Source organism: Streptomyces rhizosphaerihabitans (assembly GCF_025399795.1).
GTDB lineage: Bacteria > Actinomycetota > Actinomycetes > Streptomycetales > Streptomycetaceae > Streptomyces > Streptomyces rhizosphaerihabitans.
Map to the genome: position 1 here is coordinate 1 of NZ_JAODTZ010000060.1, position 50,884 is coordinate 50,884.

Annotated in this window: 44 protein-coding genes and 1 tRNA gene; 31 read left to right on the forward strand and 14 right to left on the reverse strand. The window is 70.0% G+C overall.

Going from position 1 to position 50,884, the window contains the following annotated elements; genetic code table 11:
• The first annotated feature begins 291 nt into the window (after window positions 1-291).
• The 5 genes from N4G66_RS38430 to N4G66_RS38450 all read left to right on the forward strand — a co-directional run bounded on the left by N4G66_RS38430 (window position 292) and on the right by N4G66_RS38450 (window position 4,526).
• Complete coding sequence (locus tag N4G66_RS38430; protein ID WP_261708935.1) at window positions 292-609, forward strand: type VII secretion target; 318 nt, start codon at window positions 292-294, stop codon at window positions 607-609.
• 74 nt (window positions 610-683) lie between these two features.
• A complete protein-coding gene (locus N4G66_RS38435; RefSeq protein ID WP_261708936.1) occupies window positions 684-1,964 on the forward strand; it encodes a protein bicaudal D homolog in 1,281 nt (426 codons plus the stop codon).
• Between the two features lie 122 nt (window positions 1,965-2,086).
• On the forward strand, window positions 2,087-2,701 hold the full coding sequence (locus N4G66_RS38440; protein ID WP_261708937.1) for a hypothetical protein: 615 nt from the start codon (window positions 2,087-2,089) through the stop codon (window positions 2,699-2,701).
• A gap of 15 nt (window positions 2,702-2,716) precedes the next feature.
• Window positions 2,717-3,412, forward strand: coding sequence for a hypothetical protein (locus tag N4G66_RS38445; protein WP_261708938.1), 696 nt, complete (start codon window positions 2,717-2,719; stop codon window positions 3,410-3,412).
• Window positions 3,413-3,419: 7 nt separating this feature from the next.
• Window positions 3,420-4,526 carry a hypothetical protein gene (locus tag N4G66_RS38450; RefSeq protein ID WP_261708939.1) on the forward strand — a complete coding sequence of 369 codons (1,107 nt, stop codon included), beginning with the start codon at window positions 3,420-3,422 and terminating at the stop codon, window positions 4,524-4,526.
• 7 nt (window positions 4,527-4,533) lie between these two features.
• Here the strand turns inward: N4G66_RS38450 and N4G66_RS38455 are convergent, their stop codons facing one another.
• Window positions 4,534-5,625, reverse strand: a complete 1,092-nt coding sequence (locus tag N4G66_RS38455; RefSeq protein ID WP_261708940.1) for a sigma-70 family RNA polymerase sigma factor — start codon at window positions 5,623-5,625, stop codon at window positions 4,534-4,536.
• Between the two features lie 201 nt (window positions 5,626-5,826).
• On the opposite strand from N4G66_RS38455, the gene N4G66_RS38460 reads away from it, so the two are divergent.
• The 9 genes from N4G66_RS38460 to N4G66_RS38500 all read left to right on the forward strand — a co-directional run bounded on the left by N4G66_RS38460 (window position 5,827) and on the right by N4G66_RS38500 (window position 16,768).
• Window positions 5,827-6,222: an SgcJ/EcaC family oxidoreductase gene (locus tag N4G66_RS38460; RefSeq protein WP_261708941.1), complete on the forward strand. Its 396-nt coding sequence runs from the start codon at window positions 5,827-5,829 to the stop codon at window positions 6,220-6,222.
• A gap of 293 nt (window positions 6,223-6,515) precedes the next feature.
• A complete protein-coding gene (locus tag N4G66_RS38465) occupies window positions 6,516-7,898 on the forward strand; it encodes a nitrate/nitrite transporter (protein ID WP_261708942.1) in 1,383 nt (460 codons plus the stop codon).
• A gap of 123 nt (window positions 7,899-8,021) precedes the next feature.
• Window positions 8,022-9,173 (forward strand): uroporphyrinogen-III synthase, encoded by a 1,152-nt coding sequence (locus N4G66_RS38470; RefSeq protein WP_261708972.1) that lies wholly within the window; start codon window positions 8,022-8,024, stop codon window positions 9,171-9,173.
• Between the two features lie 363 nt (window positions 9,174-9,536).
• Window positions 9,537-10,124: a CGNR zinc finger domain-containing protein gene (locus N4G66_RS38475; RefSeq protein ID WP_261708943.1), complete on the forward strand. Its 588-nt coding sequence runs from the start codon at window positions 9,537-9,539 to the stop codon at window positions 10,122-10,124.
• 225 nt (window positions 10,125-10,349) lie between these two features.
• Entirely contained in the window at window positions 10,350-10,880 is a 531-nt protein-coding gene (locus N4G66_RS38480) for a sigma-70 family RNA polymerase sigma factor (protein WP_037619265.1), read from the forward strand.
• A gap of 38 nt (window positions 10,881-10,918) precedes the next feature.
• On the forward strand, window positions 10,919-11,701 hold the full coding sequence (locus tag N4G66_RS38485) for an anti-sigma factor family protein (RefSeq protein WP_261708944.1): 783 nt from the start codon (window positions 10,919-10,921) through the stop codon (window positions 11,699-11,701).
• Window positions 11,702-11,784: 83 nt separating this feature from the next.
• Window positions 11,785-14,175, forward strand: a complete 2,391-nt coding sequence (locus tag N4G66_RS38490; protein ID WP_261708945.1) for a HelD family protein — start codon at window positions 11,785-11,787, stop codon at window positions 14,173-14,175.
• Between the two features lie 504 nt (window positions 14,176-14,679).
• Complete coding sequence (locus N4G66_RS38495; RefSeq protein WP_261708946.1) at window positions 14,680-16,113, forward strand: NAD-dependent malic enzyme; 1,434 nt, start codon at window positions 14,680-14,682, stop codon at window positions 16,111-16,113.
• Window positions 16,114-16,486: 373 nt separating this feature from the next.
• Window positions 16,487-16,768, forward strand: a complete 282-nt coding sequence (locus tag N4G66_RS38500) for an HU family DNA-binding protein (protein WP_007382399.1) — start codon at window positions 16,487-16,489, stop codon at window positions 16,766-16,768.
• A 307-nt stretch (window positions 16,769-17,075) separates the two neighbouring features.
• Here N4G66_RS38500 and murA read toward each other — a convergent pair whose 3' ends face one another.
• Window positions 17,076-18,416 (reverse strand): UDP-N-acetylglucosamine 1-carboxyvinyltransferase, encoded by a 1,341-nt coding sequence (gene murA, locus N4G66_RS38505; RefSeq protein ID WP_261708947.1) that lies wholly within the window; start codon window positions 18,414-18,416, stop codon window positions 17,076-17,078.
• A 281-nt stretch (window positions 18,417-18,697) separates the two neighbouring features.
• On the opposite strand from murA, the gene N4G66_RS38510 reads away from it, so the two are divergent.
• The 9 genes from N4G66_RS38510 (at window position 18,698) to N4G66_RS38550 (ending at window position 30,826) form a co-directional block, all read left to right on the forward strand.
• Window positions 18,698-19,270 carry a YqgE/AlgH family protein gene (locus tag N4G66_RS38510; protein WP_261708948.1) on the forward strand — a complete coding sequence of 191 codons (573 nt, stop codon included), beginning with the start codon at window positions 18,698-18,700 and terminating at the stop codon, window positions 19,268-19,270.
• 85 nt (window positions 19,271-19,355) lie between these two features.
• Complete coding sequence (locus N4G66_RS38515; protein WP_103554931.1) at window positions 19,356-19,652, forward strand: DUF3039 domain-containing protein; 297 nt, start codon at window positions 19,356-19,358, stop codon at window positions 19,650-19,652.
• A 1,277-nt stretch (window positions 19,653-20,929) separates the two neighbouring features.
• Entirely contained in the window at window positions 20,930-22,588 is a 1,659-nt protein-coding gene (locus N4G66_RS38520; RefSeq protein ID WP_261708949.1) for a beta-N-acetylhexosaminidase, read from the forward strand.
• Window positions 22,589-22,868: 280 nt separating this feature from the next.
• Window positions 22,869-23,762 (forward strand): FAD binding domain-containing protein, encoded by an 894-nt coding sequence (locus tag N4G66_RS38525; RefSeq protein WP_261708950.1) that lies wholly within the window; start codon window positions 22,869-22,871, stop codon window positions 23,760-23,762.
• The gene (locus N4G66_RS38530) at window positions 23,759-25,219 is read left to right on the forward strand and encodes a (2Fe-2S)-binding protein (protein ID WP_261708951.1); all 1,461 of its coding nucleotides are present in this window, start codon (window positions 23,759-23,761) and stop codon (window positions 25,217-25,219) included. The genes N4G66_RS38525 and N4G66_RS38530 overlap by 4 nt, the downstream gene beginning before the upstream one ends.
• The gene (locus N4G66_RS38535; protein WP_261708952.1) at window positions 25,216-27,522 is read left to right on the forward strand and encodes a xanthine dehydrogenase family protein molybdopterin-binding subunit; all 2,307 of its coding nucleotides are present in this window, start codon (window positions 25,216-25,218) and stop codon (window positions 27,520-27,522) included. The genes N4G66_RS38530 and N4G66_RS38535 overlap by 4 nt, the downstream gene beginning before the upstream one ends.
• Window positions 27,519-27,725: a hypothetical protein gene (locus tag N4G66_RS38540; protein ID WP_261708953.1), complete on the forward strand. Its 207-nt coding sequence runs from the start codon at window positions 27,519-27,521 to the stop codon at window positions 27,723-27,725. Before N4G66_RS38535 ends, N4G66_RS38540 begins: the two co-directional genes overlap by 4 nt.
• 331 nt (window positions 27,726-28,056) lie before the next feature.
• Complete coding sequence (locus N4G66_RS38545; protein ID WP_261708954.1) at window positions 28,057-29,220, forward strand: SUKH-4 family immunity protein; 1,164 nt, start codon at window positions 28,057-28,059, stop codon at window positions 29,218-29,220.
• A gap of 178 nt (window positions 29,221-29,398) precedes the next feature.
• Window positions 29,399-30,826: a PA14 domain-containing protein gene (locus N4G66_RS38550; RefSeq protein WP_261708955.1), complete on the forward strand. Its 1,428-nt coding sequence runs from the start codon at window positions 29,399-29,401 to the stop codon at window positions 30,824-30,826.
• A gap of 336 nt (window positions 30,827-31,162) precedes the next feature.
• Here N4G66_RS38550 and N4G66_RS45755 read toward each other — a convergent pair whose 3' ends face one another.
• Together N4G66_RS45755 and N4G66_RS38560 are read right to left on the reverse strand one after the other, a co-directional pair.
• The gene (locus N4G66_RS45755) at window positions 31,163-31,930 is read right to left on the reverse strand and encodes an endonuclease domain-containing protein (RefSeq protein WP_315903742.1); all 768 of its coding nucleotides are present in this window, start codon (window positions 31,928-31,930) and stop codon (window positions 31,163-31,165) included.
• 592 nt (window positions 31,931-32,522) lie between these two features.
• Entirely contained in the window at window positions 32,523-33,341 is an 819-nt protein-coding gene (locus N4G66_RS38560; protein WP_261708956.1) for a DUF6082 family protein, read from the reverse strand.
• A 597-nt stretch (window positions 33,342-33,938) separates the two neighbouring features.
• Here N4G66_RS38560 and N4G66_RS38565 point away from each other — a divergent pair.
• A complete protein-coding gene (locus tag N4G66_RS38565; protein WP_261708957.1) occupies window positions 33,939-34,706 on the forward strand; it encodes a transposase in 768 nt (255 codons plus the stop codon).
• Between the two features lie 52 nt (window positions 34,707-34,758).
• Here N4G66_RS38565 and N4G66_RS38570 read toward each other — a convergent pair whose 3' ends face one another.
• Entirely contained in the window at window positions 34,759-35,052 is a 294-nt protein-coding gene (locus tag N4G66_RS38570) for a hypothetical protein (protein WP_261708958.1), read from the reverse strand.
• A gap of 577 nt (window positions 35,053-35,629) precedes the next feature.
• Window positions 35,630-35,704: transfer RNA gene (locus N4G66_RS38575), tRNA-Cys, on the reverse strand.
• A 381-nt stretch (window positions 35,705-36,085) separates the two neighbouring features.
• On the opposite strand from N4G66_RS38575, the gene N4G66_RS38580 reads away from it, so the two are divergent.
• The 6 genes from N4G66_RS38580 (at window position 36,086) to N4G66_RS38605 (ending at window position 42,508) form a co-directional block, all read left to right on the forward strand.
• Window positions 36,086-37,525, forward strand: coding sequence for an MFS transporter (locus N4G66_RS38580; RefSeq protein WP_261708959.1), 1,440 nt, complete (start codon window positions 36,086-36,088; stop codon window positions 37,523-37,525).
• Window positions 37,526-37,570: 45 nt separating this feature from the next.
• Entirely contained in the window at window positions 37,571-37,768 is a 198-nt protein-coding gene (locus tag N4G66_RS38585) for an Arc family DNA-binding protein (protein ID WP_261708974.1), read from the forward strand.
• Window positions 37,769-38,155 (forward strand): type II toxin-antitoxin system death-on-curing family toxin, encoded by a 387-nt coding sequence (locus N4G66_RS38590; protein WP_261708960.1) that lies wholly within the window; start codon window positions 37,769-37,771, stop codon window positions 38,153-38,155.
• A 176-nt stretch (window positions 38,156-38,331) separates the two neighbouring features.
• Window positions 38,332-40,134: a DEAD/DEAH box helicase gene (locus tag N4G66_RS38595; protein WP_261708961.1), complete on the forward strand. Its 1,803-nt coding sequence runs from the start codon at window positions 38,332-38,334 to the stop codon at window positions 40,132-40,134.
• A gap of 615 nt (window positions 40,135-40,749) precedes the next feature.
• A complete protein-coding gene (locus N4G66_RS38600; protein WP_261708962.1) occupies window positions 40,750-41,391 on the forward strand; it encodes an IclR family transcriptional regulator in 642 nt (213 codons plus the stop codon).
• Window positions 41,392-41,719: 328 nt separating this feature from the next.
• Window positions 41,720-42,508: a YlbL family protein gene (locus N4G66_RS38605; protein WP_261708963.1), complete on the forward strand. Its 789-nt coding sequence runs from the start codon at window positions 41,720-41,722 to the stop codon at window positions 42,506-42,508.
• A 3-nt stretch (window positions 42,509-42,511) separates the two neighbouring features.
• Here N4G66_RS38605 and N4G66_RS38610 read toward each other — a convergent pair whose 3' ends face one another.
• The 7 genes from N4G66_RS38610 to N4G66_RS38640 form a co-directional block, all read right to left on the reverse strand.
• Window positions 42,512-42,697, reverse strand: coding sequence for a hypothetical protein (locus N4G66_RS38610; RefSeq protein WP_261708964.1), 186 nt, complete (start codon window positions 42,695-42,697; stop codon window positions 42,512-42,514).
• Between the two features lie 145 nt (window positions 42,698-42,842).
• A complete protein-coding gene (locus N4G66_RS38615; protein WP_261708965.1) occupies window positions 42,843-43,478 on the reverse strand; it encodes a winged helix-turn-helix domain-containing protein in 636 nt (211 codons plus the stop codon).
• A 202-nt stretch (window positions 43,479-43,680) separates the two neighbouring features.
• On the reverse strand, window positions 43,681-44,649 hold the full coding sequence (locus tag N4G66_RS38620) for a glycine betaine ABC transporter substrate-binding protein (protein WP_261708966.1): 969 nt from the start codon (window positions 44,647-44,649) through the stop codon (window positions 43,681-43,683).
• A complete protein-coding gene (locus tag N4G66_RS38625; protein WP_261708967.1) occupies window positions 44,646-45,506 on the reverse strand; it encodes an ABC transporter permease in 861 nt (286 codons plus the stop codon). The genes N4G66_RS38620 and N4G66_RS38625 overlap by 4 nt, the downstream gene beginning before the upstream one ends.
• The gene (locus N4G66_RS38630) at window positions 45,503-46,714 is read right to left on the reverse strand and encodes a betaine/proline/choline family ABC transporter ATP-binding protein (RefSeq protein ID WP_261708975.1); all 1,212 of its coding nucleotides are present in this window, start codon (window positions 46,712-46,714) and stop codon (window positions 45,503-45,505) included. Before N4G66_RS38630 ends, N4G66_RS38625 begins: the two co-directional genes overlap by 4 nt.
• Before the next feature lie 133 nt (window positions 46,715-46,847).
• The gene (locus tag N4G66_RS38635; RefSeq protein WP_261708968.1) at window positions 46,848-47,495 is read right to left on the reverse strand and encodes an ABC transporter permease; all 648 of its coding nucleotides are present in this window, start codon (window positions 47,493-47,495) and stop codon (window positions 46,848-46,850) included.
• 23 nt (window positions 47,496-47,518) lie between these two features.
• Window positions 47,519-47,989 (reverse strand): Lrp/AsnC family transcriptional regulator, encoded by a 471-nt coding sequence (locus N4G66_RS38640; RefSeq protein ID WP_261708969.1) that lies wholly within the window; start codon window positions 47,987-47,989, stop codon window positions 47,519-47,521.
• 122 nt (window positions 47,990-48,111) lie between these two features.
• Here N4G66_RS38640 and hppD point away from each other — a divergent pair, with 122 nt between their 5' ends.
• Complete coding sequence (hppD, locus tag N4G66_RS38645; protein WP_261708970.1) at window positions 48,112-49,257, forward strand: 4-hydroxyphenylpyruvate dioxygenase; 1,146 nt, start codon at window positions 48,112-48,114, stop codon at window positions 49,255-49,257.
• 234 nt (window positions 49,258-49,491) lie between these two features.
• On the opposite strand, the gene N4G66_RS38650 is transcribed toward hppD, so the two are convergent.
• Window positions 49,492-50,884: tetratricopeptide repeat protein (locus N4G66_RS38650; RefSeq protein WP_261708971.1), on the reverse strand; the 1,393-nt coding region annotated here is incomplete at its 5' end.

Here is a 50,884-nt window from a genome sequence, read left to right on the forward strand (position 1 = left end):
TGACGGTTCGTACAAGCTGCGGGCGACGATCACCTGGAAGATCCACTGGACGGGTACCGGCGTAACGGCCGCACAGAACCTGCCGGACGGCACCTTCGGGGCGGACCAGGACGTCGTCGTGCAAGAGATTCAATCGGTGAACCGGTAAGGCCAGTTGACTGCGGAGGTGAGGGCAGACCGGTGATGACGGGCCGCCCTTCCAGGCCGCCAATCCATGCACCCCGCTGATCGGTCCCACCGATCGGAAGATAATCTTCCGTCTCTGCGGGTGTGCGATCGAGGAGTGGGGACGTGGCAGAGCGCCTGGCCGTTGACGGCGATGAGCTCGAGCACTTCATGAAGATGCTCAACAAGTCGGCCGATTCCCTGAAGGGCCTACGCAAGGCATTGAGCGACGCGAACGTCACCGGCCTCGGTACTGATGACCTGGACTCCGCGTGCGAGTACTTCCAGGATGACTGGAAGTACGGGGCTGAGGAGATCGGTCAACAGACCGAGGACTTGGCCAAGATCGTGGGCCAGAGCAAGGACAGTTACCGGGAGGTGGACAAGGCGCTGGAGGAAGCGCTGAAGAAGTCCAGGAGTACGAGGGGAAAGAGTTCGAAGTGACATACGCCCCGGGGATCGAGGCCACACCGTCCTCCGACTCCGCCGCCCGGCGTAACGGCGACCTCCCCCAGGGTATGAAGTCCACGCCGTACGACCCCGCCATTCCTAACCCGGACTACCCCCATCTGGGATTCAATCCGGTGCCGGGCAGCACGGAGGTCGTACGGGCTCTGCACAAGAAACTTGCCACCTGCGCCAAGGTTCTCGAAGAGACTCATGGCCTCGTCACGAAGCTGATGGAGGGTAGCTACTGGAAGGGTGACGCGGCCGTCGCCTTCCGGGAACAACTTGACGGCGGTCCACTGCCGTTGAATTTGAAGAACGCGGCACACTCGGTCGGTAAGGCTGCCAGGCAGCTTGACCGCTGGGAAGGCGAGCTGAGTGAATTCCAGAGACGCGCCAAGCGTCTGGAGGAAGACGCCAAAGACGCACAGGCAGCGGTGGATTCGGCTCAAGGCCGCGCGAGCAAGGCGGGCGACGATCCCGACCTGGAGAAGACGGGCTCCCGACACGACTCCGCGCAGAAGGAACTGACCCATGCGAACAGTGCCATTGACGACGCCAAGGACGAACTGGAGAAGATCCGAGGCAAGGCGCGGAAGCTCGCGGAGGAGCACGAGCACAAGGCTCGCCTCCGGGCCGGCAAGATCCGCGACGCCACGAAGAAACTCGCGCCCCACGAGCCGGGATTCTTCGACGAGGCACTGGACTGGATCACAGACAACCTGCCGGACATCCTCAGCTGGACGGCAGCCGCGCTCGGGATCATCGCGCTGTTCGTGGTCACGGGTGGTACGGCAGCGGCGGTGCTGTTGATGGTCGCGGCCACGTTGAGTGCGGGAGCGGTTGCCACACGTTTGACGGATCCCGTGGTCTGGGAGTCCTTGAAAGACGGCTTCACCAAAGGCGAGCTCGACGCTGACTTCTGGAGCAACCTGATCGGTGTAACGGCTGATGGGCTCGGAGCTCTGCCGGGAATCGGGGCCGTTGGCAAAGGCGGCTTTGCGGCGTGGCACGCGGCCGGAGAAGCAGGTGAAGTCCTCACCCTCGGACAGAAACTGGCTACGTTCGGAGGCAAGACGATGGAGGCCGCTCGTGAACTCGCCGACCTGAAGAACCCGTTCACGGAATGGGCGGTCACCAAGGCTCCTCGCTTGACAAAGGCTGTAGAGGTAGCCGAGGAAGCGGCACCGTGGGCCGGCCTCGCAACCGCTAGTTACGGGCTTTCTGCGAGCTTGGCGGACTCTTTGGACAACGATACGGTGGCAAACGTCGGTACAGCGATTGACGGCACATTCCTGGGGCCGATTGATGGCGCTGAAACCGTGGATCTGATCCGGCGTTTCTTCCAGTGATGGCCGTAGCTGTAACCCCAGCTTGTTCTATTCGGATGAGGAAGCGCTCAGTGCACATGAAGCCTGTCGAGTACCCCACTGCTTGGGATCACCCGCCCACGCGGAAGGCATGGAAGAAGCACATGCTGATGAATTCGATCGGGCAGGCTGGCTGGGCGGCGGCATTTCCCGTATTCCTTTACGTGATGGTGGTGTTCACGTCTCAGGCATACGTACTCGTTCTCACACCCTTCCTTCTCTATTCGCTTTATCGGGCTGTCACTCAAGTCGGCTATTTTTCCTGGGCTGTGCGTATGCGCTGCATTTTGCAGCAATACCCCTGGCAGATCCTCAAAGGGGTTCCTCGCGGCCTCGCCAAGCATCCCGAGGCAACGGACGAGGCGGCATGGTTTGAATTCCGTGATCCCGATCATTTTGAGCGGAAGGTGCCGCTGGTTTTCATTCGGCATCAGCGTGCGCACTGGTGGCTGAAGCGCATAGGCAATGTCAAGACCAAGCCTGCGCTGAAGGCCGAGATCGAGCCCCTGTGGTTCGCGGGCGACCCCAGGTTCCTGGGGGTTGTCGCGGCGTCCAGCGCCAGAGCCGATGAACCGAAACGCCTCCACGTCCTCTATCAACGACCGGTGTTCGACAGCCGCCGCGTGCTTGATGTCTCGGGGGCTGAGAGTGCCGACGTAGATCGGGCACGCCGTGCTGGGGCCAGGTATCTGGACGGCACCCGCCAGTCTTCCGCGTAGAGGAGTGTGACCGTCATGGCCATTCCTGTACCGCGGTTCACGGTTCACTCCAGTGCCCGCGAGCCAGGCGACGGCGTCTGGTTTGCCACTCCGGCGGGTTTCCTGGACCTGCGTCTCGACGCGTTCGCCGCACCTCCGGATTCGCCCTTGGCGAGGAGTACCGCCGAGGCATTGGCATCTGTCCTCAGCACGACTCCCGACCCTGCTCTCCAAGAGGCATTCGTCGGCCAGTTGGCCACCGCCCAGCAGATGCTTCGAGCGCTCCGTTCGGAGGGCGCTTCCCACTGTTCACTGGGGCTGCACCGGGACGACACCGGCGGGCCAGGGAAGATGCCGCTCCTGTCGCTCCTCACCGTCACGTGGGTGGACACGGTGTGGGCCCCACGCGGGATCACCGTAGGCCGTGCCGTGGCTGCGGTCGATGGGCACATCAATATCGAGTACGCCGAACTTCCGTGTGGTCCGGCCACGTTCAGCGAGATGCTGCGCACCCCTGCCCAGGAATCGGGCCTACCGCGGAATCCTCTGCTTCAGGTCCATGCGCATCTTGCTCACCCGGACGGCAGGACCCTGGTGCTCCTCACGCTGAGTACGACGGCTGTGGCGCATCACGAGCACTATCGCGCGATTCTCCGCCAGATTGCGGAGATGGCCAGTTTCGACGACCCATTTGCGCCCGCTGTCCCTGAAGCGGCTGACAAGAGGAGTTGATGACAGCGTGAGTAAACGGCAGATCCGGCAGATGTTCCGGTTGATGGCCGGGGGGCAGGCGGTGCAGCTCACGAGCCCCATGGCCTCGGTGAAGAAGCTGGCCCGACTCGCCTTCATCGCCCAGCAGTTCGGCTACGAGTACGCGGACGTACGGCAGGGCAGCGGCCGCAACAACGCGCTCACGATGCTCATCGTGCCCGACCCCGGCCCGCAGGCTCAGGCGCGTGCCGCGCAGAACTGGGCGCAGTATCCGAAGGCCGGCGACGGGGTGTCGTTGCCGCCCGTCGTCCCTGACGCGCTGGAACTCCTCAAGGCCCGTATCAACTTCGACCTCACCGGCAAGAACGCCGAGAAGCGGATGGTGTACGCGGCTGTCGGTCTCACCGTCGGGTGCGCCGCCCTCGGGGTACGGGCGGGCGGGGGCTCCGGCGCCTTCACGGTGGCCGGAATCCTGTGGGCCGTCCTGATGGTCGTCCTCGGTATCGGACTCGTCGTCACACGCAAGCGGAACGCCAAGTTCGCGGCGTTGCTGCGGGCGGCGGGGTTCGCGCCTGTGACGGAGGAGGGCGGGCGGGTGCGGTATCTGCCGCCGACGGCAGGGTACGGCGGACAGTCGGCCGGTCCCTACGGCCCCTACGCCCCGTACGCCGGCCAGGCGGCTCCGTATGCCGCCCAGATGCCGGCCCCGTACTCCGGTCAGGTTCCCCAGGCCCAGGCCCAGCCCCCGTACGCCGTGCAGGCTCCGCAAGCCCCGTACGCCGGTCAGGTTCCCCAGGCCCAGGTCCCGTACTCCGGCCAGGCCCCAGCCCCGTACCCCGGTCAGGCGCCGCAAGCCCAGTACGCCGGGCAGCCCCCGTACGCCGGCCCGGTTCAAGCCCCGGCCCAGGGGCACGCCCAGCCCCGGCCCCACGCCTCGGGGCAGACTCCCGCCCAGCCCCAGCCCCAACCCCCGGGTCCCTACGGCTCCCCGGTGCCCGGTCCTTACAGCCAGTGGCCCCCTGCCACTGCCGACCCGGGCGGCCCCGGAAATCCGTACGCCGACCAGCCCGGTCCCGTGCCGCAACCCCCTTGTCCCGACCCGAACACGAGTGGCCCCCAGACTCCGCAGCAGTAAGGCGCGGCTACCTCTCCCAGACTTCCGGCAGCCCGAATGCCGCGAAAACCGTGGGGAGTTGGAAGACCACCGTGTGGCTCACCGCGCCGTGGTCCGCTGTGAAGACCTGCAGGGTGTGGAGGCGGTGCTTGTCGTCGCCCGGGGCGCGGACGTATGCCGCCAGTGCGGGCTGTCCGTTCGCCGAGGTGGACCGCAGGCGCCAGTCCGTGCCGCGCATCGCGAAGACGCGGGCGATGAAGGCGACGTAGGCGTCGGGGCCGACGTACCAGTTGAGGACCGGGGGCATCTCCAGGACGACGTCCTCGGTGAGCAGGATGCGCAGGGCGTCGAGGTCGGCGTCCTCGAAGGCGCGCAGATAGCGGTCGATCACCGCGCGCTGCTCATGGTCCGGCGGTTCCGTCACCTCGTCCTCCGTCAGGCTGGCCTCGCCGAGCCGTGCGCGGGCCCGTTGCAGCGCGCTGTTCACGGAGGCGGTCGACGTGCCGAGGGCTTCGGCCACCTCGGTCGCCGGCCAGGCCAGCACGTCGCGCAGGATGAGGACCGCCCGCTGGCGCGGGGGCAGCAGCTGCATCGCGGCGATCAGCGCGAGGCGCAGGCTGCCCCGGGCGACGACCACGCCCGCGGGATCTCCGGCCGTGGCCCCGGCACCGAGGGCGAGCCCGGCCGTGCCCCGGTCCGGGAACGGTTCCAGCCACGGCACCTCCGCCCCCAGTGTCATCGGCGCCCCCGGATCCTCCAGCGCGCCGACCAGGCCCGACGGCAGGGGTCTGCGGGCGCGGCCGCGCAGCGCGGTCAGACACGTGTTGGTGGCGATGCGGTACAGCCAGGTGCGCAGGGACGCGCGGGCGGCGTCGTAGCGGTCGTACGCGATCCAGGCCCGCAGCATCGTCTCCTGCACCAGGTCCTCGGCCTCGTGCACCGAACCGAGCATCCGGTAGCAGTGGGTCAGCAGTTCGCGACGGTAGGGGGCAGTCCGCTCCTCGAAACCGTCACGGCCGTCGTCATCACGGCCGTCCTCATCACGACTTTCGTCGTCACGGCCGTCGCCGTCGCCGTCACCGCCGTCGTCGTCTCGGTCGTCGCCGTCACGCGTCTCCATGGTCTGCTCCTCGGCTTCTCCGCGGCACGGGGCGCCGGCGGTTCGGTTCCTCGGGCCTCAGCCCTTCGAGTCCCGTCACTCACCGGTACCTACTTCCGGGCCCGTCCGAAATCATCGTCCCGGCACCGATGAGTTCCGGCGTCGGCGGAGGTACGTACAGACGCCGAACCGATCTGAACCAATCCGAGGAGAAGGATCACCATGAACTCCACCGACGCCGACCGGGACATCCGCACCGTCCTCGAACGTCTCTACTCCGCCTGGGCGGACTACGACGCCGACGCCTTCGCCGAGCTCTACACCGAGGACGCGACCGTCGTGATGCCGGGCGTCTTCAACGACGGGCGGGAGGAGATCCGTGCCTACATGGCGGCCGCGTTCGACGGACCGCTGAAGGGTTCCCGGCCGCTCGACGAGCCCCGGCGGATCCGCTTCCCGCTCCCCGGCACCGCCGTCGTCATCAGCGAGGCCGGGATTCTCCTGGCCGGTGAGGACGAGGTGCCCGCCGACCGGCTCCGCCGTGCGACCTGGGTGCTCGTCCGCGATCCCGCCGCCGGGACCTGGGCCATCACCTCGTACCACAACGCCGCCGTCTGACGGTCGCGCCGCCCGGTCCCGGCCCGGACGCCCCGGCCGTCTGACGGACGCGCTGTCCGGCGCCTTCCCGGACCCCCTCCTTGCCCGGTCCCTCCCGGTGCCGCCCGCCCCGCCCCGTCCCGCCCGGCGCCGCCCGTCGCTCCCGGTCCCGCCCCGTCCTCACCGCCGGGTCCGGGACCGGGTGAGAGCAACGTTCCCTTCCGGTCACTCATAGCCACAGGGCCGGAAACGCGTCCTTCCTACCTTCGGGAAACAGCAGCCCAGTAAGCCCGGAGAACCAACGGAGGCGCGAGATGACTGCCCCAGCCACGAGTACGGCCCCTGCGCGGGGCGGTCGCTGGATCGAGGAGTGGGATCCGGAGGACGAGGCCTTCTGGGCGGAGAAGGGGGAGAAGGTCGCCCGGCGGAACCTGCTCTTCTCCGTGCTGTCCGAGCACATCGGGTTCTCCGTCTGGACCCTGTGGTCCGTGATGGTCCTGTTCATGGGACCGGAGTACGGGCTCACCCCGGCCGACAAGTTCCTGCTCACCTCGATGGTGACGCTGGTCGGCGCGGTCGTGCGGGTGCCCTACACCTTCGCCGTCGCGCTCTTCGGCGGCCGGAACTGGACCATCGTGTCCGCGAGTCTGCTGCTCGTGCCGACCGTCGCCGCGTTCGTGGTGATGGAGCCGGGCACCTCGTTCGGCACGTTCCTCGTGGTGGGTCTGCTGGCCGGCATCGGCGGCGGCAACTTCGCCTCCAGCATGACCAACATCAACGCCTTCTTCCCGCTGCGGAAGAAGGGCTGGGCGCTCGGCCTCAACGCGGGCGGCGGCAACATCGGTGTCCCCGTCATCCAGCTGGTCGCGCTCGCCATCATCGGGGCGAGCGGCGGACCGCGGGTGCTCCTCGGGATCTACATCCCGCTCGTCGTGGTGGCCGCCGTCCTCTCCGCGCTCTTCATGGACAACATCGCCTCCGTGAAGAACGACACCGGGGCCGCCCTGGACGCCGCGAAGGACGCGCACACCTGGATCATGGCGCTCCTGTACATCGGGACCTTCGGGTCGTTCATCGGCTACGCCTTCGCCTTCGGGCAGGTGCTTCAGGTCGAGTTCGGGCGTACGCCGCTCCAGGCCGCCTACCTCACCTTCATCGGCCCGCTGCTCGGTTCGCTGATCCGGCCCGTCGGCGGATGGCTCGCCGACCGCTACGGCGGCGCCAGGATCACCCTGTGGAACTTCGTGGGCATGGCCGCCGCGACCGGGATCCTCGTGTACGCCAGCAGCGAGAAGTCCCTGCCGCTGTTCGTCGGTGTCTTCGTGGTGCTCTTCGTGCTGAGCGGGCTCGGCAACGGGTCGACGTACAAGATGATCCCCGGAATCTTCCAGAAGAAGGCCGTGGACAAGGGGCTCGAAGGGGAAGAGGCCGCGCGGTACGGGCGCCGGCTCTCCGGTGCCGCCATGGGGCTCATCGGCGCGGTGGGCGCGCTCGGCGGTGTCGGCATCAACCTCGCCTTCCGGCAGTCGTTCCTCGACTCGGGCTCCGGCACCGGCGCCTTCGTCACGTTCCTCGTCTTCTACGCGGTCGCCTTCGGGGTCACCTGGGCCGTATACCTTCGCCGCCCGGCCGCCTCCGAGACCCGGGCGAGTGTCACCGCAGAGGCGAAGTCCCAGCTCAGCTACGCCGAGGTGTGACGTAACACGCCCGACATCGCCTTGATCCGAGCCTGTCACGGTCCGTTGACAGGCTCGGATCAGCCGCGGACGTACGACAGCACAGACCCCGTACGACGACTCGACGAGCGCGAGACGAGAGCCATGTACGACGAACAGCAGCGACCCGACCACGGGCCTCTCTCCGGGTTCACCGTGGGGGTGACCGCCGCGCGCCGGGCCGACGAGCTCGGCGCGCTGCTCCAGCGGCGCGGGGCCACCGTCGTGCACGCGCCGGCCCTGCGGATCGTGCCGCTCGCCGACGACAGTGAACTGCTCATCGCCACGAAGGAGTTGGTCGACAACGCGCCGGACGTGGTGGTGGCCACCACCGCCATCGGATTCCGCGGTTGGGTCGAGGCCGCCGACGGATGGGGCCTCGGCGAGGAACTGCTGGCCCGGCTGCGGGGCGTGGAACTGCTCGCCCGCGGGCCCAAGGTCAAGGGCGCCATCCGGGCCCAGGGGCTGACCGAGGAGTGGTCGCCGTCCTCCGAGTCGATGGCCGAGGTGCTCGACCGGCTGCTCGAAGAAGGCGTCGACGGCCGCCGTATCGCCGTACAGCTGCACGGCGAACCGCTGCCCGGGTTCGTGGAGTCGCTGCGGGTCGCCGGCGCCGAGGTCGTCCCGGTGCCCGTGTACCGGTGGATGCCGCCGGAGGACATCGGGCCGGTCGACCGGCTGCTCGACGCGGCCCTCACCCGGGGCCTGGACGCGCTCACCTTCACCAGCGCGCCCGCCGCCGCCTCCCTGCTGTCCAGGGCCGAGGACCGGGGTCTGCAGCCCGAACTCCTCGCCGCACTGCACCACGACGTCCTGCCCGCCTGCGTCGGCCCGGTCACCGCGCTGCCGTTGCAGGCGCACGGCATCGACACCGTCCAGCCCGAACGTTTCCGGCTCGGCCCCCTCGTACAACTGCTCTGCAAGGAACTGCCTGGCCGGGCACGGGCATTGCCCATCGCCGGGCACCGGGTGGAGATCCGGGGGCACGCGGTCCTGGTGGACGGGTCGCTGCGGCCCGTCCCGCCCGCCGGGATGTCACTGCTGCGGGCCCTCGCACGGCGGCCCGGCTGGGTGGTGGCGCGGGCCGAACTGCTGCGCGCGCTGCCGGGCTCCGGTCGCGACGAGCACGCCGTGGAGACCGCGATGGCCCGGTTGCGTACGGCACTTGGCGAGCCCAAGCTGATCCAGACGGTCGTCAAGCGGGGCTACCGGCTCGCGCTCGACCCGGCCGCGGACTCCAAGTACGCCGACGTCTGAGACTGCCGGGACCGGCACAGGTGCGGGCACAAGTACCGGCACAGGTGCGGGCGAAGGTGCCGGCGCAGGACACGGGCGAAGCAGGGCCGCCGCAGCGAGCGTCAGCGGCAGGGCCCGTACGGCGTTCCGGATCGCCCGAGCGCCCTCGATCCGCCCGGATGCCCTCGAACGCGACCGTACGGCGGCCGGATCGGTGATGGCGCGGCCGTCCCCCACGCTGTCCGCCGCGATGCCGACAGCACCGCCCTGAACCCCCGGCCGGTACGCATCCGGTACGGGGCCGGTGCTGAGTCTTCCGGCGGGGCGCCGGGGCATGCACTGTAGGGGTACGACGGCAGGTGACCCCAAGGCGGTGACAGGCGCATGGCATCGGGCATGGCCACAGCCTCGTACGAGCTGCGGTTCGACTCCGGGCGGATCTGCCTGGACCTGACGGCGACCACCCATCCCGAGGAACGACTCGACTCGGCCGACCGGTTGCGCGGCTGGGTCGTCGCGTCCGGGCTGGTGCCCGCGGGAACCCCGCTGACCGGGGTGGACGCCACTTGGCTGCTCGGCTTCCAGGAACTGCGCGGACATATCGCCCAGTTGGTGCGCGGCGAGCTGGACGGGCGGCCCGCGGACAGCGCGCTCGCCCGCGTGAACGCCGTCGCCCTCGCCGCGCCGCCCGCCCCCTGGGCCGTCCGCGCCGACGACGGCTCGCTGCGCCGCGGGCTGCATACCCCGCCCAACTGTGCCGAACTGGTCTCCGTGGTGGCCCGGGACGTCCTCGATCTGCTCACCGATCCGCCGGCCCGGGCGAGTCTGAGACAGTGTGAGGGTGACAACTGCCCGATCGTCTATCTCGACACCTCGCGGGGCCGGCGCCGCCGGTGGTGTTCCAGCGAAGTGTGCGGCAATCGGGAGCGAGTTGCCCGGCATCGGCGGCGGGCGGCTCTGGCGCGCGCCTGATCACACCTGTACGTGATCTTCCAGTAACCCGAGGTGATCGATACGCATTCTTTTCGGTGTCTACACATCTTCAACAGAAAAAACCCTGAACACTTTGAACACCCGCGTACCTACACACGTACCCGGTGATGAGCGACCGACTGGGGGAACCCCCGGACACCGGAGGTAGGCGTGCGCAAGGATTCAGCCGTGGCTGATGAACACAGGCCAAGGGCCCGACATCGCATGTCTCAGCAGTCTTCGTCGACCGAACCCGACGAGGAGCTGATGCGTGCGCTGTACCGGGAGCATGCGGGGCCGTTGCTGGCCTATGTGCTGCGCCTGGTCGCCGGAGACCGGCAGCGCGCCGAGGACGTTGTGCAGGAAACACTCATCCGTGCCTGGAAGAACGCCGGCCAGCTCAATCGAGCGACCGGTTCGGTACGCCCCTGGCTGGTGACGGTCGCCCGACGCATCGTCATCGACGGCCACCGCAGTCGGCAGGCCCGGCCGCAGGAGGTCGACCCCTCGCCGCTGGAGGTCATCCCCGCGGAGGACGAGATCGACAAGGCGTTGTGGCTGATGACACTGTCGGACGCGCTGGACGACCTGACCCCTGCTCACAGGGAAGTACTGGTCGAAACATACTTCAAAGGGCGTACCGTCAATGAGGCGGCCGAAACGCTCGGCATTCCCAGCGGCACTGTGCGCTCACGGGTCTTCTACGCCCTGCGGTCGATGAAGCTTGCGCTGGAGGAGCGGGGGGTGACGGCATGAACACGTACGGGGGTTACGGAACGGGTGGTCCGGGAGCCATGCAAGGTCCACGAGGACAGCAGGGGTCCGGGGACATTCACGAGACTGTCGGCGCCTACGCCCTCGGCATTCTCGACGACGCGGAGGCGACGGCCTTCGAGGAGCATCTCGCCTCCTGCGAGTGGTGCGGCCAGCAGCTCGACGAGCTCGCCGGGATGGAGCCGATGCTCGCCGCCCTCGCGGACCTGCCCGCCGCGCAGGGCAGTCCGGCCATCGCGGAGTCCCTCTCGGCCCGCCCGAGCCCACGGCTCGCGGAGCGGCTGGTCGACGAGGTCTCGGCACGGCGCACCCAGAAGCGCCGGCGCGGCATGTACCTGGTGGCGGCAGCGGCCGCGCTGATCATCGGCGGTCCGTTGACCGTCATGGCGGTCAACGGCGGCAGCGACACCGGCACGAACATGCCGCAGGCGCACGCGACCAGTCCGGCCAAGGCCGCCTTCGACGTCATGAAGGACAAGACGGAGGCGACGGACCCGAAGACCAAGGTCAACGCCGTCGTCGCCATCGAGCCGAAGGACTGGGGCACGCACGCCGTCCTCCAGCTCAAGAACGTCAAGGGCCCGCTGAAGTGCTCCCTGATCGCTGTCGGCAAGAACGGTGAGCGTGAGACGGTGACCTCCTGGGCAGTCCCGGACCGCGGTTACGGCCTGCCCAACACGAACAACGCGGAGGCCAAGCAGCCGCTGTACGTGCACGGCGGCGCGGCCTTCACACCGAACCAGATCGATCACTTCGAGGTCATGACCTTCGAGGGGAAGCGGCTGGTCGAGGTGAACGCGTGAGCGAACTCCGGGCGCGCACGTAGCCTCACGGGCCTCCCTTCGCGTACGGTTGACGGCTGCCCAGCACGTCAGAAGGGGGCCCGGTGGCCGCTCAGGCTCAGCAGGAAACTGCGCTCGGCTCGGTCCACGTTTCCGTACCGGACGAATCCGTCAAGGACGACTCCGTACGGGAGCGTGAGATCAGTGTCGAACAGGAACATCTGGACCGGGTCTACCGGCGCCTCGAGGAGAAGATCCACGAGGCCGAGTTCCTGATGCACGACGCCGCCCAGCGCGGTCACGTCGGTACACCAGGAGCGCTCGCGGAGCGGGATGCCCAGGTGTTCCGCGCAGGAATCCATCTCAACCGTCTCAACAACGAGTTCGAGGACTTCCTCTTCGGACGGATCGACCTGCTCCGCGGGAAGGACGGAACGAAGGGCGCCGACGGCGCCTACACGGCGGTGGAACCCGCCGAGGGCGCGGTCCGCGAGGACAACACGGCCGACATCGCGGAGACACTCCACATCGGCCGTATCGGCGTCCTGGACGCCGACTACGCGCCGCTGGTGATCGACTGGCGGGCGCCCGCCGCGGCCCCGTTCTACCGCTCCACCCCGGTCGACCCCGGCCGGGTCGTACGCCGCCGGGTCATCCGCTCCAAGGGCCGCAGGGTCCTCGGTGTCGAGGACGACCTGATGCGCCCGGAGGTGACGGCCTCCCTCGACGGCCGCGAGCTCCCCGTCATCGGCGACGGCGCGCTCATGGCCGCGCTCGGGCAGGCCCGCAGCCACACCATGCGGGACATCGTCGCGTCCATCCAGGCCGAGCAGGACATGGTGATCCGCGCGCCCGCCGCGTCCGTGACCTACGTCGAGGGCGGCCCCGGCACCGGCAAGACGGCGGTGGCCCTGCACCGGGCCGCCTATCTGCTCTACCAGGACCGCCGCCGGTACGCGGGCGGCATCCTGATCGTCTCCCCGACCCCGCTGCTCGTCGCCTACACCGAGGGCGTCCTGCCCTCGCTCGGTGAGGAGGGGCAGGTCGCGATCCGTGCGATCGGTTCACTCGTCGACGGCGTGGGCGCCACGCTGTACGACTCCCCGGCGGTGGCCCGCGCCAAGGGCTCCTACCGGATGCTGAGGGTGCTGCGGAAGGCGGCGCGCGGGGCGCTGGAGAGCCCGGCCGGGGCGGCCCGGGGCAATTCCGGCCAGCTCGCCCTCGGGGAGCCGGACGAGGCCCCCACGGTTCCCCCCACCCGGCTGCGGGTCGTCGCCTTCGGGCGCCGGCTGGAGCTGGAGTCCGCCGAGCTGGACCGGATCAAGCACAACGCGCTCAGCGGGACCGCGCCGGTCAACCTGCTGCGGCCGCGTGCCCGCCGGCTGCTGCTCGACGCGCTGTGGGCGCGGTCGGGCGCCGGGACCCGGCACTCGGACCCGGAGCTGTCGGCCGAGCTGCGGTCGTCGTTCGACGAGGACGTCACCTCCGAGGACAGCTTCCTGGCGTTCCTGGACGCCTGGTGGCCGGAGCTGACCCCGCGCGGGGTGCTGGCCGCCATGGCCGACGAGCGGCGGCTCGGGCGCTGGGCGCGCCGGATCCTCAACCCCGGCGAGGTCCGCCGGGTGGCGCGCTCGCTCAAGCGGGACGGGTTCTCCGTGCACGACGTGGCGATGCTCGACGAGCTCGAGGCGATCGTCGGCCCGCCCGCCCGGCCCAGGAAGCGGCGCGATCCGGATCCGCTGGACCACCTCACCGGTCTTGAGGAGCTCATGCCCCACCGCGAGGAGACGCAGCGCGAACGCGCCGAGCGGCTGGCGCTGGAGCGGACCGAGTACGCGCACGTCATCGTCGACGAGGCGCAGGACCTCACGCCCATGCAGTGGCGGATGGTCGGCCGACGCGGCCGGCACGCCACCTGGACGGTCGTGGGCGATCCGGCCCAGTCCTCCTGGTCCGACCCCGACGAGGCGGCGGAGGCCCGTGACGAGGCGCTCGGTACCCGGCCCAGGCGCCGCTTCACCCTCACCGTCAACTACCGCAACCCGGCCGAGATCGCCGAGCTGGCCGCCAAGGTGCTCGCCCTCGCCATGCCGGGATCGGAGTCGCCGTCCGCCGTACGGTCCACGGGCGTCGAGCCCCGGTTCGCGGTCGTACGGGACTCCCTCGCGCAGACCGTGCGCGCCGAGGCCGCCCATCTCCTCGACCGGGTCGACGGCACCGTGGGCGTCGTCGTCGCCATGAACCGGCGCGAGGAGGCCGCCCGCTGGCTCGCCGGGCTCGGGGACCGTGTGGTGGCCCTGGGAAGCCTGGAGGCCAAGGGGCTGGAGTACGACGCGACGGTGGTCGTGTCGCCCGCGGAGATCGCGGACGAGTCACCCGCCGGACTGCGTGTCCTGTACGTCGCCCTGACCCGGGCCACGCAGCAGCTCACCGTCGTCTCCAGCGACCGCGACGACCCCGACCCGAACGGCGTCCCCGACCTCCTGCGGGACTGACGGACCTCCTGCGGGACTGACGCCGTCACCGTCCCCCGTCCGGCCCACGGGCCGCCTCCGGCCCGGTCCCGGGCGGGGGCGGCCTGTCCGCCCCCCGGTCCCGTCCGGCCGAAAAGAACTCCCGGGACGGGAATTGCCTTACGGGAATCCTTTGTTACCTTTGACGTGACACCGGCCCGATCCAAGCCCCCGGGCCCAACCTTCGTCGCTACGAGCGACCACTTGCCGCGAGGCGAGCATGGCGGGTCGGTGTCATTGAACGTCGTCCTTCACCGAAGGACCCGAAGAGGCCCACGTCACCCGTGACGTGGGCCTCTTTCGTCTGTGACGTGGGCCTCTTTCGTCGCCCGGCCCACTCTCGTAGGGTGGAATCCGTTTTCCGAAACCGTGAACCTGGTGAACAAAACGTTCGCAATCAGGGGCGACTACCCCGTACTCAGGGGTAGGTGCGACGATCGGACGGCACAAAGCAGTGACACACGGTGAAAGCAGAGGAAGTCGGCCATGGCAACGGCGCCCAGCGTCTCCTACTCGATGACGGTCCGGCTGGAGGTGCCCGCGAGCGGAACCGCGGTCTCCCAGCTCACCACGGCCGTGGAGTCCCACGGAGGCTCGGTGACCGGCCTCGACGTGACCGCCTCCGGCCACGAGAAGCTCCGGATCGACGTCACCATCGCGGCGACCTCCACCTCGCACGCCGAGGAGATCGTCGAGCAGCTGCGGCACATCGAGGGCGTGACCCTCGGCAAGGTCTCCGACCGTACGTTCCTCATGCACCTCGGCGGCAAGATCGAGATGCAGTCCAAGCACCCGATCCGCAACCGTGACGACCTCTCGATGATCTACACCCCGGGTGTGGCCCGGGTGTGCATGGCGATCGCCGAGAACCCCGAGGACGCCCGCCGCCTCACCATCAAGCGCAACTCCGTTGCGGTCGTGACGGACGGTTCCGCCGTGCTGGGCCTCGGCAACATCGGCCCGATGGCCGCGCTGCCCGTGATGGAGGGCAAGGCGGCCCTCTTCAAGCGCTTCGCCGGCATCGACGCCTGGCCGCTGTGCCTGGACACCCAGGACACCGACGCGATCGTCGAGATCGTGAAGGCGATCGCCCCCGGCTTCGCGGGCATCAACCTGGAGGACATCTCCGCGCCGCGCTGCTTCGAGATCGAGGCCCGGCTGCGCGAGGCCCTCGACATCCCCGTCTTCCACGACGACCAGCACGGCACGGCCATCGTCGTCCTCGCCGCCCTGACCAACGCGCTTCGTGTCGCCGACAAGGCGATCGGCGACATCAGGGTCGTCATGTCGGGTGCGGGCGCGGCGGGTACGGCCATCCTCAAGCTGCTGATCGCCGCGGGTGTGAAGAACGCCGTCGTCGCCGACATCCACGGCGTCGTGCACGCGGACCGCGCCGACCTCGTCGACGCTGCCGCGGACTCGCCGCTGCGCTGGATCGCCGACAACACCAACCCCGAAGGTCTCACCGGCACGTTGAAGGAAGCGGTGCGCGACGCCGACGTGTTCATCGGCGTCTCCGCCCCGAACGTGATCGACGGCGACGACGTGGCCGCGATGGCCGAGAACGCCATCGTGTTCGCGCTCGCGAACCCCGACCCCGAGGTCGACCCGGCAGTCGCCCGCCAGACCGCGGCAGTTGTGGCCACCGGCCGCTCCGACTTCCCCAACCAGATCAACAATGTGCTGGTGTTCCCGGGTGTCTTCCGTGGCCTCCTGGACGCCCAGTCGCGTACCGTCAACACGGAGATGATGCTGGCCGCCGCGACCGCCCTCGCAAGCGTGGTGACCGAGGACGAGCTCAACCCGAACTACATCATCCCCAGCGTCTTCAACGACAAGGTCGCGGGCGCGGTCGCCGGAGCTGTGCGCGACGCGGCGAAGGCCGCGGGGGCGACGAGCGCGGTCAACGCGACCCTGTAGCACGGGTCGAGCCGGACCCCGCGCCCGCGTCACAGCGGCCGTCGTCCCGTCTGTGACGGGCGCCACGACCGCCCGGAACCCGGCGCGTCGCGGAACGCGGGGCCAGTGGCCGCCTCTAGGGTGGCGGCCAGGCTCAGGCCTCGCAGGGCCGCTTCGTGTGACCCCCAAGGGTGTTCGTGTGACTCCCAGGGGTGCCGGATTGGCTTTCCCGCCGCAGGTGGGGGCAGGATGCGTCTTCGGGCGCGACGGTCTGGCTACGGACCCGGGTCCGGGGGCCGACCGAGGACCCTGGCAGCATCGGCTTCACTGTGCCCGATATGCGGCTCCGCCGCGTGGCACGCCTCAACAGCAAGAAGAACACGGGAGTAACAACATGAACCGCAGTGAGCTGGTGGCCGCGCTGGCCGACCGTGCCGAGGTGACCCGCAAGGACGCCGACGCCGTTCTGGCCGCTTTCGCCGAGACCGTCGGCGAGATCGTCGCCAAGGGCGACGAGAAGGTCACCATCCCCGGCTTCCTGACCTTCGAGCGCACCCACCGTGCCGCTCGCACCGCGCGCAACCCGCAGACCGGCGACCCGATCCAGATCCCGGCCGGCTACAGCGTGAAGGTCTCCGCGGGCAGCAAGCTCAAGGAAGCCGCCAAGGGCAAGTAAGCCCGGCCGGTACGTTCCCGCCGACGCGGGGCGCGTACCAGGCGCAGCAACGCCGATGGGGCGGCCCCTTTCAGGGGGGCCGCCCCATCGTCGTACGTACGTCTGCCGCGCCGTCAGGCCGAGGGCCTCGCCCAGCGACCGGCCGCCCGGACCGGGGAGGCCGGGTCAGCCCAGCGCCTTGCCCGGCAGTTCGACCTTCGCGCCGAGCTCGACGAGCTTCTCCATGCTGTGTCCACCCGGGGGATGACCCCCGGACCCCCAGCCGGAAAACGGCTGGCTGGGCCGGAGTGGAGAGGAAGGGTGCGGGTCAGCCCAGCGCCTTGCCCGGCAGTTCGACCTTCGCGCCGAGCTCGACGAGCTTCTCCATGAAGTTCTCGTAGCCGCGGTTGATGAGCTCGATGCCGTGGACGCGGGACGTGCCCTGCGCCGCCAGCGCCGCGATCAGGTACGAGAAGCCGCCGCGCAGGTCGGGGATGACCAGGTCGGCGCCCTGGAGCTTCGTCGGGCCCGAAACGACCGCGGAGTGCAGGAAGTTGCGCTGGCCGAAGCGGCAGACCGAGCCGCCGAGGCACTCGCGGTAGAGCTGGATGTGCGCGCCCATCTGGTTCAGCGCGGACGTGAAGCCCAGCCGGGACTCGTACACCGTCTCGTGGATGATCGACAGACCGGTGGCCTGCGTCAGGGCCACGACCAGCGGCTGCTGCCAGTCCGTCTGGAAGCCGGGGTGGACGTCCGTCTCCAGGGCGATGGACTTGAGCTGCGAGCCCGGGTGCCAGAAGCGGATGCCCTCGTCGTCGATCTCGAAGGCACCGCCCACCTTGCGGTAGGTGTTCAGGAACGTCATCATCGAGCGCTGCTGGGCGCCGCGGACGTAGATGTTTCCCTCGGTCGCCAGCGCGGCGGAAGCCCACGAGGCGGCCTCCAGGCGGTCCGGGAGGGCCGCGTGGGTGTAACCGCCGAGCGAGTCCACACCGGTGATGCGGATCGTCCGGTCGGTGTCCATCGCGATGATGGCACCCATCTTCTGCAGGACGCAGATCAGGTCCTCGATCTCCGGCTCCACGGCCGCGTTCGAGAGTTCCGTGACACCCTCCGCGAGCACCGCGGTCAGCAGCACCTGCTCGGTCGCGCCCACGGACGGGTACGGCAGCTGGATCTTGGTGCCGCGCAGCCGCTGCGGGGCCTCCAGGTACTGGCCGTCCTCCCGTTTCTCGATCTTCGCGCCGAACTGCCGCAGCACCTCGAAGTGGAAGTCGATCGGCCGGCCGCCGATGTCGCAGCCGCCGAGACCCGGGATGAACGCGTGGCCCAGCCGGTGCAGCAGCGGGCCGCAGAAGAGGATCGGGATGCGCGACGAGCCCGCGTGGGCATCGATGTCGGCGACGTTCGCGCTCTCGACGTGCGAGGGATCGAGGATCAGCTCGCCGGGCTCCTCACCCGGACGGACGGTCACACCATGCAACTGCAGCAGCCCGCGTACGACACGGACGTCGCGGATGTCGGGGACATTGCGCAGCCGGCTCGGCCCGCTGCCCAGCAGGGCGGCGACCATGGCCTTCGGTACGAGGTTCTTCGCACCGCGGACACGGATCTCGCCCTCAAGCGGGGTTCCGCCATGGACAAGCAGGACATCGTCGTTGACGGTCATGTATCTCGCGTTCCGATGAGTTGGGCAGGCGTGGGTCGTCGGCAGGCCGGTCGTACGGGAGCCGAACAGCAAGGGTAATGGCCGCCCACCCCGGCGCAGTAAGCCCAATGAGGACTCAGCTGCGTCATAGCTTGGCCACAACACGAACCGTTCCGAATCGGGCACACGGGGTCACCGGCCCCGGTGTGCGCGGGCAACGCTCCCTTGCGCCCTGAGCTGCATTCACTCCCGTACGCGTATTGGCTCCCCACATGAAGGGAATGTGCGGGATCATGTCTGGCATGACCGAGGTGTCCTCGCTCACAGGGCGGCTGCTCGTGGCCACGCCCGCCCTGGCGGACCCGAACTTCGACCGTGCGGTGGTGCTGCTCCTCGACCACGACGAGGAGGGCTCCCTCGGTGTCGTCCTCAACCGCCCGACCCCGGTGGGCGTCGGCGACATCCTGGAGAACTGGGCCGGTCTGGCCGGGGAACCGGGCGTCGTCTTCCAGGGCGGCCCCGTCTCGCTGGACTCCGCGCTGGGGGTGGCGGTCATCCCGGGCGGCATGGCGGGGGAGCGCGCGCCCCTCGGCTGGCGGCGTGTGCACGGCGCGATCGGTCTGGTGGATCTGGAGGCCCCGCCCGAGCTCCTCGCCTCGGCCCTCGGCTCCCTGCGCATCTTCGCCGGGTACGCGGGCTGGGGACCGGGGCAGCTGGAGAACGAACTGGTCGAGGGCGCCTGGTACGTCGTCGAATCCGAACCCGGGGACGTCTCCTCCCCGTCGCCGGAACGCCTGTGGCGCGAGGTCCTGCGCCGCCAGCGCAGTGAACTCGCCATGGTGGCGACGTACCCCGACGACCCCTCCCTCAACTGACCGGCACACCGGCTCCGGCCCTTCCCCCGCCGGCACGCGACCCTTCCCTCAACTGATGGGTGCGAGCCCCAGTACCCTTGGGTTCATGAGCACTCTTGAGCCTGAGACCCAGCCCCAGCGAGGCACGGGGACGGGGACCCTCGTAGAGCCGACGCCGCAGGTGTCGCACGGCGACGGGGACCACGAGCGCTTCGCCCATTACGTCCAGAAGGACAAGATCATGGCGAGCGCGCTGGACGGCACGCCCGTCGTGGCGCTGTGCGGCAAGGTGTGGGTACCGGGCCGTGACCCGAAGAAGTATCCCGTGTGTCCCATGTGCAAGGAGATCTTCGAGTCCATGGGCGCCGGTGGCGACCAGGGCAAGGGCGGCGACAAGAAGTGACGCCGGGACTCTCCCCGGCGCAGTAAGCCGCTTGGACGTAGACCGAGCACGGCCGCGACACCCCTGGCGAGGGGTGTCGCGGCCGTGTCGTATGCGAGGCCGGCCCTGCGGGCCCCCGCGGGGCGGCCCCAGGGTGATGGCACCCGCGCGGCGGCCCCGGTGTGGCGCTGCGATCAGTGTCCCCGGCATGCCGCTTGCGGAGCCGGGCCGCTCCGGCCCCCCTTCTGCCGCCCTGCCCGGGCCGACGTGCGGGCCGATCGCGATAGACCCGAGGGGGCGCGGGCGCACAGGCCGGCGGGGAGGTCGTCGGCGGCTGGGCGTTGCACGGAGTGCGTCCCGTGGTCACAGAGTGGTTGAGACCTCTTGTGGGCGGTTCACGCCACTCCGTAACCTCCGAAGTGTTGTGCGGTGCGAAACCGTCGTTGCGCAGGCTGCAACGCGCCCTGGAGGACGCTCGATGAAGCTCGCTGTTCCCGGATTCCTCGCGGCCCGGACGGCGATCGTTCCTCCGCCGGACGGTGCTCGGCGCTTTCGAACCGGCGGGGGAGCGGCGGGCCGCCGGGCCCCGGTTCCCGTCGTATTCGCCCTCCCCGGATTCGTTCCGCCGCGTCTTCCGGCGGCGGGAATTCGGCCGACACTTCCTCGGGTTCCTTCTTGCCGAGGGCTCCGCGATCGCCGTCCCGGCGCTCATCAGGTTTCTCCAGGCGGCGGCGGTGAGACGATTCCGCTTCCGATTCCGGACCATCCCGCCGATCATGTTCCCGGCGGCCCGGACGATGCCCGTCCAGACCTCGGCGATCTTCCTCTTCTCCCTCCCGTTCTTCGCCCCGCGGTACTTCGGCCGACCGAACACGCAGGGTCCGCGGGCCTCGCCGCGCGGGACCTTCTCGCCGCCCTTCGTGATCCCGGTGCCATGGGGTTTCGCCGAGGCCGTCCGGGACGCGCCGGAGGCGGTCGCGCGCAGGGGCGGAGCGAGCCGCACGCGATTCCTCCGGCGGATGCATTTCCCGCTCGCCTTCACCGGCCTCGTGGCCGCCTGGATGTTTTCCTCCGTCCCGGCCGGGAACGATTTCCTGTTCCCCGAGTCCCTCTTCCCCGACGGCATCCAGCAGCCCCCGTGCCGGGGGTCCTCCTCGTCTTCCGTAAGCCGGTGGAGCCCGACCGGACGGTATGGCGGCCGCCTCCGCGGTGACGGCGATTCAGGTGCCGATCCTCTTCGTACGCGTACACCGGTGACTCGCCTCCGGCCTCGGCGGCGGTAAAGGACTGAAGGACGGATGGACATGATGGATACGGGCCTGATTCCTGCGCCCCTCGTCGTCGAAGGCGCCCCGCACGGGCGGTTCGCGCTCGACGCGGAGACCACCCTGTGGGCCGCGCCCGGCACGGCCACCACCGAACGCTGGCTGCGCTCGACGCTCGGCGCCGCACTCGGACTGGCGCTGCGACCTGGGCCGCAGGACGCTCGGGGCGCCGTACGCCTGCTCCTCGACGACACCCTGGAACCGGAGGCGTACCGGCTCGGCGTCGGCGACGACGGCGTCGACATCCGCGGCGGCGACGCGGCCGGGGTCTTCTGGGGCGCGCAGACATTGCGTCAACTGCTCGGCCCCGACGCTTTTCGCCGCGCCCCGATCCGCCCGCGGACGACGTACGGAATCGAGTACCGGACCATCGAGGACGCGCCCCGATTCCGCTGGCGCGGCCTGATGCTCGATGTCTCCCGGCACTTCATGCCGAAGGAAGGCGTCCTGCGCTACCTCGACCTGCTGGCCGCGCACAAACTCAATGTCTTCCACTTCCATCTCACCGACGACCAGGGATGGCGTGTTCAGATCAAGCGTTATCCGAGGCTGACGGAGGTCGGTTCCTGGCGGGCGCGCACCAAATTCGGCCACCGGGCCTCGCCGCTGTGGGAGGAGAAGCCGCACGGAGGCTTCTACACACAGGACGACATCCGCGAGATCGTCGCGTACGCGGCCGACCGGCATATCGCCGTGGTCCCCGAAATCGACATCCCCGGCCACTCGCAGGCCGCCATCGCCGCGTATCCGGAACTGGGCAACACCGACGTCATCGACACGACCTCCCTGACCGTCTGGGACAACTGGGGCGTCTCCAAAAACGTACTCGCCCCCACTGACAACGCCCTGCGCTTCTACGAGGGGGTCTTCGAGGAACTCCTCGACCTGTTCCCGGCGGACCCCGCGCACTTCCCGGAGTTCTCGGGCTTCTTCCACATCGGGGGCGACGAGTGCGCCAAGGACCAGTGGAAGCGGTCGGCCACCGCCCAGGCGCGCATCCGGGAACTCGGACTCGCCGACGAGGACGAGTTGCAGTCCTGGTTCATCCGGCACTTCGACAACTGGCTGTCCGCGCGCGGGCGTCGGCTGATCGGCTGGGACGAGATCCTGGAAGGCGGTCTCGCGCCGGGCGCCGCGGTGTCGTCGTGGCGCGGCTACCAGGGCGGCGTCACGGCCGCGCGCGCGGGCCACGACGTCGTCATGTGCCCCGAGCAGCACGTGTACTTGGACTACCGGCAGGCAGCGGGCGAGGACGAACCGGTGCCCATCGCCTATGTACGCACTCTGGAGGATGTCTACCGCTTCGAGCCGGTTCCGCCGCAGCTCACCGAGGCGGAGGCACGGCACGTGCTGGGCACGCAGGCCAACGTGTGGACCGAGGTGATGGAAGACCAAACGCGCGTGGACTACCAGGCGTTCCCGAGGCTCGCCGCCTTCGCCGAGGTCGCCTGGAGCCGTCTGCCGGCTCCCGCGGAGCGTGACTTCGCCGGTTTCGAGCAGCGGATGGGTGCCCACTACGAGCGACTCGACGCGCTCGGAGTCGGCTACCGGCCGCCCGCGGGCCCGCGGCCGTGGCAGCGGCGCCCCGGGGTGCTCGGACGCCCGATCGAGGGGGCGCCCCCGAACGTGTGAGACGGCTCACGGCCGGTGTGCCCCGGGCCAATGCCCTGGCACCGTTGCCCCGCAAGGAAAAAAGGCCCCCAAGGGTCACCGAAGAGTGACAATTCGCGCTCACCGGCGATGCCGTGCGAAAACCGGCCATCTCCCTGGTGAGAGGGGCGAATGCCTCCTAGCGGACCCCCGCGTCGGGGGCCGGGGAAGATGTGCCAGAGTTGCCACGTCCGCCCTGTCAGCACGTACCGTACGGCAGCACAGGTGGGACCAGGTGGGGCAGCGGGAAGGGGCAACCGGTTTGACCACGCACGCACTGCAGACGGCGCAGGCCGTGACGCTGCCCGTCTCGCTGGACGAGGCGGTGGCGGCGCTGTCCGCCATGCCCACGGCCGTTCCGGTGGCGGGCGGCACGGATCTGATGGCCGCGGTCAACTCCGGACAGCTGAGGCCGTCCGCGCTCGTCGGCCTCGGCCGGATCAGCGAGATCCGCGGCTGGCAGTACCAGGACGGCCACGCGCTGCTCGGCGCGGGCCTCACACATGCCCGTATGGGCCGCCCCGACTTCGCCGCCCTCATCCCGGCACTCGCCGCCGCCGCGCGGGCGGCCGGACCGCCGCAGATCCGCAACGCCGGCACCCTCGGCGGCAACATCGCCTCGGCCGCCCCCACGGGGGACGCGCTGCCCGTGCTGGCCGCCCTGGAAGCCACGTTGATCATCGCGGGGCCGGGCGGAGTCCGCCGCGAGATCCCCGTGTCCCACCTGCTCGCGGGTGTGGACATGCTCCGCGGCGGAGAACTCATCGGCTACGTGCGCGTGCCGCTGCTGCACGCCCCGCAGGTCTTCCTGAAGGCCACCGGACGCACCGGACCCGGGCGCGCCATCGCCTCCGTGGCGGTCGTCCTCGACCCGGCCCGGCGCGGCGTGCGGTGCGCCGTCGGCGCCATAGCGCCGATGCCGCTGCGGCCGCTGGACGCCGAGGCGTGGGTGGCCCAGCTGATCGACTGGGACAACAGCCGCGCGATCGTCCCGGAGGCGCTGACCGCGTTCGGTGAGTACGTGGCCGCTGCCTGCATCCCCGATCCCGTCCCCGCCGAGGACGGATCCCTGACACCGCTTCCGCCCGCCGTACTGCATCTGCGGCGCACCGTCGCCGCGCTGGCCCGACGAGCACTTGGGAGGGCACTGTCGTGACCGACGACCAGCACGAAGGGGCCGCTCCGCGGAGCGGCAGCCGCTGGGATCCGCTGCCCCAGGGCGACTACGACGACGGCGCCACCGCCTTCGTCAAACTCCCCGAAGGGGGCATCGAGGCCCTCCTCGCCGCCCGGGAGCCCCTCGCGGCGCCCGGACACGGCTATGTGCCCCCGCAGATCGCCGTGACGCCCGCCCCGCCAGGGGCGGCGGACCCGGCGGCCGACGGAACGTGGGCCGGGCAGGGCGGCAACGCCCCGTGGCCGGATCCGAACGCCGCACAGCCGGGACCCGGCGCCCACGACGACCGGTTCTCGTACCAGCCCGGGTCCACCGGGCAGTGGGAGTTCGGCGACGGCGCCCGTGACGGCGCCGGGCACGGCCAGGGACACGGTCCCGGACACGACGTGACCGGGCAGTGGTCGGTTCCGGTGGCCGGAGGCGACCTTCCGGACGAATCGGGTGAGTTCACCACTTCGGCACTCGTCGAGCAGTGGGGCGGTACGCCGCCCGCCACGCTCCCCGGCGGCGCGTCCGCGCCCTGGGCCAGCGAGATCGGACAGCCCTGGACCGCCGACGCGCACGAAGCGGCCGCCGAGGCCCCCGCGGAGCGCGCGGGGCAGCTGGAGGCCGAATCGCCCGCGCAGGCCGCCCAGCGGCCCGTACAGTCGGCCCACGGGGCCCCTGAGCCCGTCGCCGACCCCGAACCGGTGACCGCAGGGACACGCGAGGTGTCCGAGTCCGATCCGGCGCACGAGACCGCCGAGGCGGGCGACCGGACGCCGGACGCGGACCACTCCGCGCCGGCCGCCCACGACGAACACCCCCTCGCCTCCTACGTCCTGCGCGTCAACGGCGCCGACCGGCCGGTCACCGACGCCTGGATCGGCGAATCGCTGCTCTACGTATTGCGCGAGCGGCTCGGCCTCGCGGGCGCCAAGGACGGCTGCTCGCAGGGCGAGTGCGGCGCCTGCAACATCCAGGTGGACGGCCGGCTCGTGGCCTCGTGCCTGGTACCCGGCGTCACCGCCGCCGGCAGCGAGGTGCGCACCGTCGAGGGCCTGGCCGCCGACGGCCAGCCCTCCGACGTCCAGCGGGCCCTGGCCAAGTGCGGGGCCGTGCAGTGCGGTTTCTGCGTCCCCGGCATGGCGATGACCCTGCACGACCTGCTGGAGGGCAACCCCGCGCCGAGCGAGCTGGAGACCCGCCAGGCCCTGTGCGGCAACCTGTGCCGCTGCTCCGGCTACCGCGGCGTCCTGGACGCCGTGCGCGAGGTCGTCGCCGAACGCGAGGCGCACTCCGCCGCCGCGGCCGAAGCCGCCCCCGAGGCCCGCATCCCGCACCAGGCCGGCCCCGGCGCCGGCGGCGTCCACCCGTCCGCTTACGAGGACGGCGCCGCCTTCGGTTCCCGGGCCCAGCACGAACAGCCGTACGGCCAGGACGGAGGCCAGGCGTGACCAACCAGGCCGCGACCGCGACACCCGCGGCGCACGAGACGGGCCCCGAGCCGCTGCCTCACGGGCTCGGCGTCTCGCTGCCCGCAGCCGACGACCGCGCGAAGACCGAGGGCACCTTCCCCTACGCCGCCGACCTGTGGGCCGAGGGCCTGCTGTGGGCCGCCGTGCTCCGCTCGCCCCACCCGCACGCGCGCATCCTGTCCATCGACACCAGCCACGCGCGCGAGATGCCCGGCGTACGCGCCGTCATCACCCACGAGGACGTGCCCGGTACCCCGCTGCACGGCCGCGGCAGAGCCGACCGCCCGGTGTTCGCCTCCGAGGTCGTACGCCACCACGGGGAGCCCATCGCGGCCGTCGCCGCCGACCACCCGGACACCGCGCGGATGGCCGCCGCCGCCGTCATCGTCGAGTACGAGGTGCTCGAACCGGTCACCGACCCGGAGCAGGCCTTCGAGGCCGAACCCCTGCACCCCGACGGCAACCTGATCCGCCACATCCCGCTGCGCCACGGCGACCCCGACGCGGTCGGCGAGATCGTCGTCGAGGGCCTGTACCGCATCGGCCGCCAGGACCCCGCCCCCATCGGCGCCGAGGCCGGACTCGCCGTGCCCCGCCCCGACGGCGGCGTCGAGCTCTACATCGCCTCCACCGACCCGCACAGCGACCGCGACGCCGCCGCCGCCTGTTACGGCCTCGAACCCGCGCGCGTGAAGGTCGTCGTCACCGGCGTCCCCGGAGCCTCCGCGGACCGTGAGGACCAGGGCTTCCAGCTCGCCCTCGGCCTGCTCGCCCTGAAGACCGGCTGCCCGGTGAAACTCACCGCTACGCGCGAGGAGTCCTTCCTCGGCCACGCCCACCGGCACCCGACCCTGCTGCGCTACCGGCACCACGCCGACGCCGACGGCATGCTGGTCAAGGTCGAGGCACAGATCCTGCTCGACGCGGGCGCCTACGCCGACACCTCCGGCGAGTCCCTCGCCGCCGCGGTCTCCTTCGCCTGCGGCCCGTACGTCGTCCCGAACGCCTTCATCGAGGGCTGGGCCGTCCGCACCAACAACCCGCCCTCGGGGCATGTGCGCGGTGAGGGCGCGCTCCAGGTCTGCGCCGCCTACGAGGCCCAGATGGACAAGCTGGCCAAGAAACTCGGGACAGACCCCGCGGAACTGCGCCTGCGCAACGCCATGGCCACGGGGGACGTCCTGCCGACCGGCCAGACGGTGACCTGCCCGGCGCCCGTCGCCGAGCTGCTCCAGGCCGTACGCGACTACCCGCTGCCGGCCCTCCCCAAGGACACGCCCGAGGACGAGTGGCTGCTGCCCGGCGGCCCCGAGGGCGCGGGCGAACCCGGTGCCGTACGCCGCGGTGTCGGCTACGCGCTCGGCATGGTGCACATGCTCGGCGCCGAGGGCGCCGACGAGGTCTCGACAGCCACCGTGAAGGTCCACGACGGCGTCGCCACGGTGCTCTGCGCGGCCGTGGAGACCGGCCAGGGCTTCACCACGCTGGCCCGGCAGATCGTCCAGGAGACGCTCGGCATCGACGAGGTGCACGTGGCCCCGGTCGACACCGACCAGCCCCCGGCGGGCCCGAGCTGCCGCGGCCGGCACACCTGGGTGTCCGGCGGAGCGGTGGAGCGCGCGGCCAAGATGGTCCGTACGCAACTGCTGCAACCGCTGGCGCACAAGTTCGGAATGTCCACCGAGCTGCTCCAGATCACCGACGGCAAGATCACGTCGTACGACGGTGTGCTGTCGACCACGGTCACCGAGGCGATGGACGGCAAGGAACTGTGGGCGACCGCGCAGTGCCGCCCGCACCCGACCGAACCGCTGGACGAGGCCGGCCAGGGCGACGCCTTCGTGGGCCTCGCCTTCTGCGCCATCCGCGCGGTGGTGGACGTCGACATCGAACTGGGCTCCGTACGGGTCGTGGAGCTGGCGCTCGCCCAGGACGTCGGCCGGATCCTCAACCCGGCACAGCTGACCGCCCGCATCGAGGCGGGCGTCACCCAGGGCGTCGGCGCCGCGCTGACCGAGAACCTCCGGACGGCCCGCGGCCTGGTCCGGCACCCCGACCTCACCGGCTACGCCCTGCCGACCGCACTGGACGCGCCCGACATCCGCATCGTCAAGCTGGTCGAGGAGCGCGACGTCGTCGCGCCCTTCGGCGCCAAGGCGGTGAGCGCGGTGCCGGTCGTGACCTCCCCCGCGGCCATCGCGTCCGCCGTACGGGCGGCCACCGGCCGGCCGGTCAACCGTCTGCCGATCCGCCCGCAGGCGGCGGTGGTGACGGCTCAGTGAGCGCGCAGGAGCCGACGACCGGCGAGCCCTCGCCGAACGGCGCCGAGCCGTCGGCGCAGGGCACCGACCTCCCGGCTCAGGGCGGCGAGTCCGGGCAGCCGCGCTACGAACCCCCGCCCAGCGTGGGGAAGCTGCTGATCTGGGTGCTGCTGTTCGTGCTGGCGGCCGTGGTCGTCGTCCTGGGCGGCGTCTACTTCACCTGACGCGCGCCGGCACACCTGACGCGCGCTGCGGCACACGTGGCTCTGCGCACCGCGCGTGGCTCTGCACCGCGTGCGTGGCTCTGCGCACGGGGCGACGGACGGCCCGGCACCCGCATCTGCGCACGCCCCGGCGGATGGCCGGATCCCGACGGTTCGCGGCGCCGCGGACCCCCGCGCCCTGCCCGTCCCTGTCCCGTGGCGGGCCTGTTTCCGCGTGTTTCCGGCGTTGTCAGTGGGGCGGCGTATGGTTCTGGCTGAATGGGGAACTGCCGTGGGACGACCGGCCGTTCCCTCCGGGGGAGCACGATGCGTTCACATGCGCGGGGGAGCCATGAGTACGACTGACACCGATGTCGGCGGCGCGATCACACTGACCGACGACGAGCTGGATCCGTACGTCACACACGCGAGCACCCGGGACCGGCTCACCGGCCCCGGACTGCCCTGCGACGGCACACTGCTCGGATTCGGCGCGCTGCGGGAGCACGGCCTGCGCACGGTCGCCGACCTGGCGGGCGACGCCGACAAGCTCGCCGAGGAGCTGCGCGACCAACTCGTCATCGGGGCGCTGCGCAGCCTGGACCGGGACCTGGAGTCGATCGTGCTGGACGGGACGACGGGCGAGGTCTCCTCGGCCCACGTCCAGCGGAACGCCGCCCGTCTGGACCTCTCGCCCCTGGCGCCCTCCCTGGAGGCCCTGCTGCGCTTCGCGGCGGCCACCGAGGAACTGACCGTGTCCCGGGGCCGGCCGGGCCCGTTCGGCCCGAAGGCGGTCGCGGAGGCCTCGGACCGGCTGAGCGCCGTCTTCGAGGCCGCGGGCGAGGACGTACCGCCGTACTGGCGGATGGCCGCGCTGATCCGCCCGCTCGCCCGGATCGCCGGACCCGGTGAAGGACTCGTCCTCGGCCTGCCGAAGCGGCTGCTGGACGAGGAGTTCGGCGCCGGCGAGATCATGCGCTTCGAGGACGTCGACTTCCCGCCCGCGCTGACGCACGAGCCGACCCGCCGCTTCCTGCGGGAGTCCGGCCTGCCCGAGGACGGCTTCCTCTTCCAGCTGGACACGGAGGTGCCGCTGCCGGCCCTCACCGAGTACTACGCGGACGAGCGCCCCGACGCGTTCTCCGCCGACCTGCTCCCGGCCGCCGCCGACCGTCTGATACGCCTCGGCTACCTCTTGGAGGACACGAGCCTGGTCGTGGACGGCACCACGGGCGCGGTGCTCGCCTGGAGCGAGCCGGACCTGACCCTGCGCCCGCTCAACGCGGACATCTCCACGCTCGCGTTCACCCTCTGGCTCGTCCACCGCGAGAAGACCGTCGACGCGGCCCACGGCATCAGCGACTCCTACGACCGGCTCGCCGCCACCCTGACCGAGACCCTCGCCACCGTCGACCCCACCGCCTGCGACCGGACCCCGACCCTCCCGGGCGACGACGGCCGGCGCTACTGGCCGGAAATATTCGAGGACCGGGCGGGCGGCACGCTGTACGCCTAGCGTCACCGGCCCCGCAGCCGAGCCCCGGCACGAATCGGCCGCCCTCCGAACGAGGACGGCCGGCACGTCGACGGAGGCCGTAGGGAATCGAACTGATGTGGCGACGGAGTGCGCAACCTTTTCCTTGTTCCGCGGGTCTTCACGCCGAACCTCTTGCCCCTGAGCGTGGAAGGCCACTGTGCACCACAAGAGATCCGTCGTCGCCCTGACCGGCGGCGCCCTTTCCGCCACCGTCCTGGGCGGCCTGCTGGCCGTCGCCCCGCAGGCGGCCGCCGATGTCACCTGCGGCACCAACGTCTTCAAGCGGACGTTCTACAAGAACAGCTCGTTCTCCGGCGCCCCGGCGAAGACCGACTGTGACAACGCCGTCTCCCAGAGCTGGTCCGGCAGCCCTGTCACCGGTCTGCCGGGCAACGGCTTCGGTGTCCGCTGGACGGTGACCCGCGACTTCGGCTCCGGCGGTCCCTTCACGTTCGCCGTGTCCGCCACCGACGGCGTCCGCGTCTACCTGGACAGCGTCCGCAAGATCGACCTGTGGAGCGGCACCGGTGACACCCCCCGCTCCAAGAGCGTCAACCTCACCGTCCCCGCCGGCAGGCACACGCTGCGCGTCGACTACGTGAACTGGACCGGCGCGGCCAAGGTCGCGTACTCGTACACGCCCCGGACCACGGCCACGGTCGACAAAGTGAAGCCGCTCGCCCCCACCGGAGTGAAGACCGCCTACGACACCAAGGCCCGCAGGACGACCGTCTCCTGGTCCGCCAACAAGGAGATGGACCTGGCGAGTTACACCCTCTACCGGCGTCCTGTCGGCTCCAGCACCTGGACGAAGGTCACCACGACCACCGCCCGCAGCTTCACCGACCCCTTGGCCAACCCCGACGACCGTACGCCCTACTACTACGAGGTCCGGGCCAAGGACAAGGCGGGCAACACATCGTCGGGCAGCACGGACACCGTCGTCCGGCCCCTGCCCGAGGTCACTTCCCTGAGCGGCACCTACGACAAGGCGACCGGCAAGGTCGCTCTGAACTGGCCCCTCAACACCGAGCCGCAGTTCGACCACTACACGGTCCTCAGCAACGACAAGGTGGACGGCTCCTACGTCTGGGTCCCCCTCGGCACCACCAAGGGCCACACCTGGACCGTCGGCCCCGTCACAGCCGACGGCGAGACCCGCCATTACCGCGTCCTCGTCACCAATGACGGCGGCACCACCACCTACAACCCCGACTGGCTCAGCGCCAGTGCCACCAACGAGCTCTGGCTCGCGATCCCCGACGGCATCGCCCCCGCCGAGGCCCCCGACCTCACCCTGCGTTTCTGCGCAGCCGGCATCGAGGCGACCGCCACCGACTACACGCCGTCCGCGATCCGCGACTTCTACGGCTTCGAGATCGAGCGCCGCGAGGCGGGGACAGCCACATGGTCGGTCGCCGTGCACAAGGCGTACGACCCCCGCCTCACCCCCGCCGCCGTCAGCGTCTGCGACCCGCTGCCGGCCGACGGCCGTACCTACGAGTACCGCGCCCGCACCTACGACGGCGCCGACAACTACTCGCCGTACAGCGATATCCGCGCACTGACGACGCAGACCGACTGACGGCCACCGTACGGCCGGAGCACGACCGACAAGCAAGTGGGCGGCACCCCGGAAGGGGTGCCGCCCACTTGCTCTGCCTGCTCAGACACCAGAGGCCGTGGCGGGAATTGAACCCACGTAACTCGCTTTGCAGGTTTGTCGATGCTGATCCGGGCGGGATTCGGAAGGGTTCGAGGGTGTTCAATCCCGTGCGCGAGCACAGAAGGAAGGGACCGAGCGAACGGTCCCGGACGGCGGCGTACGACGATGAATGAGACGGAAACTGAGACGGAGCTAGGGGCGCTGACCTGGATGATGCCTGCCCGGAACAGTCGGTTCGACGGGCCTTGAAACGAGCTAAGCGCTGCACTGTCTGCCAGCATCGGTGTGCTTGGGGCACCGGCGGTAGTAGCTCTCGTCAAGGTTGCGGCTGTGCGTTGCCCGTCCGTGCCGGGGCCGCCATCCACGCCAGTAGCGGGTGTTACAGCGATTGCACAGCGGGGCGCGTACAAAGCCGTGCGTGTGACAGTGGTCCCACACGCTCGCGCGCACGGTCATGCAGCTCGCACACATGAATTGCGCAGCAGTTGGCCAAGTCCGTCGACCTTCGCGGTCGACGCGGTAACGCTGACCCGCCAGTTGGCCGTCATACACCACGGCGTTTGCGTCGCTACCTCTTGCACCGTAGACAACCGCGGTGCGGGTGCACTCCCCTTGGTCGGCCACCACCGCATCCCCGACCCGTTCGAACCAGCCCGCGGCATCCTGTCCGTGGTGTGCCCCGAGACATGAGCAGTGGCATTCGGCGCCCGTCGCCTCCAAACACGTCCTGGTGCACTTCGACAGCCTCGACATGTCTCGATAGAGCACGATGAACCCGTACCGGTCCACCGCCGCTGTAACCAGCCGTACGAGACTGCTACGTGGCAGGTTCCATCGGTCGACGCTGAACCCCGGGGAGCGGATGCCGACTGTCTCGTGTAGCCAACTACGGTTGCCCTTTCGGGGCGGAAGCTTGGCGATGACCTGCCCGTCTAGCGGTAGCCAAACCATCGCTACTGGCCCTGTCCCGGGTTTGGTGACTATGCGTCCATCGACGATGCGAACTGGTAAGTCGTCCGTCATACCGCCCACGGTGGCAGGGAGGTCGGCCTTCGGGAACCCGCCTCCAGGGTTGGCCGCGCTGGTCACGGACCCTCAACCCCGATGGGCGGCGGCTCCGGTTTACGGGAAGGGGCGACACCCTGTGCGGGGGTGCCGCCCTTTCGGGCATTATCTGCGGAGACTGTCAAGCTACGTTGCTGACCAGGCAAGTTGGCGTTTGCTGGCGTTGGCTGCCGCTGAACCCGCGCGAAGCCGTTGTGCCCTCCGGGTGCGGCTGGGTTCCGTCCACGGCCCGCCTGCACAGGTCGATATGGGGTGCCCCAGAGCGAGGCAGCGCTCTCATCGCACGACAAAGGGTTCGTGTGATGGCGTCAGGATTCGAATCCCGCTTGTTGCGCAGGAACTTATGAGGCGCGGGGAGGCCCTGGGGCGACTCGTGCTGAGCAGGTGACAGACCGCGGCCGGGGGTGGTCCGTTGTCGTTGATGGTTGCTGTGGGCCGCCCTTTGACGGCCCAGGGACGGCCCGCGGCCCGCCATCCCGGCCGCTTCCTGGCCACTGTGACCTCCCCCAACCGGCCGTGATCGATATCCTCATGCCAGGGATACGCATACTTACTCGGATTCAGGGGCAAAAAAAGACGCAGCCGCCAGGGGCGGCCCCGCAGCTACTGCGCTTCCGTATGCTTCATCCATTAGATTCGCGAATTGAATCTGCCTCTCCTCCCCGGACGCCTCTGCAAATGCACGCCAGCTTGCAGAGCGATCCTCCCAATGGTCTCGCGCTCGCTCGCCTCGAAAATGCAGCGCCAATTGAACGCGCGCTGCCCTGTCGTTCATTCGCTTGAGTATGTAATCGGAATACCATTGCATGACGATCAAATGTGTGAAGTTAAGTTGTTTTGCGAGTGTCGGCGGGAGCGGGTTTCGTGATGGTTGCCAGCAAACCAGAAGATCCGGGTCGTTGATCGATGCAAGTAGCAGCTCGCGGAGCGCCGCTCGACGTTCTTCTTCGTTAGATATACTGGTTTGATGAGCCTGAAAGGAAATAGATGCCGCAACTCCAATGAGCGCTGCACCTGAGAAGACCACCGATAGGAAACCGTAGGCTTGGCCCACATTACTCAGCGATTGCCAGTCCCTTCCGAGAAATGATAGAGCTTCCAGGAGCAGCGGGGTAAGTACAACGGTAGCGATTGTGGCGAAGGCGATGAGCCATGGAAAATACCTGTTCCGCCGGAGTCTCACACGCACCCTCTTTTCTATTTTGACGGAACTCGCTGCCGGGTTCCTGCTTAAGGGGATGATTCCCAGATCGATGTGCGGCCACACGAACAGTCGGTGGAGTTCTTGGACAGTCGAGCCAAGTGATCGGCGATCTTGAAAACCGTTGTGTCCCCTGCGCGATACCACTTTCTCGACTTCGTCAAGCACCCGGCTGCGCTCCGCTCCCCCGGGCGGCCTTCCGGCTCCGCTCGGGGCGTATCCGCATGTGGGCGGGCGTCGGCGCAGCCGGGGCGGAGCGGGCCAAAGACAGGAGCGGCCCGAAGGTCATGATGCCGAGCGCCAACCATCGCGCCCTACGGTCAAGGATCGATACCTCTGGCGGGGGATCGGCCGGCACCAGGACAGAGGGGGCGCCGTTCCCGGCCGCGGGCACATCGTGGCGAGCGCGGTGGGCGGTGGGCGGTCTAAGCGTTGTCCCGTAATCGGTGCACCTGTCTCGCCGTAGGGTGTGCGAGGCGGTGCAGTGGGCGCCGTTGGGATGGCCGCAAGGGAGTGCGCCGTTGAACCGGAATCCCACCTGCTGCTTCTGTTACCTGATCATCGACCTTGATCAGGACCGGGGGGCGACCAAACTCAGGCTTGCTGCGGCCAGCCCGGAGCAGGCCGGTGGTGTGTAGCAGTGGGTGTACTCGCACTCAAGCTGTCTGCGCGATCGAGTCCACGCGAGTATCGACCTCTGGTGGGAGATGTGAAAGCCAAGGAGGCAGTCCCGGGCTGCTGATCACAGGGTGAAATGATCTTGCCGTGTCTGGTGTGATCACGGCGTCGGAGCCTTCCTGGACAGCCCTGTTCACCGGGCTGAGCCCGCGTCAGTTCGGGCAGCTGGTAACCGCACTCCGGCGCGAAGGCGCGGATCCAGTACGCAAGGACCGGCCGTGGAGCCTGACGCTGGAGGACCGCGTGCTTCTGGTTGCCGCGTATTGGCGGACGAACCTGACACTGCGCCAACTGGCGCCGTTTTTCGGGGTGTCCAAGTCCGCGGCCGACCGGATCGTCGACCACCTCGGCCCCTTGCTGGCCCTGCAGCCCCGCAAGCGGTTCCGCCGTGACGCCGTGCTGATCGGGGACGGCACCCTCGTCCCCACCCGCGACCACACGGTCGCCGAGCAGTCGAAAAACTACCGGTACTCGACCAACCACCAAGTCGTCACCGACGCTGGCACCCGGCTGGTCGTCGTGGTCGGCCGGCCTTTGCCCGGTAACCGCAACGACTGCAAGGCGTGGGAACTGTCCGGAGCCAAGGATGCCGTCGGCCATGCCACGGTGATCGCCGACGGCGGCTACCGGGGCACCGGTCTGGTCATCCCGCACCGCCGCGAACGTGGCCAAGAACTCCCAGCCTGGAAGGAGGAGCGCAATGCCTCCCACCGCAAGGTTCGCGCCCGTGTCGAGCACACCTTCGCCCGGATGAAGACCTGGAAGATCCTCCGCGACTGCCGTCTGAAAGGCAACGGCGTCCACCACGCCATGCTGGGCATCGCCCGCCTGCGCAACCTCGCCCTCGCGGGATAGGCGAACAGCAGTTGGAGCCCGTGCACGTCAGAGATCATTTACGGGACAACGCTTAGTTCACGGCCTTGCCGCCCAATAGCCCAACCATGGCCCCGAAGCCCAAGTTGCAAAGGGTGGAGCAGGTGTTCATTGCCGACTTGGCTGCCTCGGTGGGCTTCTCTACGAAGATTCCGATGTAGAGGCTGGCCATGAGCGTGAGCAGCGTCATCACCGCCACGCATAGGAAGACCAGTTTGAAGTGCGCCGTTACTGTGGTGACGGCCGTCACCCCAGGCGTATGAGGCTCGACAGAGGCAGACGAGGTGCTCATAGCGCCAGAGGCGGGGTTCGTGACGCTCTCACTCATCTGACTCACCCCCCGTAGCTACTTCAGCTCCGTCCTTGCGCTTTGATCGATGGCTGCCGTCGCCTGATCGACGGTTGCCCTCGCCTGAGCGCGGGCTCGGTAGCCGAGGAGGGGGGCCTGGGCGCTTCGGGCGTTTGCCTTCGTCAGGCTGGTCATCCGCGGATATGGACGCCACGTGGGTCTGAGCGAACTTGGCGGCAGCGTCGGTTCCGCTGAACTCAAGTCGCTTTCCGTCTACCTCGACGATCACGGTGGTTGCCCTTGGACGCCGAAGGGTGGTGTGCAAGATGCTGCGGACAGCGGAGCTGCCGGTCACAGCGGCGAGTAGTGCTCCTACCGGAACCAGTCGAAAGATCCAGTCCACCAGATCCATGTCCCACCTTCCCCCTAGGTGTGCGGCGCAGCCTGGATGCGTTGAGTCGTGCCACAGATTGTGCCGTCTAAGCGGGCTGCTGCGCCCGCTAGTTCTCCGATCTTCGGAGCTGTGGAGAGGCGAGACGGGGACGCAACTGAGACGGACACTGAAAGGGCGGCACCCGCTGTGGGTGCCGCCCTTTCGTTCTGCCTGTTCAGGCGCTGGAGGCCGTGGCGGGAATCGAACCCACGTAACTCGATTTGCAATCGAGCCCCTGAACCACTCGGGCACACGGCCAGTCTCAGGTGCGGCACGGCTCACTCGTTCCGAACCTGATGGGTCGACCGTAGGCGGGGTGCGGGAGTGGGCTCAAGGGTTCCGGGAGCGCTGCAACGCGACTGCCACACCCCGTTCACGAACCGCGGGGCGGCCGGATCGGGGTGTGGTCGTGCGGGAGGCTCCGCGGGCGTTCGCGCGGAAGGGACAGGCGCGGTTGTGAGAGGGGCTCGGGGCAGGGGCGCGCGACGCGAGGGCTTCGGGCGTGGCCGGGCGAGGGTTCAGGGCGCGGGTCGTGCGGGGCCGGGGGAGCGGTGGGGAGTGGTCCTAGGGCCAAAGGACCGGTTGATCACCGTCTTCGGACAGGAGTCACGGCGGGGTGCGCACCTTACGCTGACGGGCATGACAGCAGTGGAAGCGCGCGAGGTCGCGACGACGGTTCCGTCCGGGGGGAACGGTGGCGTGCTGAGCCGGCCCTACCGGGCGCTCAGCATCGGCATCGTGTCCGTGGTGCTGGTGATCGCGTTCGAGGCGACGGCCGTGGGGACGGCGATGCCCGTCGCCGCGCGGGAGCTCGGCGGGGTCGGCCTGTACGCGTTCGCGTTCTCGGGGTACTTCACGACGAGCCTGTTCGGGATGGTGCTCGCCGGGCAGTGGTCCGACCGGGACGGGCCGCTGGTCTCGCTGGCCTCGGGCATCGGCGCGTTCGCCACCGGGCTGCTGCTGTCCGGGACGGCCGGCGGCATGTGGATGTTCATCCTCGGACGGGCGGTCCAGGGGCTCGGTGGCGGGCTCGTCATCGTCGCGCTGTACGTCGTCGTCGGGCGCGCCTATCCGGAGCGGCTGCGGCCCGCGATCATGGCCGCGTTCGCGGCGGCCTGGGTGGTGCCGTCCGTGGTCGGACCCCTCGCCGCAGGCGCGGTCACCGAGCACCTCGGCTGGCGGTGGGTGTTCATGGGGATTCCGGTGCTGGTCGGCGTTCCGCTCGCGCTCGCGCTGCCGCAGATACGGCGGCGGGCGTCCGGACACGCGGGGGCGGGCGAGCGTGCGCCGCTGGACCGGCGGCGCATCCGGCTGGCCTTCGGGATCGCGCTGGGCGCGGGACTGCTCCAGTACGCCGCCCAGGATCTGCGCCCGCTCTCCCTCGTGCCCGCCGCGGCCGGTGCGGCGCTGCTCGTCCCGGCCGTGCGCGGACTGCTGCCCCGCGGCACCTGCCGGGCGGCGCGCGGGCTGCCCTCCGTGGTGCTGCTGCGCGGGGTCTCCGCCGGCGCCTTCATCGCCGCCGAGTCCTTCGTGCCGCTGATGCTGGTCACCCAGCGGGGGTTGTCGCCGACGCTCGCCGGGCTGTCGCTCGCGGCCGGCGGCGGGACCTGGGCACTGGGGTCCTGGGTGCAGGCGCGGCCGCGCGTGGAGCCGTACAGGGACCGCCTCATGTTTCTCGGCATGCTGCTCGTCGCTGCGGCCGTCGCCGTCGCGCCGAGCGTGCTGATCCCCGCCGTGCCGGTGTGGACCGTCGCCGTCGCCTGGGCGTTCGGCTGCTTCGGGATGGGTCTGGTGATCGCCTCGACCAGCGTGCTGCTGCTCCACCTCTCGGCCCCCGAGGAGGCCGGCACCAACTCGGCCGCCCTGCAGATCTCCGACGCCCTGTCCAACGTGCTGCTGCTCGCCGTCGGCGGAGCCGCCTTCGCCGCCCTGGGAGGCGGCGCGGTGGCCCACACGGCCACCGCCACGACGTCCGCCGCCCACAGCTCCCACCCGGCCGCCTTCGCCGTGGTGTTCCTGCCGATGGCGGGGGTGGCACTGCTGGGAGCGTGGGTGACGACCCGGCTTCGGGAACGATAAGTGGTACTGCTTTGACCCCATTTCCGGTACCGTCGTGGTATGGCTATGAACCTTCGTCTGCGCGACGACCAGCAGGAGGCGCTCAAGCTGCGAGCCGAGGAAGAGGGGCGCAGCATGCACGCCGTAGTGCTTCAGGCGATCGACCGGTATCTGGAGCAGGAGGCGGACCGGGCCACGGTTCGCCGCCTGGGGGCCAAGTACGCGACGGGCCAGGCCGACCTGCTGCGGAGGCTGGGGGAGTAGATGAAGTACCTCACGGTCCAGGAGGCCCTGGACCTCGCGGAACTGGCGTGCGGGGAGCGGACGCCGGTTGCCGTGCGTGACCTGGGTCTGCTCAGCTCGGCTCTGCACCGTCCGCAGTCCCAGATGTTCGGCGTCGAGGCGTACACCGACCTCTTCGAGAAGGCCGCGGCGCTGTTCCAGTCGCTTGCCGCGAACCATCCCCTGGTGGACGGCAACAAGCGCATGGCGTGGATGTGCACCGTCGTCTTCCTCGACTTCAACGGCACCGGGATGCTCGACGTCGACCAGGACGAGGCGTACAAGCTCGTCATCGAGGTGGCGGCCGGACATCTGGCGGATGCGGCCCTCATCGCATCGCGCTTGAGGGCGCTGCACGAGGCGATGTGACCTCGGTCCCATCCACCGGCGCCCCGGCCTTGTCCGCACGTCGTCGTGAGTCGGGCGCCGGTAGGGTGGCCCGGTTGTCATACGTAGCCGAGCCGCCCGCCCGCCTCCCGTCACGCCACATCTGACGCGCCGCGCGCGGACCCGGACGCTCCCAATCGACACCCAGACCGGAGACCGTGACTACCACCGCCGCCAGCGCCTCCACGCACTCGCATCACCTCTCGCCCGCCTTCCCCGGCCGAGCCCCCTGGGGCACCGCCAACAAGCTGCGCGCCTGGCAGCAGGGGGCGATGGAGAGGTACATCCAGGAGCAGCCGCGCGACTTCCTCGCCGTAGCCACGCCCGGCGCCGGCAAGACGACGTTCGCGCTGACCCTCGCGTCCTGGCTGCTGCACCACCATGTGGTGCAGCAGGTGACCGTGGTCGCGCCGACCGAGCACCTGAAGAAGCAGTGGGCCGAGGCGGCCGCGCGGGTAGGGATCAAGCTCGATCCCGAGTACAGCGCCGGGCCGCTCAGCAAGGAGTACCACGGCGTCGCCGTCACGTACGCCGGTGTCGGCGTCCGGCCGATGCTCCACCGCAACCGCTCCGAGCAGCGCAAGACCCTCGTCATCCTCGACGAGATCCACCACGCCGGTGACAGCAAGTCGTGGGGCGAGGCCTGTCTGGAGGCGTTCGAGCCCGCCACCCGCCGGCTCGCGCTCACCGGTACGCCGTTCCGCTCCGACACCAACCCCATCCCCTTCGTCACCTACGAGGAGGGGAGGGACGGCATCCGGCGGTCTTCCGCCGACTACACGTACGGGTACGGGAACGCGCTGGCCGACCACGTCGTGCGGCCCGTCATCTTCCTCTCCTACAGCGGCAACATGCGCTGGCGCACCAAGGCGGGCGACGAGATCGCCGCCCGGCTCGGCGAGCCGATGACCAAGGACGCCATCAGCCAGGCCTGGCGCACCGCGCTCGACCCGCGCGGCGAGTGGATGCCGAGCGTGCTGCGCGCCGCCGACCAGCGGCTCACCGAGGTGCGCAAGGGCATCCCGGACGCCGGGGCGCTCGTCATCGCCACCGACCAGGACTCGGCTCGCGCCTACGCCAAGCTGATCCGGGAGATCACCGGCTCCAAGGCCACCGTCGTCCTCTCCGACGACACCGGCGCCTCGAAGCGCATCGACGAATTCGCCGCGAGCGAGGACCGGTGGATGGTCGCCGTCCGCATGGTGTCCGAGGGCGTCGACGTGCCGCGCCTGGCCGTCGGCGTGTACGCCACCACCATCTCGACCCCGCTCTTCTTCGCCCAGGCCGTCGGCCGTTTCGTACGGTCCCGCAGGCGCGGCGAGACCGCGTCCGTGTTCCTGCCGACCGTCCCCGACCTCCTCACCTTCGCCAACGAGATGGAGGTCGAGCGCGACCACGCCCTCGACAAGCCCAAGAAGGAGGGCGAGGAGGACCCGTACGCCGAATCCGAGAAGGAGATGGAGGAGGCGAACAAGGAGCAGGACGAGGACACCGGCGAGCAGGAGCAGTTCTCCTTCGAGGCGCTGGAGTCCGAGGCCGTCTTCGACAGGGTCCTGTACGACGGTGCCGAGTTCGGCATGCAGGCCCACCCGGGAAGCGCGGAGGAGCAGGACTACCTCGGCATCCCCGGGCTCCTCGAACCCGACCAGGTACAGCTGCTGCTCCAGAAGCGGCAGGCCCGGCAGATCGCGCACAGCCGCAGGAAGCCGGACGAGGAGGCGGATCTCCTCGAACTGCCCGCCGAGCGCCGCCCCGTGGTCTCCCACAAGGAGATGCTGGAACTGCGCAAGCAGCTCAACACCATGGTCGGCGCGTACGTCCACCAGAGCGGCAAGCCGCATGGCGTGATCCACACCGAGCTGCGCCGCGTCTGCGGGGGCCCGCCGAGCGCGGAGGCGACGGCGGGACAGCTGCGGCAGCGGATCGCCAAGGTCCAGGAGTGGGCCACCCGGATGCGGTGACGTCCGCACGGAGCGGCTTCCGGACGGGTGGCTTGCGCACGGAGCGGCCTTTCGGAAGGGGTGGCTTGCGGGCGCGGTGATGTCCGGACGGGGTGACGTCCGTACGTAGTGGCATCCGGATGGCAGTGGTTTCGGGAAGCCGGCGGTTTCTGGAACCGGCGCGTCTGCCCAGGCGTCCATCGGACGGGGTGACATGGGGAACCGGTTACCTCCGGAGCCGGTGGTATCCGGAACCCCTGGCACGGGGTGCCGAGCCCCTGCCGCGGGGGCGTGTTCCGCCGGGGGAGGCGTGCGCCGCGGCCTGTGCGCTGCGTATACGAGCGGTGTACGCCGAGTGGTGCGCGCCCCACGTTCTGGGACAAACGGAATCAGTCCGTACCAGTGGATGCCCGGATTCTGGACGGAGGCTTCCGCTGAGCGGACCGGCTCGCTACTGTCCCGCTACGCACACGCCCCGTGGCAGCGCCGCCGCGGAGCGCAGCCGTGAAGCGACTGCGCCCGGGAAGAGCCCGGGTTGCCGGCCGACCGGCGGCCTCTGAAGCGCGTCGCCGACGGGACTCGGTGCCGCATCCGCCGTGCGGGGGCCGTCGACCTCACCACTAAGGAGTGGGCGTCGTGACCGCGGAGACCTCTCAGACGCTCGACCGGGGACTGCGCGTCCTCAAGCTGCTCGCCGACACGGATCACGGGCTGACCGTCACCGAGCTTTCGAACAAACTGGGCGTCAACCGGACCGTGGTGTACCGGTTGCTCGCCACGCTGGAGCAGCACGCTCTCGTACGCCGCGATCTGGGCGGCCGAGCCCGGGTCGGGCTGGGTGTGCTGCGCCTGGGCCGCCAGGTGCATCCGCTGGTACGGGAGGCCGCGCTGCCCGCACTGCGAGCGCTGGCCGAGGACATCGGGGCGACGGCCCATCTCACGCTGGTCGACGGGACGGAGGCGCTCGCCGTCGCCGTCGTCGAGCCCACGTGGACGGACTACCACGTGGCCTACCGCGCCGGTTTCCGGCACGCCCTGGACCGGGGGGCCGCGGGCCGCGCGATCCTCGCCGCCCGGCAGGCGCCGGTGGGAGAGCCCGGATACACGCTCACCCACGGGGAGTTGGAGGCGGGCGCGAGCGGGGCCGCGGCGCCGCTGATCGGGGTCACCGGGGTCGAAGGCAGCGTGGGTGTGGTCATGCTGGCGGACGCCGTACCGGAGCGGGTGGGGCCGCGCGTGGTCGACGCGGCCCGAGAGGTCGCGGACGCCTTGCGCTGACCCCGCCCCTCGGTCGCCGACCGCCCGTGCCTCCACCCGGCCACCTGACCCGGCGCCTCCACCCGGCTCCTTGCCCCGGCTCCTTGGTCGGCCGGGCTCTTTGCCCTGGGCCCCTTGCTCAGGACCTCCGGCCTCTTGGCCCGGCTCCTTGCCCCGGGTTCCTTGCCCTGGGCTCCTTGCTCAGGACTCCCGGCCTCTTGGCCCGGCTCCTTGCCCCGGGCCCTTGGTCGGGGCCCCTTGGTCGGGCCCATGGCACCGGCCCGGTTCACGGACCGTCCCGCGGGACCTGTACGGAGGTCTCGCCGGGCGGTGACGTTAGATTGACCCCGTGCTCTCTCGCCTCACGCGCCCCAAGGCCGTCGCCGTCTGCGCTCTCCCCGTCGTGGCTCTGCTCGCCACGGCGGCGTTCGCGCCGCTGCCGTTCTCCCTGGCGCAGCCCGGCCTGACGGCGAACGTCCTCGGCGAGAACAAGGGCGACCCGGTGATCACGATCAGCGGCGCGCCCACCCGGGACACCAGCGGTCAGCTGCGGATGACGACGATCGAGGCCACCGGCCCGGACGCGACCGTCTCCCTCGGCGATGTGCTCAGCGGCTGGTTCGCCACGGACAGGGCCGTGATGCCCCGTGACTCCGTCTACCCGGGCGGCGGCAGCGTCAAGGAGATCGAGCGGCACAACGCGAACGAGATGAAGCAGTCCCAGGACACCGCCACCGAGGCGGCACTCGGGTACCTGCACGAGAAGGGCGACGTGAAGGTCACGCTCAAGCTCGCCGACGTCGGCGGACCGAGCGCCGGACTGCTCTTCTCGCTCGGCATCATCGACAAGCTGGACGGCGACGGCAGCGGCGGCGACCTCACGGGCGGCCGTGTCGTCGCGGGTACCGGGACGATCGACGCGGACGGCAAGGTCGGCGCGGTCGGCGGCGTCTCCCTCAAGACGCAGGCGGCCCGCCGCGACGGTGCGACGGTGTTCCTGGTTCCGAAGGCGGAGTGCTCGGACGCGAAGTCGGAGCTGCCGAAGGGGCTCCGGCTGGTCCCGGTGACCACCCTTCAGGGCGCGGTGAACGCCCTGGTGGCCCTGGAGAAGGACAAGGGCTCGGTTCCGAGCTGCTAGCTGCTAGCAGGCGACGGCCGGCCGCGGCGCGGAGGCCAGCCGGAGGCCGACCTCCACGAGGGTCCAGCCGACGCGGGCGCGCAGCCGGCGGGGGTTCCTGGCCCCGGCCGTGAGCCGGTACGCGTCAGCCTCCGCACGCAGGTCGGCGGCGCGCACGTGCTGCAACTGGAGACGGGTGTCCGGATGCATCGGAGTGACCTCTCTTCGGTGTGATCGAGTCGATGTGATCGTGCGAGGCGAGCCGGTGGTGCGGGTCGTGCGGGTTTGTCCGACTTGAGCGGGCAGGGCAGGCCGAGTGACCCGGCGGGCATGGCGCGGCCCTTGATCGAGCGGATCAGTCGGAGGCCTGCGGGAACACGTGCGTGTGGAAACGCACCCGCTCCGCCTCGGGGTCGTCCTCGGGGCGCTCCACGGCGCAGTAGCTGTCGAGGAGGTCGTGCATCTTCTGGATGAGCTCACGGGACTGCGCCGGTGTCAGACGCATCGTGAAGTCGCTCATGTCGGTGGAGCGGGCCCACTTGTCGGACCAGTCGTCCCGGGTGCCCAGCCAGGTCGACAGTTCACGCGCGTGGGTGGTGGCGACCTCGTGCAGAAACATGTCGGCCGCCCCGCGCACCGCCGGGTCCGGGTCTTTGAGCAGGTCCTCGTCGAAGCCCAGGCCCTGGTGGACCGCCTGCCACCAGCGCTCCCGCCCCTTGCCCCGCTCCGGGGCGTCCTCGACGAAGCCGTGCGTGGCGAGCTGTCGCAGGTGGTAACTGGTCGCTCCGCTGGACTCGCCCAGCCGCTCGGCGAGCATCGACGCGGTGGCCGGCCCCCGCTGGCGCAGGCTGCTCAACAGCTCCATGCGCAGGGGATGGGCCACACCACGCAGGGAGCGGGCGTCGAGGCGCCGGTGCTGTGGGGGTTCCGGCGGCAGGGGTGGCTGCGGCGGGTGAGGGGGTTCCGGGGGAAGCGGGGGCTGCTCCGTCATGCGTACAAAGATAGCGTTGCAAAGAACCCCTTGCAACGGTTTCTTTGCAACCACTTCTTTGGAGCGCGCCCACCGATCCGGCCCAGCCTGCCCCGGCCCCGTCCCGCCCGGCCCCGTCCCGTCGGCCCGGTCCAGCCCCCGTCCCGCCCGGCCCAGCCCGGCCCCGTCCCGCCCCGTGAACTCGCAAGCTCCGTAAGCCGGTTCAGTCCTGCTTGACGAAGCCCTCCTGTGTCATCCAGTCCAGGGCCACCTCGTGCGGGTCCTGGCCCTGGACGTCCACCTTCGCGTTCAGGTCCTGTGCCACCGTGTTGCCCAGCCTCTTCGTGACCGGCTCGATGACCTCGGCGATCTGCGGATACTTCTTCAGGGCCTTGGAGTTGATGACGGGCGCGGCGTTGTAGTTGGGGAAGAACTTCTTGTTGTCCTGCATCACCTCCAGGTTCATCGACTTGATGCGCCCGTCGGTGGTGAACACCTCCCCGTACGTACAACTCCCCTTCTGCACCTGGGTGTAGATGATCCCGGTGTCCATCTGCGTGATGTTCTTCGCCGGGATGTCCATCCCGTACGCCTTCTCCATGCCCGGCAGTCCGTCGGCCCGGTTGGCGAACTCGCTCTCCACGCACAGGGTGACCGCGCTCGGGTCCGACTTCGACAGCGCGGCCACGTCCGACAGCGTCTTGGTGCCGTACTTCTTGAAGTCGGCCTGGTTCATGGCGAGCGCGTAGGTGTTGTTCAGGGCGGACGGCGGCAGCCAGGTGACCCCGTTCTTCGGGTCGGTGTCGTGCACGGCCTGCCACTGCTTCTGGGGGTCGGGGATCGGCTCGCTGTTGCCGAGGTAGGTGATCCACGCGGTGCCCGTGTACTCGTACATGGCGTCCGCGTCACCGTTCTTGATCGCCTCGCGCGCGCCGATCGACCCCTGGATGCCGGTGCGGTCGACCACCTTCGCGCCGGCCGCCTGGAAGGCGATGCCCATGATCGCGCCGAGGATCAGCTGCTCGGTGAACTCCTTGGACGCCACCGTGAGGTCCGCGCCCTTGAGCGGTTCGTCCTGCCCGATGGTGCCGGGCTTGACGTTGTCGGTCATCGGGGAGCCGCTGGTCAGGCCGCACGCGGACGCCAGGACGAGGACCGCGGCGAGGGCCGCGGGGGCGCGGAGCCTGCTCATGTCCCCACCTCCAGCCCGCGCGGCCTCAGCAGCAGTTCCGCCAGGGAGGCCAGCCAGTCGACAAGGAGCGCGAGCGCGACCGTGAGGATCGCGCCGAGAACCAGGACCGGCATGCGCTGGGTGGTGATGCCGGTGGTGATGAGGACGCCGAGCCCGCCGCCTCCGCCGAAGGTGGCGAGCGTCGCGGTGCCCACGTTCAGCACCAGCGCCGTACGGACGCCCGCGAGGATCAGCGGTACGGCCAGCGGCAGTTCGACCTGGCCGAGCACACCCAGCGGTGACATGCCGATGCCGCGCGCCGCCTCCAGCAGGGTCGGGTCGTTCGCCTTCAGACCGGCGATCGTGTTGGACAGGACCGGCAGGATCGCGTAGATCGTGATGCCGATCAGGGCCGACTTCTCGCCGGTGCCGAGCCAGATCACGAGGAGGGCCAGCAGGCCGATCGCCGGGGTCGCCTGTCCCATGTTGGCGATCGTCATCGCGATCGGGGTCAGTTTCCGGAACGCCTTGCGGGTCAGCAGGATGCCCGAGGGGATCGCGATGATCAGCACGAAGAACGTGGAGATCAGCGTCAACTGGATGTGCTGCCACAGGGCCTTGGACACCTGGCCGTTCGACAGGGCGTTCTTCGAGATCGCGTCGAGGTCCGCCTGCTGGAACCAGATCCAGGTGGCCAGCAGCAGGGCGATCAGCACGGCGGGCAGGAACGTCAGCTTCTGCCAGCTGATCCGGCGTCTCGGGGGAGTCGGTGGCGCTTCCCGCTCGCCCCGGCCGTCACCCTCGCTGTCGTCGCGGAAGGCGACCCCCTTGGCCTCGTGCTCGCCCTCGGGGCGACGGGCCGTGGGCGGCGTGCTCACGCCTTCGCCTCCCCGCCGTCGACGCCCTCCTGCTCGAACTGGGTCTGATGGGCGCGCGCCTCCTCCAGTTCGTGCTGGTGCTCCATGGCCTCCAGCCGGCCGGCCTCCAGGAGTTCGTGCACGGAGTTCATCAGGGTCTCCATGTCGACCACCCCGGTGTACTCGCCGCGCCGCCCGGTGACCGGGACCCGGCCCGAGTTGTCCGTCAGCACCGCCTCCAGGGCGTCCCGCAGAGTGGCGTCCCTGGTCACCGTGTCGTGCACCAGCGTGCCCGCCCGCGCGAGCGAGCCCTTGGCCCGCATCAGATCCCCGCGCCGCAGCCACTTGTAGGGGCGGCCCCGCTTGTCGAGCAGCAGGATCTCGTTCGTACCGCTGGAGCGGAGCTTGCCGAAGATCTCCTGGAGCGGATCGTCGACGGTGACCGTCGGACAGCCGGTGATCTCCACATCCCGTACGCGGCTGAGGTTGAGCCGCTTCAGCGCGGCGCCCGCGCCCACGAACCCCGACACGAAGTCGTCGGCCGGATTGGTGAGGATCGCCTCCGGGGTGTCGAACTGCGCGATGTGCGAGTGCTCGCGCAGCACCGCGATCCGGTCGCCCAGCTTGATGGCCTCGTCGAAGTCGTGCGTGACGAAGACGATCGTCTTGTGCAGCTCGTGCTGGAGCCGGATCAGCTCGTCCTGGAGGTGGTCGCGGGTGATCGGGTCCACCGCTCCGAACGGCTCGTCCATGAGCAGTACGGGCGGGTCCGCGGCCAGCGCCCGCGCCACGCCCACGCGCTGCTGCTGACCGCCGGAGAGCTGGCGCGGATAGCGGCCCTGGAACTCGCCGGGGTCCAGCCCGACCAGGTCCAGCATCTCCTCCACCCGCGCCTTGATCCGTGCCTTCGACCAGCCGGTCATCCTCGGCACGAGCGCGATGTTCTGGGCGACCGTCATGTGCGGGAAGAGCCCGGACGACTGGATGGCGTACCCGACCTTGCGGCGCAGCTTCACCGGGTCCATGTCGGTGACGTCCTCGCCGCCGATCCGGATGCGGCCGCCGCTCGGCTCGATCAGCCGGTTGATCATCTTCAGTGTGGTCGACTTGCCGCAGCCGGACGGGCCGACGAAGACGACGAGTTCACCCGCCTTGATCTCCATGTTGACGCTGTCCACGGCGGCGTCGCGGCTGCCGGGGTAGCGCTTGGTGAGGTTCTCCAGCTCGATCGTGGCGCCCGTGGTGGCTGTGGTGGCCGTGGTGGCCGTGGTGGCCGTCGCGCCCCCGGCCGCGGCGCCCGCCGTGTCCGCGGCACCCCCGGGGTCCTCGGCTCCAGCAGGACCCTCGGTGGTCTCGGCGGTCTCAGGCACGGATCCCCCTCGGAATGGTCAGCCGGCCGAGCAGGACGTACGCCGCGTCGAACAGCAGCGCGAGGATGATGATCCCGACCGTGCCCGCGAGCACCTGGTTGAGCGCGTTCTTGCTGCCCAGCGAGCTGATGCCACGGAAGATCTCGTTGCCGAGGCCGGGCCCGGAGGCGTAGGCCGCGATGGCCGCGATGCCCATCAGCATCTGGGTGGAGATCCGGATGCCGGTCAGGATCGGCGGCCAGGCCAGCGGCAGTTCGACGCGCATCAGCCGGGCCGTCCGTGACATACCGATACCGGTGGCCGCGTCGACCAGCGACGGGTCGACCCCGCGCAGGCCGACGATCGAGTTGCGCACGATCGGCAGCAGCCCGTACAGCGTCAGGGCGATCACCGTCGGCGGGACGCCCAGCCCGACGATCGGGATCAGCAGACCGATCATGGCGAGTGAGGGAATGGTCAGAATGGCCGAGGTCGTCGTGGTGGCGAGGTTGCCCGCCCAGTCGCTGCGGTAGGTGACGACACCGATCACCACGCCGATGAGCGTCGCCACGACCATGCACTGGAAGACCGCGCTGGCGTGTTGATAGGCGTCCGTGAGCAGTTGCTCGTGGCGGCTGCTCAGGTACTCCCAGAAGTTCACGCCACGTCACCCCGCTCATCGGTTCAGTGTTCGGCCGCCGCCTGTTCCACGAGCGGGATGATCCGCAGTGGAACCGGGTTCTCCATGACGATCGCCGTGGACGCCCGGACGATGCCATCAAAACCGACAACACGGTCGATCACCCGCTGGAGATCGGCGTTCGAGCGGGCCACCAGCCGGCACAGCATGTCCCCGCCGCCGGTGGTCGTGTGCAGCTCAAGAACCTCGGGCACGGTCGCCAAGTGGGCGCGTACGTCGGGGCCTTGGCCCTGCCGGATCTGGAGCGTCGCGAACGCCGTGACCGGATAGCCGAGCGCCGCGGGGTCGACCTGGGGACCGAAGCCCCGGATGACTCCGTTCGACTGAAGGCGGTCCAGCCGGGCCTGCACCGTTCCCCGCGCGACCCCGAGCCGCCGCGACATCTCCAGAACCCCGATGCGCGGCTCCTTCGCCAGCAGCACCAGCAGCCGCCCGTCCAGATGATCGATCGCCATGCGGGCCTCCGAGATGGTCATCATGTACAGAAAGCCCGCTGTTCCGGGTCTTTCACTGCACACATTGTTCAACCGACAGGCGAACTATTGCGCACCTTGCGGAACGGAGGGAGCCTGCGGCCATGACGCAGACCACACACCACACTCCCGACACCGCCCGGCAGGCCGATCCCTTCCCGGTCAAGGGAATGGACGCGGTCGTCTTCGCCGTCGGCAACGCCAAGCAGGCCGCGCACTACTACTCCACGGCCTTCGGCATGCGGCTCGTCGCGTACTCCGGACCGGAGAACGGCAGCCGCGAGACGGCGTCGTACGTCCTCGAGAACGGCTCGGCGCGCTTCGTGTTCACCTCGGTGATCAAGCCCGCCACCACCTGGGGCCACTTCCTGGCCGAACACGTGGCGGAGCACGGCGACGGCGTCGTCGACCTGGCCATCGAGGTCCCCGACGCGCGCGCCGCCCACGCGTACGCCGTCGAGCACGGCGCCCGCTCGATCGCCGAGCCGTACGAGATGAAGGACGAGAACGGCACGGTCGTCCTCGCCGTCATCGCCACGTACGGCAAGACCCGCCACACGCTCGTCGAGCGGACCGGCTACGACGGCCCCTACCTGCCCGGGTACGTGGCCGCCGCCCCGATCGTCGAGCCCCCCGCCAAGCGCACCTTCCAGGCCATCGACCACTGCGTCGGCAACGTCGAGCTCGGCCGGATGAACGACTGGGTCGGCTTCTACAACAAGGTCATGGGCTTCACGAACATGAAGGAGTTCGTGGGCGACGACATCGCGACCGAGTACAGCGCGCTGATGTCGAAGGTCGTCGCCGACGGCACGCTCAAGGTCAAGTTCCCGATCAACGAGCCCGCCATCGCCAAGAAGAAGTCCCAGATCGACGAGTACCTGGAGTTCTACGGCGGCGCGGGCGTCCAGCACATCGCCCTGAACACGAACGACATCGTCGCGACCGTACGCACCATGCGCGCGGCCGGTGTCCAGTTCCTCGACACCCCCGACTCGTACTACGACACGCTCGGCGAGTGGGCCGGCGACACCCGCGTCCCCGTCGACACCCTGCGCGAGCTGAAGATCCTCGTCGACCGCGACGAGGACGGCTATCTGCTCCAGATCTTCACCAAGCCGGTCCAGGACCGTCCGACCGTCTTCTTCGAGATGATCGAGCGGCACGGATCGATGGGCTTCGGCAAGGGCAACTTCAAGGCCCTGTTCGAGGCGATCGAGCGCGAGCAGGAGAAGCGCGGCAACCTGTGAACCCGTAGAACGGGCAAGTTCTGAGGGCCGGTTGGGCCTTGTGTGTCCGGTGGACGCCCCGGCGGCGTCCACCGGACACACGCGTTCCCGGGGCTACCGACGCGCGTGCCCCAGGGGGTCGGCGACACACGTGCCCCTGGGGCCGGCGACCCGCCTGCTTCTGCGTCCACGGGACCCGCCTGCTTCTGCGTCCACGGGACACGCGTGCTCCGGCGTTCACCGCGCCGCGGAAGGCTACGCGGCGGGAGCCGACGGTTGCCCCGGCGTGGTCGGCGGGACCACCGGGCCGGAAGAGCCGGACCCGGGCGACGACTCCGCCGCCCCGGGAGCCCCCGCCGCGCCCGTCGCCCCCGCCGATTCGCCGGACTCCTCGGACGGTCCGGACTCCTCGGACCCGTCCGACCCCCCCGACGCCGCCGGCGGACCCCCGGCCGGTGGCTCGCCCAGCGCGACCAGGGCCTCCTGGGCCGCGGGTACCAGCAACAGTGAGAAGTACGGGTTGATCCGCAACGCCTCGGCGAGATGCCGGCGGGCTGGACCGGACAGCCCCAGATCCCGCTCGATCTGCCCCCGGTGATACGCGTACGACGCGCTGCGCACACCGCCCCCGTGCTCCGTGTCCGTGGCCCGCACGGCGAAGTCGAGCGCCGCCCTGTCGTCCCCGGCGCGATGCAGCGCCCAGCCCAGCGCGTCCGCCACCGCGATCCCGGGCTGCCGCTGCCACTCGGCGCGCAGCACCCGTACCGCCGTCTGCGGATCGCCGTGGTCCGCCTCGAGAAGCCCGAGGACCGGCTCGTCGTCCACACCTTCGGCGCTCTCCCGCCGCACCAGTTCCCGCAGCAGGTCGTACTGCACGCGCGCGGCCCCGACGAGCCCCAGCTTCTCGTACAGCTCGCCCAGCTCCAGCGCGTAACGCGGCGCGGGCCGCTTGGCGAGCGCCGCCCGGTAGGCGCGCAGCGCCTCCGAATTGCGCCCGAGCGCCGCCAGCGCGCGCCCCTGCCCGGCCAGCGCGTCGTACGCGTCGGCGTCGGTGTTCACCGCGGCCCGGTAGTGGTCCAGGGACTCCTGGCGGTCACCGCGTTCCCACGCGAGATCTCCGGCCTGCTGGAGGAAGGCCGCCTGCTCGGAAGGGGTCGCCGCGCCCGCCGCCGCGTCCGAGATCGCCGCCGCGGCGTCCTCGCGCCGGCCGCGGTCCCGGTACACGCGCGCCGCGACCGCCCGTGCCGCCGGTCCGGAACGCAGGGCGAGCAGCTTGTCGAGGGCCTTGTCCACGGCCTTGTGGTCACCGAGCCCGGTGTACGCGTCGATGAGCGTCGGATACGTCGTCCACCGCTTCGGCGACAGCTTCACCGCCGCCTCGCCCCACTGCTTCGCGGTCCGGAAGTCACCCCGCGCGTCGGCGAGGGAGGCGAGCCCTTCCAACGCCGCCACATTGTCCTTCGGCCGCACGCTCAGCGAGGTGCGCAGCGCCTTCTCGGCCTTCGGGTAGTACACGGCCGCCGCCGTCCGCCGCGCCTGCTCCGTGTATGCGACGCCGAGCACCGCCCACGACACGTCGTCGCGCGGACGGGCTTGTACCCGGGCCTCGCGGTCGTCGATGAGCGCGGCGAGATCGGGCAGCGCCGCG

Coding starts and splice junctions, on each gene's coding strand:
- N4G66_RS45755 (WP_315903742.1), bottom strand. CDS start 31,930: ATGACGGACGACTTACCAGTTCGCATCGTCGATGGACGCATAGTCACC.
- N4G66_RS38510 (WP_261708948.1), top strand. CDS start 18,698: ATGACCGAGGTGTCCTCGCTCACAGGGCGGCTGCTCGTGGCCACGCCC.
- N4G66_RS38435 (WP_261708936.1), top strand. CDS start 684: ATGAAGTCCACGCCGTACGACCCCGCCATTCCTAACCCGGACTACCCC.
- N4G66_RS38455 (WP_261708940.1), bottom strand. CDS start 5,625: ATGGAGACGCGTGACGGCGACGACCGAGACGACGACGGCGGTGACGGC.
- N4G66_RS38520 (WP_261708949.1), top strand. CDS start 20,930: ATGGACATGATGGATACGGGCCTGATTCCTGCGCCCCTCGTCGTCGAA.
- N4G66_RS38580 (WP_261708959.1), top strand. CDS start 36,086: ATGACAGCAGTGGAAGCGCGCGAGGTCGCGACGACGGTTCCGTCCGGG.
- N4G66_RS38470 (WP_261708972.1), top strand. CDS start 8,022: ATGTACGACGAACAGCAGCGACCCGACCACGGGCCTCTCTCCGGGTTC.
- N4G66_RS38460 (WP_261708941.1), top strand. CDS start 5,827: ATGAACTCCACCGACGCCGACCGGGACATCCGCACCGTCCTCGAACGT.
- N4G66_RS38585 (WP_261708974.1), top strand. CDS start 37,571: ATGAACCTTCGTCTGCGCGACGACCAGCAGGAGGCGCTCAAGCTGCGA.
- N4G66_RS38445 (WP_261708938.1), top strand. CDS start 2,717: ATGGCCATTCCTGTACCGCGGTTCACGGTTCACTCCAGTGCCCGCGAG.
- N4G66_RS38495 (WP_261708946.1), top strand. CDS start 14,680: ATGGCAACGGCGCCCAGCGTCTCCTACTCGATGACGGTCCGGCTGGAG.
- N4G66_RS38440 (WP_261708937.1), top strand. CDS start 2,087: ATGCTGATGAATTCGATCGGGCAGGCTGGCTGGGCGGCGGCATTTCCC.
- N4G66_RS38615 (WP_261708965.1), bottom strand. CDS start 43,478: ATGACGGAGCAGCCCCCGCTTCCCCCGGAACCCCCTCACCCGCCGCAG.
- N4G66_RS38620 (WP_261708966.1), bottom strand. CDS start 44,649: ATGAGCAGGCTCCGCGCCCCCGCGGCCCTCGCCGCGGTCCTCGTCCTG.
- N4G66_RS38570 (WP_261708958.1), bottom strand. CDS start 35,052: ATGAGTGAGAGCGTCACGAACCCCGCCTCTGGCGCTATGAGCACCTCG.
- N4G66_RS38640 (WP_261708969.1), bottom strand. CDS start 47,989: ATGGCGATCGATCATCTGGACGGGCGGCTGCTGGTGCTGCTGGCGAAG.
- N4G66_RS38485 (WP_261708944.1), top strand. CDS start 10,919: ATGCAAGGTCCACGAGGACAGCAGGGGTCCGGGGACATTCACGAGACT.
- N4G66_RS38475 (WP_261708943.1), top strand. CDS start 9,537: ATGGCATCGGGCATGGCCACAGCCTCGTACGAGCTGCGGTTCGACTCC.
- N4G66_RS38590 (WP_261708960.1), top strand. CDS start 37,769: ATGAAGTACCTCACGGTCCAGGAGGCCCTGGACCTCGCGGAACTGGCG.
- N4G66_RS38610 (WP_261708964.1), bottom strand. CDS start 42,697: ATGCATCCGGACACCCGTCTCCAGTTGCAGCACGTGCGCGCCGCCGAC.
- N4G66_RS38545 (WP_261708954.1), top strand. CDS start 28,057: ATGAGTACGACTGACACCGATGTCGGCGGCGCGATCACACTGACCGAC.
- N4G66_RS38515 (WP_103554931.1), top strand. CDS start 19,356: ATGAGCACTCTTGAGCCTGAGACCCAGCCCCAGCGAGGCACGGGGACG.
- N4G66_RS38480 (WP_037619265.1), top strand. CDS start 10,350: ATGTCTCAGCAGTCTTCGTCGACCGAACCCGACGAGGAGCTGATGCGT.
- hppD (WP_261708970.1), top strand. CDS start 48,112: ATGACGCAGACCACACACCACACTCCCGACACCGCCCGGCAGGCCGAT.
- N4G66_RS38500 (WP_007382399.1), top strand. CDS start 16,487: ATGAACCGCAGTGAGCTGGTGGCCGCGCTGGCCGACCGTGCCGAGGTG.
- N4G66_RS38465 (WP_261708942.1), top strand. CDS start 6,516: ATGACTGCCCCAGCCACGAGTACGGCCCCTGCGCGGGGCGGTCGCTGG.
- murA (WP_261708947.1), bottom strand. CDS start 18,416: ATGACCGTCAACGACGATGTCCTGCTTGTCCATGGCGGAACCCCGCTT.